The 56,970-nt window shown below is 55.0% G+C and carries 54 protein-coding genes, 1 tRNA gene and 3 pseudogenes; 19 read left to right on the forward strand and 39 right to left on the reverse strand.

The window, feature by feature from the left end:
- Positions 1 to 352 precede the first annotated feature (352 nt).
- Positions 353 to 1,240 carry a hypothetical protein gene (locus tag AACY08_RS20970; protein ID WP_339471259.1) on the forward strand — a complete coding sequence of 296 codons (888 nt, stop codon included), beginning with the start codon at positions 353 to 355 and terminating at the stop codon, positions 1,238 to 1,240.
- 294 nt (positions 1,241 to 1,534) lie between these two features.
- Here AACY08_RS20970 and AACY08_RS20975 read toward each other — a convergent pair whose 3' ends face one another.
- The 9 genes and pseudogenes from AACY08_RS20975 to AACY08_RS21015 all read right to left on the reverse strand — a co-directional run bounded on the left by AACY08_RS20975 (position 1,535) and on the right by AACY08_RS21015 (position 10,928).
- Entirely contained in the window at positions 1,535 to 2,665 is a 1,131-nt protein-coding gene (locus AACY08_RS20975; RefSeq protein ID WP_058421060.1) for a hypothetical protein, read from the reverse strand.
- Entirely contained in the window at positions 2,658 to 3,818 is a 1,161-nt protein-coding gene (locus AACY08_RS20980) for a nucleoid-associated protein (protein ID WP_058421008.1), read from the reverse strand. The genes AACY08_RS20975 and AACY08_RS20980 overlap by 8 nt, the downstream gene beginning before the upstream one ends.
- A 163-nt stretch (positions 3,819 to 3,981) precedes the next feature.
- A pseudogene (locus tag AACY08_RS20985) lies at positions 3,982 to 4,291 on the reverse strand (IS5/IS1182 family transposase); the annotation flags it as partial.
- Between the two features lie 348 nt (positions 4,292 to 4,639).
- Positions 4,640 to 5,107, reverse strand: a complete 468-nt coding sequence (locus AACY08_RS20990; protein ID WP_058421006.1) for an NUDIX hydrolase — start codon at positions 5,105 to 5,107, stop codon at positions 4,640 to 4,642.
- A gap of 23 nt (positions 5,108 to 5,130) precedes the next feature.
- On the reverse strand, positions 5,131 to 5,781 hold the full coding sequence (locus AACY08_RS20995) for a DUF7002 family protein (protein WP_339471261.1): 651 nt from the start codon (positions 5,779 to 5,781) through the stop codon (positions 5,131 to 5,133).
- A 3-nt stretch (positions 5,782 to 5,784) separates the two neighbouring features.
- Positions 5,785 to 7,458, reverse strand: coding sequence for an adenylosuccinate synthetase (locus AACY08_RS21000; RefSeq protein WP_058421004.1), 1,674 nt, complete (start codon positions 7,456 to 7,458; stop codon positions 5,785 to 5,787).
- A 3-nt stretch (positions 7,459 to 7,461) separates the two neighbouring features.
- Positions 7,462 to 8,001 carry an AAA family ATPase gene (locus AACY08_RS21005; RefSeq protein WP_339471262.1) on the reverse strand — a complete coding sequence of 180 codons (540 nt, stop codon included), beginning with the start codon at positions 7,999 to 8,001 and terminating at the stop codon, positions 7,462 to 7,464.
- Between the two features lie 944 nt (positions 8,002 to 8,945).
- Positions 8,946 to 9,845 (reverse strand): HNH endonuclease, encoded by a 900-nt coding sequence (locus AACY08_RS21010; RefSeq protein WP_339471264.1) that lies wholly within the window; start codon positions 9,843 to 9,845, stop codon positions 8,946 to 8,948.
- Positions 9,846 to 9,866: 21 nt separating this feature from the next.
- On the reverse strand, positions 9,867 to 10,928 hold the full coding sequence (locus tag AACY08_RS21015) for an AAA family ATPase (RefSeq protein WP_339471265.1): 1,062 nt from the start codon (positions 10,926 to 10,928) through the stop codon (positions 9,867 to 9,869).
- A 642-nt stretch (positions 10,929 to 11,570) separates the two neighbouring features.
- Between AACY08_RS21015 and AACY08_RS21020 the strand changes: the two are divergent.
- A pseudogene (locus AACY08_RS21020) lies at positions 11,571 to 12,275 on the forward strand (IS4 family transposase); the annotation flags it as partial.
- A gap of 32 nt (positions 12,276 to 12,307) precedes the next feature.
- Here AACY08_RS21020 and AACY08_RS21025 read toward each other — a convergent pair.
- The 4 genes from AACY08_RS21025 to AACY08_RS21040 all read right to left on the reverse strand — a co-directional run bounded on the left by AACY08_RS21025 (position 12,308) and on the right by AACY08_RS21040 (position 14,858).
- On the reverse strand, positions 12,308 to 12,745 hold the full coding sequence (locus AACY08_RS21025) for a transcriptional regulator (RefSeq protein ID WP_057006004.1): 438 nt from the start codon (positions 12,743 to 12,745) through the stop codon (positions 12,308 to 12,310).
- 2 nt (positions 12,746 to 12,747) lie between these two features.
- Positions 12,748 to 13,017, reverse strand: a complete 270-nt coding sequence (locus tag AACY08_RS21030; protein ID WP_147473173.1) for a DUF4258 domain-containing protein — start codon at positions 13,015 to 13,017, stop codon at positions 12,748 to 12,750.
- Between the two features lie 681 nt (positions 13,018 to 13,698).
- The gene (locus tag AACY08_RS21035) at positions 13,699 to 14,124 is read right to left on the reverse strand and encodes a hypothetical protein (protein ID WP_183144525.1); all 426 of its coding nucleotides are present in this window, start codon (positions 14,122 to 14,124) and stop codon (positions 13,699 to 13,701) included.
- Between the two features lie 176 nt (positions 14,125 to 14,300).
- Positions 14,301 to 14,858: a helicase-related protein gene (locus tag AACY08_RS21040; RefSeq protein ID WP_339471356.1), complete on the reverse strand. Its 558-nt coding sequence runs from the start codon at positions 14,856 to 14,858 to the stop codon at positions 14,301 to 14,303.
- Between the two features lie 301 nt (positions 14,859 to 15,159).
- On the opposite strand from AACY08_RS21040, the gene AACY08_RS21045 reads away from it, so the two are divergent.
- Entirely contained in the window at positions 15,160 to 18,423 is a 3,264-nt protein-coding gene (locus AACY08_RS21045) for a hypothetical protein (protein ID WP_339471267.1), read from the forward strand.
- A gap of 533 nt (positions 18,424 to 18,956) precedes the next feature.
- Here AACY08_RS21045 and AACY08_RS21050 read toward each other — a convergent pair.
- Positions 18,957 to 23,180 (reverse strand): B12-binding domain-containing radical SAM protein, encoded by a 4,224-nt coding sequence (locus tag AACY08_RS21050; protein WP_339471268.1) that lies wholly within the window; start codon positions 23,178 to 23,180, stop codon positions 18,957 to 18,959.
- 202 nt (positions 23,181 to 23,382) lie between these two features.
- Positions 23,383 to 26,361 carry a DEAD/DEAH box helicase gene (locus AACY08_RS21055; protein WP_339471269.1) on the reverse strand — a complete coding sequence of 993 codons (2,979 nt, stop codon included), beginning with the start codon at positions 26,359 to 26,361 and terminating at the stop codon, positions 23,383 to 23,385.
- Positions 26,362 to 26,592: 231 nt separating this feature from the next.
- On the opposite strand from AACY08_RS21055, the gene AACY08_RS21060 reads away from it, so the two are divergent.
- Positions 26,593 to 27,408, forward strand: coding sequence for a DUF4365 domain-containing protein (locus AACY08_RS21060; RefSeq protein WP_339471270.1), 816 nt, complete (start codon positions 26,593 to 26,595; stop codon positions 27,406 to 27,408).
- Between the two features lie 196 nt (positions 27,409 to 27,604).
- Here AACY08_RS21060 and AACY08_RS21065 read toward each other — a convergent pair.
- From AACY08_RS21065 to thrS, 9 genes are all read right to left on the reverse strand, one after another.
- Positions 27,605 to 27,681: transfer RNA gene (locus AACY08_RS21065), tRNA-Pro, on the reverse strand.
- A gap of 90 nt (positions 27,682 to 27,771) precedes the next feature.
- Positions 27,772 to 28,128: a MerR family transcriptional regulator gene (locus AACY08_RS21070; protein ID WP_003219935.1), complete on the reverse strand. Its 357-nt coding sequence runs from the start codon at positions 28,126 to 28,128 to the stop codon at positions 27,772 to 27,774.
- Positions 28,109 to 28,411, reverse strand: coding sequence for an integration host factor subunit alpha (gene ihfA, locus AACY08_RS21075; RefSeq protein ID WP_002553164.1), 303 nt, complete (start codon positions 28,409 to 28,411; stop codon positions 28,109 to 28,111). Before ihfA ends, AACY08_RS21070 begins: the two co-directional genes overlap by 20 nt.
- Positions 28,412 to 28,414: 3 nt before the next feature.
- Positions 28,415 to 30,793: a phenylalanine--tRNA ligase subunit beta gene (pheT, locus tag AACY08_RS21080; RefSeq protein ID WP_339471271.1), complete on the reverse strand. Its 2,379-nt coding sequence runs from the start codon at positions 30,791 to 30,793 to the stop codon at positions 28,415 to 28,417.
- A 26-nt stretch (positions 30,794 to 30,819) separates the two neighbouring features.
- Positions 30,820 to 31,836: a phenylalanine--tRNA ligase subunit alpha gene (pheS, locus tag AACY08_RS21085; RefSeq protein WP_078733896.1), complete on the reverse strand. Its 1,017-nt coding sequence runs from the start codon at positions 31,834 to 31,836 to the stop codon at positions 30,820 to 30,822.
- Between the two features lie 109 nt (positions 31,837 to 31,945).
- Positions 31,946 to 32,302, reverse strand: a complete 357-nt coding sequence (gene rplT, locus AACY08_RS21090; RefSeq protein WP_003174975.1) for a 50S ribosomal protein L20 — start codon at positions 32,300 to 32,302, stop codon at positions 31,946 to 31,948.
- A 29-nt stretch (positions 32,303 to 32,331) separates the two neighbouring features.
- Positions 32,332 to 32,526, reverse strand: a complete 195-nt coding sequence (gene rpmI, locus AACY08_RS21095) for a 50S ribosomal protein L35 (RefSeq protein ID WP_002553160.1) — start codon at positions 32,524 to 32,526, stop codon at positions 32,332 to 32,334.
- Positions 32,527 to 32,586: 60 nt separating this feature from the next.
- Positions 32,587 to 33,138, reverse strand: coding sequence for a translation initiation factor IF-3 (infC, locus tag AACY08_RS21100; RefSeq protein ID WP_170947229.1), 552 nt, complete (start codon positions 33,136 to 33,138; stop codon positions 32,587 to 32,589).
- Positions 33,138 to 35,060 (reverse strand): threonine--tRNA ligase, encoded by a 1,923-nt coding sequence (gene thrS, locus AACY08_RS21105; RefSeq protein WP_024076468.1) that lies wholly within the window; start codon positions 35,058 to 35,060, stop codon positions 33,138 to 33,140. Before thrS ends, infC begins: the two co-directional genes overlap by 1 nt.
- 367 nt (positions 35,061 to 35,427) lie before the next feature.
- On the opposite strand from thrS, the gene AACY08_RS21110 reads away from it, so the two are divergent.
- A complete protein-coding gene (locus tag AACY08_RS21110) occupies positions 35,428 to 35,742 on the forward strand; it encodes a hypothetical protein (protein WP_015884935.1) in 315 nt (104 codons plus the stop codon).
- 290 nt (positions 35,743 to 36,032) lie between these two features.
- Positions 36,033 to 36,245 (forward strand): cold-shock protein, encoded by a 213-nt coding sequence (locus AACY08_RS21115; RefSeq protein ID WP_003234260.1) that lies wholly within the window; start codon positions 36,033 to 36,035, stop codon positions 36,243 to 36,245.
- A 73-nt stretch (positions 36,246 to 36,318) separates the two neighbouring features.
- Here AACY08_RS21115 and AACY08_RS21120 read toward each other — a convergent pair whose 3' ends face one another.
- Both AACY08_RS21120 and AACY08_RS21125 read right to left on the reverse strand, forming a co-directional pair.
- Entirely contained in the window at positions 36,319 to 36,639 is a 321-nt protein-coding gene (locus AACY08_RS21120) for an I78 family peptidase inhibitor (protein ID WP_339420637.1), read from the reverse strand.
- A 144-nt stretch (positions 36,640 to 36,783) separates the two neighbouring features.
- Positions 36,784 to 37,092, reverse strand: coding sequence for a hypothetical protein (locus AACY08_RS21125; protein WP_339471272.1), 309 nt, complete (start codon positions 37,090 to 37,092; stop codon positions 36,784 to 36,786).
- A gap of 171 nt (positions 37,093 to 37,263) precedes the next feature.
- Between AACY08_RS21125 and AACY08_RS21130 the strand changes: the two genes are divergently transcribed.
- Positions 37,264 to 37,476, forward strand: coding sequence for a hypothetical protein (locus tag AACY08_RS21130; protein ID WP_339420635.1), 213 nt, complete (start codon positions 37,264 to 37,266; stop codon positions 37,474 to 37,476).
- Positions 37,477 to 37,509: 33 nt separating this feature from the next.
- Here AACY08_RS21130 and AACY08_RS21135 read toward each other — a convergent pair whose 3' ends face one another.
- The 7 genes from AACY08_RS21135 to AACY08_RS21165 are packed head-to-tail and all read right to left on the reverse strand — an operon-like array spanning position 37,510 to position 44,476.
- Entirely contained in the window at positions 37,510 to 38,538 is a 1,029-nt protein-coding gene (locus tag AACY08_RS21135; RefSeq protein ID WP_339471273.1) for a nucleoside hydrolase, read from the reverse strand.
- A gap of 25 nt (positions 38,539 to 38,563) precedes the next feature.
- The gene (gene rbsD / locus AACY08_RS21140) at positions 38,564 to 38,968 is read right to left on the reverse strand and encodes a D-ribose pyranase (protein ID WP_314566768.1); all 405 of its coding nucleotides are present in this window, start codon (positions 38,966 to 38,968) and stop codon (positions 38,564 to 38,566) included.
- Entirely contained in the window at positions 38,965 to 39,882 is a 918-nt protein-coding gene (gene rbsK, locus AACY08_RS21145) for a ribokinase (RefSeq protein WP_339471274.1), read from the reverse strand. Before rbsK ends, rbsD begins: the two co-directional genes overlap by 4 nt.
- A gap of 23 nt (positions 39,883 to 39,905) precedes the next feature.
- On the reverse strand, positions 39,906 to 40,928 hold the full coding sequence (locus AACY08_RS21150; RefSeq protein WP_339471275.1) for a LacI family DNA-binding transcriptional regulator: 1,023 nt from the start codon (positions 40,926 to 40,928) through the stop codon (positions 39,906 to 39,908).
- A gap of 3 nt (positions 40,929 to 40,931) precedes the next feature.
- Positions 40,932 to 41,909, reverse strand: coding sequence for an ABC transporter permease (locus tag AACY08_RS21155; protein ID WP_339420631.1), 978 nt, complete (start codon positions 41,907 to 41,909; stop codon positions 40,932 to 40,934).
- On the reverse strand, positions 41,906 to 43,459 hold the full coding sequence (locus AACY08_RS21160; RefSeq protein WP_339471276.1) for a sugar ABC transporter ATP-binding protein: 1,554 nt from the start codon (positions 43,457 to 43,459) through the stop codon (positions 41,906 to 41,908). The genes AACY08_RS21155 and AACY08_RS21160 overlap by 4 nt, the downstream gene beginning before the upstream one ends.
- Before the next feature lie 57 nt (positions 43,460 to 43,516).
- Complete coding sequence (locus tag AACY08_RS21165) at positions 43,517 to 44,476, reverse strand: sugar ABC transporter substrate-binding protein (RefSeq protein ID WP_049712409.1); 960 nt, start codon at positions 44,474 to 44,476, stop codon at positions 43,517 to 43,519.
- A gap of 562 nt (positions 44,477 to 45,038) precedes the next feature.
- Between AACY08_RS21165 and AACY08_RS21170 the strand changes: the two genes are divergently transcribed.
- The 3 genes from AACY08_RS21170 to AACY08_RS21180 all read left to right on the forward strand — a co-directional run bounded on the left by AACY08_RS21170 (position 45,039) and on the right by AACY08_RS21180 (position 47,262).
- Positions 45,039 to 46,127: an asparaginase gene (locus tag AACY08_RS21170; RefSeq protein ID WP_339420628.1), complete on the forward strand. Its 1,089-nt coding sequence runs from the start codon at positions 45,039 to 45,041 to the stop codon at positions 46,125 to 46,127.
- A 189-nt stretch (positions 46,128 to 46,316) separates the two neighbouring features.
- Complete coding sequence (locus AACY08_RS21175; protein WP_082224448.1) at positions 46,317 to 46,568, forward strand: DUF1654 domain-containing protein; 252 nt, start codon at positions 46,317 to 46,319, stop codon at positions 46,566 to 46,568.
- A 4-nt stretch (positions 46,569 to 46,572) separates the two neighbouring features.
- Positions 46,573 to 47,262: an endonuclease I family protein gene (locus AACY08_RS21180; protein WP_339471277.1), complete on the forward strand. Its 690-nt coding sequence runs from the start codon at positions 46,573 to 46,575 to the stop codon at positions 47,260 to 47,262.
- Positions 47,263 to 47,293: 31 nt separating this feature from the next.
- On the opposite strand, the gene AACY08_RS21185 is transcribed toward AACY08_RS21180, so the two are convergent.
- Complete coding sequence (locus AACY08_RS21185; protein ID WP_339471357.1) at positions 47,294 to 47,659, reverse strand: SPOR domain-containing protein; 366 nt, start codon at positions 47,657 to 47,659, stop codon at positions 47,294 to 47,296.
- Between the two features lie 263 nt (positions 47,660 to 47,922).
- Between AACY08_RS21185 and csrA the strand changes: the two genes are divergently transcribed.
- From csrA to AACY08_RS30610, 3 genes are all read left to right on the forward strand, one after another.
- The gene (gene csrA / locus AACY08_RS21190; protein ID WP_003192511.1) at positions 47,923 to 48,117 is read left to right on the forward strand and encodes a carbon storage regulator CsrA; all 195 of its coding nucleotides are present in this window, start codon (positions 47,923 to 47,925) and stop codon (positions 48,115 to 48,117) included.
- Between the two features lie 253 nt (positions 48,118 to 48,370).
- Positions 48,371 to 48,568, forward strand: a complete 198-nt coding sequence (locus AACY08_RS21195) for a hypothetical protein (RefSeq protein ID WP_445262037.1) — start codon at positions 48,371 to 48,373, stop codon at positions 48,566 to 48,568.
- A 95-nt stretch (positions 48,569 to 48,663) separates the two neighbouring features.
- Positions 48,664 to 48,963 carry a hypothetical protein gene (locus tag AACY08_RS30610; RefSeq protein WP_445261406.1) on the forward strand — a complete coding sequence of 100 codons (300 nt, stop codon included), beginning with the start codon at positions 48,664 to 48,666 and terminating at the stop codon, positions 48,961 to 48,963.
- On the opposite strand, the gene AACY08_RS21200 is transcribed toward AACY08_RS30610, so the two are convergent.
- Positions 48,872 to 49,549, reverse strand: a complete 678-nt coding sequence (locus tag AACY08_RS21200; protein WP_339420623.1) for an HAD family hydrolase — start codon at positions 49,547 to 49,549, stop codon at positions 48,872 to 48,874. The two genes, AACY08_RS30610 and AACY08_RS21200, sit on opposite strands and share 92 nt — an antisense overlap.
- A gap of 206 nt (positions 49,550 to 49,755) precedes the next feature.
- Between AACY08_RS21200 and AACY08_RS21205 the strand changes: the two are divergent.
- The 4 genes and pseudogenes from AACY08_RS21205 to AACY08_RS21220 all read left to right on the forward strand — a co-directional run.
- Positions 49,756 to 50,082 (forward strand): annotated as a pseudogene (locus AACY08_RS21205) (alpha/beta fold hydrolase); the annotation flags it as partial.
- A 92-nt stretch (positions 50,083 to 50,174) separates the two neighbouring features.
- Complete coding sequence (locus tag AACY08_RS21210) at positions 50,175 to 50,420, forward strand: DUF2790 domain-containing protein (protein ID WP_339420622.1); 246 nt, start codon at positions 50,175 to 50,177, stop codon at positions 50,418 to 50,420.
- A 42-nt stretch (positions 50,421 to 50,462) separates the two neighbouring features.
- Complete coding sequence (locus AACY08_RS21215; RefSeq protein WP_049712399.1) at positions 50,463 to 51,134, forward strand: heavy metal response regulator transcription factor; 672 nt, start codon at positions 50,463 to 50,465, stop codon at positions 51,132 to 51,134.
- The gene (locus AACY08_RS21220; RefSeq protein WP_339420620.1) at positions 51,131 to 52,531 is read left to right on the forward strand and encodes a heavy metal sensor histidine kinase; all 1,401 of its coding nucleotides are present in this window, start codon (positions 51,131 to 51,133) and stop codon (positions 52,529 to 52,531) included. The genes AACY08_RS21215 and AACY08_RS21220 overlap by 4 nt, the downstream gene beginning before the upstream one ends.
- 11 nt (positions 52,532 to 52,542) lie before the next feature.
- Here AACY08_RS21220 and AACY08_RS21225 read toward each other — a convergent pair whose 3' ends face one another.
- The 4 genes from AACY08_RS21225 to AACY08_RS21240 all read right to left on the reverse strand — a co-directional run bounded on the left by AACY08_RS21225 (position 52,543) and on the right by AACY08_RS21240 (position 55,353).
- On the reverse strand, positions 52,543 to 52,989 hold the full coding sequence (locus AACY08_RS21225) for an anti-virulence regulator CigR family protein (RefSeq protein WP_339471279.1): 447 nt from the start codon (positions 52,987 to 52,989) through the stop codon (positions 52,543 to 52,545).
- Between the two features lie 63 nt (positions 52,990 to 53,052).
- Positions 53,053 to 53,682 (reverse strand): pyroglutamyl-peptidase I, encoded by a 630-nt coding sequence (gene pcp / locus AACY08_RS21230; protein WP_339471280.1) that lies wholly within the window; start codon positions 53,680 to 53,682, stop codon positions 53,053 to 53,055.
- Positions 53,683 to 53,689: 7 nt separating this feature from the next.
- A complete protein-coding gene (locus AACY08_RS21235; protein WP_339471281.1) occupies positions 53,690 to 54,640 on the reverse strand; it encodes a DUF979 domain-containing protein in 951 nt (316 codons plus the stop codon).
- Positions 54,637 to 55,353 (reverse strand): DUF969 domain-containing protein, encoded by a 717-nt coding sequence (locus AACY08_RS21240; protein ID WP_339420616.1) that lies wholly within the window; start codon positions 55,351 to 55,353, stop codon positions 54,637 to 54,639. The genes AACY08_RS21235 and AACY08_RS21240 overlap by 4 nt, the downstream gene beginning before the upstream one ends.
- 338 nt (positions 55,354 to 55,691) lie before the next feature.
- On the opposite strand from AACY08_RS21240, the gene AACY08_RS21245 reads away from it, so the two are divergent.
- Together AACY08_RS21245 and AACY08_RS21250 are read left to right on the forward strand one after the other, a co-directional pair.
- Positions 55,692 to 56,237, forward strand: a complete 546-nt coding sequence (locus AACY08_RS21245) for a hypothetical protein (RefSeq protein ID WP_339471282.1) — start codon at positions 55,692 to 55,694, stop codon at positions 56,235 to 56,237.
- Positions 56,238 to 56,246: 9 nt separating this feature from the next.
- Positions 56,247 to 56,432, forward strand: coding sequence for a hypothetical protein (locus AACY08_RS21250; protein WP_339437348.1), 186 nt, complete (start codon positions 56,247 to 56,249; stop codon positions 56,430 to 56,432).
- The last annotated feature ends 538 nt before the right edge of the window (positions 56,433 to 56,970 follow it).

A 56,970-nucleotide genomic window follows, 5' to 3' on the forward strand; every position in this document is an offset into this window, starting at 1 on the left:
GATAACGAGGTCGGCAGCCTCGCGTTTGAATTCAGGGGAAAAGGTACGGCGTTGTTTGGTCATCTGACACCTCGTTCTGGCGAGCATTCTCGCCTAAATGGGTGTCCGGTTTCATTAGACCACTACAATGGCTGAAGAGCGCAAAAACGTCGAAGGTCAAGGACGACTACCTCGATTACGCAGGCAGTCGACTGCTCAAGTGAAGGCGGCTGGATGTGGAGAAGGAAATTTTTCAAATCAAGGCAATGTAGATAACTAAATAGCAATGGCATCATGTGCTGCCTAGCCGTAGCCTTAAGCTGGCATAGAGATAGAGACTTGGAATGGCTAACCAGACTACTAAGGAGATAAAGTGGCACTTACGTTTGATCGATGGGTAAAGCCAGAGCAGACCAGTTGGGCTCTTTGGCAGTTTAGCGAGTACGAAGCTCAATTGAACAATATGTACTGGTCCTCTGTAGCGCTTGAACAGTTCGCCATGCATCACGTCAGAAATTCGCCAGAAGAAAGCATCAAGAGCGTATTAAAAGCTTCAGGCCCGAACGCAGCCAGATTTGATGCGGATAGGAGCGTATTCCTAAAAAACGTAAAGGACATGGGGAACTGGAAGCGAGCAAGTTTTATCATGGCAGCTACCGGCGCAATGGAAAACTACTTCCAAAGAGCAGTTCTGGTCGCATTGAAATCTGACCCTGCACTTTTGCACGGCAAATCTAAAGCCATTGATGGCGTCCAATGGTTAAAAATTGGCATTGATGTCGACCATTCGGAAATTTTGACAGCTATCACCAAGGGATCATGGGGGACGAGATATTCAAAATTAAAATCGCTCTTTGGTGAGCTTCCAGACATCCGAGACAACGTGGACGATCTGGATAAAATTAGAGTATTTAGAAATGGTGTAGGCCATGCGTTTGGTAGGGAACTAGATGCAAAGCCGCGATTGCTTCGGAGGGGGACAGACGAAATCACCCCGCTAACAGAAGAAAAATTCAAAAAATGGTTAGGCCAAATCTCAGGGATAACGCGGGAATTTGACAGACATGTTGTTCAGCATCACATTGGCGATTTCGAGTCCCTCTTATATCTCCATGAATATGTTGGCCAGACGGATCGATCGAAAATTTCTCTTCGCCGTTTTTCAAAGGCATTCAAATCTAATATCGGCCAGGAACTGGGCCACTCGAAAGGCATTCAGTATTACGAAGATATGATAACTTACTATGACTCAGTGGTTTGAGGACGCTCCATGACAAGCATGGAGGTGCTCCTATTCATCATCGGCATCATGAGGCAAAAAAATCATCGCTCTTCCTTTAAAACGACCTCTGCATTCGCCGTTAGCTACCGTTCGTGATCGGTAGCTAACGGCCAGCAGCGGACCTGCAGCCTAGTGGCAGATGGCAAAGATGGAGACATGAATCGCCGATGAAACGAGGGCCGATTCAGTTGGCACTTACAGGCCCCACGCGCCCAATGGCCGCTCTTGCTTCAGGGTTATCTTTTCAAGGGAGATATTACCTGCAATAGCCCGCTAAGAAGTCTCTAAAAAGCGTTTGAGCAGAATCAGACTTACCAGTATAAGTACTAGGTAGCACACGCGAGTTAGAATACCAAGCTTGGACTTGGCAGACTCAGAGGACGATGAAAGCTTCATACGAGAACCCTCAATCTTTTCCTGTATTTCTTCTACACCAACAACGATATCATCATACTTTTTAGTGGAACGATCGAACTCTTCCGCGAGCAAATTGATGTAGCTAACAACGTTGTTGTTCAGGGAAATTATCATCCAGGTCGAAATGATCAAGCCCACAAGTATGACTAGGTAATCCCATGAAGTCGTGGCCGGCTTTAAGATGGCGCCAGCTGCCACAATACCACCTGGTACAGCAAACGCTTTGGTTTGCTGAGCCATGATGGCTTCTTGGACCTTGCCCAAGAAGCTAACGCAATCGCTTTCGATTTCTGTCAGTATTTTGTTAACTGAAAATTTACTGACGTATACTTTATAGCGCTCGTTATATTTTTTGTAGAACTTCGAGACAGACTCCATTATCAATCGGAGGTTGCAATCCTTTTCATCCTTCAAAAGGTCCGTCAGCGTTTCGCGCATTACGTGACGGCGTTCTTCGCAATGAACATCCTCATCGGCCATAACCGCTGTATGCATCTTTTGAGCGTCTTTTAAATCCTTCTCCCCCACGTCGATGGCCAGCAGTTCATTGCATGTCATCAAGTAGGAAATTTCCATCTTTGTAAGAAGCGATTCTTTCGAACTGAAGAAAATGTATTTGTGGGTTTGACTGTCATCACCCTCGCTATGGCAAAGCGTTTTTAGCGTTTCTCTAAGTAGAAAGTACAAGTCTATCAGTCGCGAAATTGAGACCTGCTGATCTTCGTCTATGCCGATGATGTGGATGTGCTCAGGCTTTTTGCTACGCGTGCGTACTGCATGCCACATAGCTTCGATGCTGGCAAAAAAAGGCACGAAACAGGCGTCCCAGGCCGAAGGTACAGAGAGGAAAAGATCAGTTTCAAACAGCTCCAATCTTTCAGGACTATGGCACCCATGCACTTTCAAAAACGCAAAAACCTCCCCCATATCGACCGACCGCACGTCGAGTATGAGCTGGTCATCATCCAGAGAAATGCGTTCAAGCATCATCGGAACCCGAGGCCGGACCGCCAGCGTTGATGCTTCTTAGCTGGTTTGATACCTCTATAGGCAGCTTGACCTTCAGATACACGAAATCCTTATCGACGCTAAGGTCCGCATCACTCTCGCCAACGGCCACGGCATCCAGCTTGAAGCGCCCATCAAACTCTCCAGAGGGGAGTTTGAGATTGGTAAAGGCCATGCTTTTGGCAGTTACCCCAGAGGGCTGAAACTCTTCGCTCACCTTGAAGCGCTCAGAGTTTTCTGAGATAAATTTGACGAGTCCGCCGTGATGAGGCGAGTCTTCTTTCAAACATTTGTTGATGACGTGCTGGATTTCCGAAAGGTGGACGCGTTCCCCCGCTTTACTTTCAATATATTCGACGACGCGCTTGTGAATTGTGCGTCGTTCTGTCAGAGATAGGGTACTCGCCTCCTCTTGGAGGTATGCGCCTAGCGCGTTTTTGAGGTTGTCGACGCAAACCTTTCCAGGGATGGAGTCTGAGCAGCCCAATGCGACAGTGAAGAACTCGCTTTTTGAATTCCCTTTAATAAAGTAGAGGTAAGAGTCACCTGTATTTTTAGGGAAGCCTTTTTTGAATTCTGTCAAATCCATACAGGCAGCTTGCCGGAAGTCCTGTAAGTTCAGGCTTTCCGTATCTTTCGGGTTGAGGTTGTTGTCATTGTCGAAGTCATAACCGGCTTGCTTGCCCAGCATGACAATCAGCAGATGGTCCACCTGTCGGTGATCTTGGTAGTGCGAAAATACCACGTAGCCTTCATTCAGTGAGCGGCGAGCCGGGTCGTTTGCCTCGTCACACAGTCGGCCCATCACGCCATTAACAAACGTGTCAAATTCAAGATCGCTGGCATACTTCGAAAAGTTAGCAGCAGCCGAAAGCATGTTCGGATCAACATAGCCGTAAATTCTCCCGCTCTTGGAGAACTTTTTACCGATGCGATTTACAAAATCAACGCATACCGGGGAGCTGAGATCCCAGTTGTTACCCTTGTTGCTATCGTAAAAAGTCAGACCACCAAGCGTTTTCTTGAAAAATTTCGCTGCACATGCATTCAAAACAACTAGCGGCTTCACCTCAGGTTTTGAAGCCTCTGCTTCATGGGGAGATTGAGGTGAAAATGATGTGCGATCATCCATGCTAGGTTCGTCCGTGGTCACTTAAAATGCCGAACGCTTTGACGTCAGCTGCGAGCTATGGATAGTAGCACAGTGCTGGCATTAGGGCTCCGAATCCCGCTTAGACGCGTCCGAGCGTCTATGGCATGCTGTGGCTCACCTTGGAGCAGCAAAATTAGGTTTTTTACGCCACCATCGCCTTCAACAAGCCTATGGTACTGATGACTTTCATCATCCGCTTCAAGTTGCACGCGAGCACATTCAGGCTCATCTCCGCGCTCACCCCGTTCAGCTCCATGGTGAGAGAGTACGTCGCTCCCATCCATCGGTTGAGCGTCCCGAAGGTATGCTCAAGAGTCCGTTTTCAAACCCACATCACCTCCGGTGCTCGGCTCAACCCGCGTTGCATTCCCGCAACACAGCTGCATGCGCTTCACTCGACGATTTGTGCCTGGAGTACAATGGGTTTTTAGCGAGCAACTCTGGCATGTTGAATCGCCCCTCTTTCCTAGATGCCCTTGAGAGCCTGCTATTGGCCGATAACAGCCAGTTACAACTGACCGCGTTCGATCCATCGCAGCCGTTAGAGGCCTCTACGAAACCAAGGGCGATTCAGTGTTTTTCACAGTCAAAAGCGGATCGTATCTTAACCGTCCATGGGCAACTTTCGGTAAGCGGATGGCGAACACACCTACCGTACTCCAGCGTTAAGGGCGATGGTGTCCGCCAATTTTCAGGTGGATACCATCGTCGTTACGTCTAAGATTGAGAAGGTAACTTTACTGGACGCTTACGAATTGACAACATCTGCCTCACGATAAGCCTCATCGGGCACCTGTCTGCTAGGACTCACCCGGCGCTATGACCAAGGCCCTGCCAAACAGGTTGTTCAGATCCGGCGGAAAAACCTCTTCATGGCAAGCCGCAAGCTCTCCTGACGACCACCACCTAACCTCACATACCGCTTCGCGCTCCCGGGCACTCCATTGGGCGCAGGAGCACTGCTCGGTACCTGTGTGTACCGTAAAGTAATTTTCGACCGCAAGCACATGCTCGCCATCAGGCATCTGCCACAGAAACTCCCTGTGTGCGATACAGCGACCTACGAAGGGCACCTCAATGCCAGTCTCTTCGTAGAGTTCACGTACCGCCGCCGCTTCAAACGACTCTTCATCCTTGAGCTTTCCGCCGGGCGTCGCCCAATAGCTCATACCCGCCAAAACACCAGCCTGATACTGAATCTTAAAAAGCAGCAGTCGATTGCTTGGGCTGATTACCAATAAACGAGCGGCTAAACGCTTTCGCGGCATATTTCTCCGCTCCATGGAAGCCCCTAACCAATGACGCCCAATACCTCGCCGCCCTGCATCCTGCGAACTTCCACGACATAATCAGCGATGTTGGGAACGGCATAATCGACAATTAGCTCGACAACATCCTTCACAGGGTTGCCAGAACGCTTCACAGGGTAGTCCGCAATTTTGCAGAAGATGTCCGTGCCGCGGCGGTGTGGCATGGGCCAGGTATTACCCGAGTTCATATGGCACAGCCATATGGCTTCGGCATATGCTGGGATGAAAGTCGACGAGTCGAGCGTCAGGACATCATGTTCAAGCTTGCGGTAATCGCGAGCTCCAAGCAGACCGTGCAGCCGCTTCTCCTCGGCCCAGAAGAAGACTTTACCGTTGATCAACTCATACCACTGGCGTGGTGTTGTTCCTCCCGTAAGCGCTCTAATCAACCGGCCCTCAGGCATGGGTTTCTGATCACGAAGCACAATATTGGAGGGGTCGCCTGCTTTCACATCCATCTTCTGCCCACGATGCTCGCTCTCATATCGAACGCGCTCACCATCTCCCACTGCGAGGTGATCCAGAACTGCCGTGGCACTCATCAGTCCGCGTGTGCGAATGCTGTCCCAAGCGCCACGTTCGGCCATGTGATAAACGCGGGGATAAAGCTCGATCAGCTTGTCCAGATCCATCTATTATCTCCTGTCAGAACGTGCAGTCCAGTTACGCCGATCGATCAGAGAGCGTAAATCGCTCGCGTCGGGGTCTCTGGAAAATCTGGTGTTGATAAGCGAGACAGGCGCCTGAGAAACGCGCTCGAGCTCCTCGACGAATTTGATCGTGTCCGGATCGAGCTGCTCGAACCTGCGCGCCTTGCTATTGGATGACTTCAAGTAATCGGCAAACGTCAGAACGATATCCGTCGGAGCGTTCAGGGCGCATGCTTTTCGGAATTGATCCCATTCGAACCATCCGACTCGCCTGCTGCGTTTGGTGGTGGAGGTTTTCTCTGCGGTGTTCAACGCCTGGGCTTCAAGGCCCGCAAACGCTGCGATGTCATCAAAGGTCGTCGCATGTTTGAGCGTCCCGGAGGTATGGCCATCCTCACCATCGGGGTCGCCTACACGAATAGGCATGGGGCGAATGACCATCAGGATTTTGCGGATCCTGCTGGGCGATATCCCAGCCTCGGCCAAGCATCCCGCAACATTCGTGTCCCTGGACGTCACGTGAGGATAATCTCCGTGGAAAATACTCAGCCCGCTGCCCTGCGTTCCCTCCAGCAAAATGGAATGGCCGCTGCGATAGGCCTCTTCCAAACGGTCTGACGTGCAGCCGTGATAGTTCCCAGGAGTGCCGACGTACGGACGAAGCTCATCAACATCTCGTGCGAGCCGGATCTCTTTACCCCTGCTCAAAATACGCCGAGCAGCGGCTGCTCCACTACCGCTCCCTGTTGATGCAATGGTTGAGACTAGATGCCCGCCCCTCTCTGTCCCGATATCTTCCTCCTCAATGATGGTGGCCTGGGGATCAATGAAAAGTCGATCTTTGCCAATACCGCATTCCTCGATTTCTTTCAAAAGCCCTGGCAAATGAATCGTCATGCCAGGGCCGAGAACCAGTCGTGCCGTCACGTCCCGCGACCCAGAAGGCAGATGGTGGTAAGTGTAAGGGCCGGCAGAACTGGCTACCGTATGTCCGGCATTGGGCCCACCGACGCGAATCATCACGTCGTACTCGCGCGCGAGGTAAGCGACGATGTTGCCCTTCCCCTCGCTGCCATACTGCCCGCCAATCAGCACATCCACGCATCTGATTTCAGGCGGTGTGTACAGATGCAAACGGGCGGCAACCCGCACGAGCGTGTCATTTGAGTCCGAGCGTTCGGTGTAAACACGGACGTCGGCGTCATCCTTGAGCGCCTGGATCTCTGTCTGATCCTTGAGCTGATTGACCTCGTCGTAGGACAAAGGATTGGCTTGACCCTCTATTCGCTTTGCATAACGTCCATGCAGCGTAGGGTCGCTTGCGTAGAGGTGTACATGCACCAGGTTTGCACCGAAGACCTGTCGAAACTGCAGCACCTGCGCAAGCGTATTCAAGTGATCCACAACTAACGGTCGGCCATCCTTCTCCGCCTCGCACACTGACTGGGTTTCCCGAAGCATCCACTGGTCAGCGTCTTTCGCTTCGTGACGACGATCAGGTATGTCGGGTTGCGCCATGCGAAGGCGCCACTCGGAATCATCAATGGCTCGACGATCATAAACCACGGCGAAGCCAAATTCCTTCTCCAACAAACTGGCCAAACCACTCTTGCCGCTACAGGTCTTGCCACTGATCACTACGATCTGACGAGTTTCCATGAGCTACATCTCCCAGATTCCTAATATTTGATCCGCAATTTGAAACGGGGTGTACGTGTGTGTATCGAGAACTTTGTCCGCAAAACCTAAGAGCGAACGGGCACTCCGCTCGTTGGGATGCAACACGCTGGCGTTATATTCGTCGAGATCGGTCGCGCTTCGTGCAGCGTACCTCTGTTGCAGGACAGGCTCGGGCGCAATGATGTGCACGTGCCTCACCGCATTGCCGAAACGGAGTCTGAACAACTCAACCTGCCGGGGCTTGCGGACGGCATCCAGGAGCCAGTTTTCGACGTCTGGCCTAGCTTGGATGGCTGGGTTTGCTACAGAGTCTATGAGCCAAGAGAAGTCGGTGGCCTTGTCGAGAGAGTCGCCGAGTTCTTGGAGGTTATGACGATCAAGTGGCTCATTCCGGGTAGCCAGGTGCGCTCGCAGAAAGGAGCCGCTGCTGATCGGTACAAATCCATGGAGTTCTTGGAGGGCGGCAGAAACCGACGTCTTGCCACTGGCCATCGGGCCACTTAGGAGAAGTAGTCGCTTCATGTTTTGACGATCCCTGTCTTGCGAAACCAATATAGCGATAAAGCGTAGCTTAGTTGGTGAATTTGGCCGGCCCGCCTGATCAGAAGTCTCGCGCTGACCATTAGGATAGTGAACGCGATTCCGAGCAGGATGTGGTAGCGCAGATGACACCGCTCGAAGAGTATGTGCGTTGCTAAAGCAGCCTCCTTGTGGGTAAGCCCGCCCCAACAAAGATCACAACTGGCTGATTTCTGACCGACGTGAACGGCTGAAACCGGCCAAGAGCGGCCCTTGGCGACAGGTAGCAGACGGCTAGCAAGCATGAGCAAATATGCTCGAAGCGAAGTTGCGAGAACAACGGAATCTGTCTCCCCATTTGAGAAGGTCTCGCGCGCAACCCGCTCAACCTTAGAGAACAAGCCCAAGCGCACAAGCCTGTCACCACATGATGTCCTTAGTGTTACGCAATCCAATTACCTACTGGATTGCCACTAGCTCATCGGCATCAAATTAGCACATGACAGAAAATTGCTGAGTCACAAAAGCTATCAGAGAATTTCTTTCCTCTAGAACGGTATTTGAGGTAGTAGCAATGGTATTGAACGCAAAAATTGTCGGCGACTAGGGTTGCTATTAGTCCCTAGCCTTTTGCGAAAAATACACAAAACGCTTGACGACACCACAAAAACAATATGCGAAGCCACCATTGACGACACCAGTCAATTCCGTTACGTCGCGACTGATGATGTTCAGGCTACGTTCGAGCGCAGCGTGAAATGGAGGAAGACTCATGCAGGGCGTTCATGCATCGTGAATTCGTACTGTTCGACATAAACAAGCGGCGCCTGGCTCCTACTCTGCCGGTCATAGCAACAAAGCGTGATGGTGAAATCCGATGTGAAAGATTGGTCAGGACGAATGCCATAGGCAAGTCTGTGCAATTACCCAACAGACAGGTCAACCCCTTAGGGTTGACCATTATTGTCGCTAGAATCTGGGGAGGGTAATGCCAATACGACATCGTGCCCGATAGCCAAAGCCCTGCCGCCTCCTGAAGGAAGTGGAACCCATTTTGAGTCAAGCCATTTATTCTCAACATCAGCGAGCGAGCCCACTGAAAAATTAAAAGGATCCGTGCTGTCTATAGCTTTCGCGATCATCGGGAGGGACGCTTTGCTACCTTGCTCCTCAAGCACTAGTTTTAGTATCTCCTGTGCTAGTGCAGGCTGATTTTGTATCTGCGCTTTTAACGCATCAAGCATCAATTGCTGACTAGGTGAAAGCGGTGCAACTCCCTGGGCATCATTTATACTATTGACTTCAAGATCATTCAGCTTGAAAAATTTGAACATAAAATTGGTTTTATCACCAGGCGTCTCAATGATGAATTTTACCAGCTTTGCCTTCCCATGCTGCTCTTGTCTTCTTATTATAAAGTCTTCGTACACCTCAAAATTTGGATGAATTACGCGATATGTGCTTTTATCTAGATATGTGCTCTCAATCGAACCAGGATCAACAAATAGGCTGGTTTTGTCTTTTTTAATTTCCATGTTGCATCTCTTGCAAGAGACTGAAAGATTTGCCATAACATAAGTTAATTTTTTGCAGTGGCTTTTGGGGATAATATGCTCTCTATCCACCATAAAAACTCCACCCCCGAAGAGGTTTGTTCTACAATAGCAGCACGTGTAGCCCTGCCTTAATAGATGGTATTCTTTTATTCGTTCTCTTAGGTTCTTCAGCACCTGGCGAACCGGAGCCATATCTTTTTGGTCAATGTTCCATGAATCATGCAGCCTAAGAGCATGATCAATGGCCAGTTGCTCCTCCGCTGTAATTACAAAGTCGGAGAGCGCGGGCATTAACGGGTCACTAAGCATAACTCACCCTCTCGCGATGCTGTCAGCAAGTTGTCTTGCTGCAATAAAAATGTCTTGCTGGCCGTCATCGAAAGAGGCCTTGCTTGCGCTATCGATAAATTCAATTGCTTGATTAAGGGAAACTTTGTGTGCGGATAGCTCTTCGAGCTTCTCGGCTAGTTTTTCGCTTAAAAAGCGACTTTTTGGCGAAATAATCTCAAACTGCCCCCATAACAATTCTTCAATATTTGTTGAGGAAGAAAATTCAAGATTTCCGGTTGCCGGATGATATATTGATGACGATACTCGCTCGTCTAACTGTGCGCCTGTAACTATTAATGGGGAGTGCGTCGCTATAATGACTTTTACTTCATGGTATTCAATTAGACTGCATAGCATGGAGGTGTATTCTCGCTGCCACCTAGGATGCAAACTGTTCTCTGGCTCATCAATAAGAATCATGTTGGTTCCCGAAATTTCGCCTAGGACAAAAATCAGAGAAGTCATCAGGCTCAATTCGCCAGAACTTGCATTTAGTAGGGGGACAGGCTCTCCATTATTCTTGTAAAGCGATATTTCAATTGCCTTTACCATGCCGTAATGTCGTAGTGGTTTTTCCTGATGCAACAGATTCTCTAGCTTTGACAGACTTGAAATATCAGAGGTTTCACCGAAGTTTACATTGAAGGATATTTCATCCTCTCCATTAAAATAATTATCTATCATTTCGGTTAGTTTTTTAATGGAGGAGGTGTCAGAAAAGTCGTCCAGCCTGCTATCGATCTTACCGGCTCTCATGGTCACAGTTATGTGCGAAGCGTAACCGCAATAAAGCAGTATTTTTTCGATTTGATGCAGACGATGCGTTCCTTCTCTCATCATCTTCTTGATCACCGATTTCATGACATTGTTCGGGTGTGATCCAGTATTTTTAACGGAGAATCTCTTTGAAGTCTTGAGCTCCTGTGACCGATCATGAACAGTATTGCATAAGTATAGTGAGTCTTGATTATTACCTTTGGCTTGATCAATTAAATATTGGCTTTTTCCGGCACCATTACGCCCGACCACGAAGCAAACTTCCATTTTATGCCTTCCACATCAGTGCTTATTAAAAAGCGAACGAGAGAATGAGGTATTGTTTTGTGCCGCTAGTAGTTGAGTAGAACATCGCTCATGAGGCTGAGCCCTTCAGAGAAACACTTATTCTGAATAACTCCGCGTGAACGCGCTAGAGCATTCATCCTGATGGAAAGCGATTGGGCCGAATTTTGCCCATTATTTCTGGCAGAAATCGGCCAGGAGCAACAGTCAGCGATCGGTTGGTCCGGCGTTGCAGACCCGTTCGAGTTTTTTTGCCGGGGCACCATGGCCCACACGTCTGGCCAAACTAGGCCATCGCCCCGCAAGATCGACGGTTCAGCTACACCAGCCAAGCAGTTATCGCGACCCTGGTCCAGGACTAGCAGAGCCAGACCTCAAGCCCCCGCCCGCGCAGCAACTCAAGTCGACATGTCACTTACCGTCATCACTGCCGCCACGCCCCTAGACTCAGAAGTAGCGGCTGCTTAGCAGGCTCCGCCCAGTAGCTCAGGCCGTACCGAACCCTAGCCCGCATTCCAATGAGCATATTCTGCCACCACTTGATGTTCAAAGTGCTACGCCTAGGGCTGCGGTTAGCTTGCTAGGTGACGCGGCGACCTGTGTACCGAAGCGCTGTGCAAGCGGTTGTTCGACAAAGGCTTCTGGGGCGCGGATCTACTGCTAAGGGTGGTTGGCGGCGGCGCGAACCGACACTGGCTGACGCCTGCTCGCAAGAATTTGGTCATGGAGGAAGTGGAGCGCTACGGCGAGCACGATCGTCTTGTGCGGATGAAGGTTTCTCCTCAGGCACGCAAACGAAATCCTGAGCTGCCCTTGAGTTGGGAAGTGCGTGAAGTTAGCTATGAAAGCCATGGAAAAGTCAGGTCGCTGCTTACCTCTCTGCCTGTCGAGAGCTATGACACAGCAGTTGTAGCTGAGCTGTACCTGGACCGGTGGGAAATTGAGCTGGGCTTCAGGGATATCAAAAGCTCAATGCAACAGAACGCGGTGACGCTGTGCAGCAAGAAAGTCGAGCTGATTTATCAGGAGGTCTGGGGGCTTTTGCTGGCTTATAACATTATTCGTCGAGAGGCCAGCCAGGCCGCTGTAGCGTTCGGCCGCGCGCCTTCGGATATACGGTTCAAGCCTGCCTGCCAGTACATAGCGGTGCAGTTGATAGTGATGGCAGCAGCTAACCCGGTATCAGCAACAGGAAGGAGGCTAAGCGAGCTGAGGGGAGGAGTAGGTGGAATGTTTTTGGATCACCGCCCAAGGCCGGGAAGGCCAAGGACGGTGAAGATTTCTAAAACCCGGTACCCAGTGGACCGTAAGGCTGCTCCGCTTAAGTGAACAGCATTACGGCTATTCTGCCGGGTTTATGATTAAGCAATTTCTTCTTTTTTCTCAAGCCAGTCATCATTCGCACGAGCGAATACAATACCGTCATCCTCAATAATTCGATGCTGGACATACAGGGTATCTAGCCCATGCCTGCTAGCCGTCTTATATACGTAACGCATGGCAAGACTTGAGGTCCTAGGGATAGCCTCCTCCTGCCTCTTCTCCCAGTTCGCTATCGTCTGGACGTCGACGCCAAACAATGGAGTCAAATGTTCCTGGGTCAACCCCAATTGCTTGCGCAAGAAGCGGAACTGTTGCCCCGTCATCTCGTGCTCTTGCTCGACGAGCTCATCTGCGATTGCTGCATGCAGCCTGTCGATATCGGTGATTGTCACGCCACTTCCGTAGGGAGTGTCCACGATGGTGTACCCATCAGTCAGGAAAACACCCCTGAAGCCACAACCCTTGTATTCATACATGTTCATATCTCCCAAGCTGTCAAAGCTATGGTGCCGGAGGGATTAGCCAGCGGAGCGATCGCCAAGGCGACGCACACAATGTCATTGGGCTTTTTCTCTTCCATTCGGAATTCAAATGTGCCGTAGGTCGGGTTAAATGTTGGCCCCTTGACAATGACACCCCTCTGCATACACCTGAACGCCTCATCCAGTGTGATGCCTCTCTGCAAAAGCCTGTCCATGAAATGGTCAGTTAGCGCCACGTTTGCAGAGGTCATTGAGAGCTGATTCACCATCTTTCCTAGCTGCGCTTTCGTCCATGGTGCAGATGGTATGCTCATATTTACCTATAATAGTTATAGGTGGCGCCATACTAATGCGCAACCTGCCATTGTCAATATATGTGTAATTCGTGCCTGAACTGAATGCCCTGAAGGCTGCGCGCTACGTGAATCGAGTCGCCTGATGATTCGACGGGCGGTACGTGCGCTCATCCATATGCCGAAGATACGGCTATCATGGCAAAAATAGAAACTGAATGTCAGCCAAGGATGATTTATGAAACGGAATTTATTGGCTGGACTCGCTCTCATGCTCGCTGCAGGGCAAGCGTCTGCGGATAGCTGCTGGATCATTACTGATTTTAAGGGTGCCTCAGCTTCCGCCTCCGACGGCTATGAGTTCACCAAGGACGGCTTCAGCACGAGCGTATTTGTGCTGAGAATCAGCGAAACCCATTCCGTCCAGGTGACCGGGTCTGCATCCTCCTACAGCGAGGGGAAGATGGTCCGCATACCCACCGATACATCCGAAAGGTTCTGCCGGATGCGTGCCTGCCAACGGTAAGAAGTGATGTTCGTAAAGGTATCTATCTTAGAGGTCCGCCCCTGATGCGCGGCACTATGTAAACCCAGGTCATCCACGATGGCCAAATACAAGAAGCAACCAGATGTACTACTCAGCCGCTTCGTGAATCAATTCTCTGGTTCGTTGACCAGCCAGTAAGCTTTCGCTGCCCCTCCCTGTCTCGCGTAACTGATACAGAACGCCATAAGATCACTCAGGTGAGCATTGATCGCCGAGCGGCGAATGCCAGGCTGAACGCCGATCACAGAAAACGTGAGCTTGGTGGCCGGTGTAGTTTTCAACAGCTGAGTAACATCGGCTCTGTTGCCGCGAACAAAGTAGGAGGGTGATGTGTGCCTTGGAAGCATCCTATCTTCCATGTGCTGAACAATCGTCGGCACGTTGCAGTAATAGGCCGACTTTACCAACTGTCCTGCCACCTCGTAGAGCCAGTCCGCCATTGCAACCCAGGAATCGTGGGCAGACTCGATCTCGATGGAGACGTCAGGATCCAGACACGTCACCATCCGTGCGTTTGCCAAGTGAAATCGCATTGGCACTACGCCTAAGGCACTAACCAGCGAAAAGGCTAGTTGCCCTGCCTGTAGGTCGCACTGAAAGTTCTGGATATCCCACTCAACCAATCTCGAATATTGAACGCGCTGCTGGGCGGTAGCCCGAAAGCGGACTTTCGGGTTGTTTTTGAATCCGCTTTTAGGCCAGTTCGCCGCTATGACCACATCTGGTACGCAGCGAAAGTCCTACGGATCATCGCTTTCGCCGGCTCCTCCGGGGCATCTTCTTCACCGAAAGGAAGCGAAGCGAGGAGGTACTCCTCGTTATCCTCAAGCATTCCGAAATGGATGTGGTCGAGCAAACCCATTAGCGGATCATCAATTTTCAGGCACTGATCCGATTGAGAAAAGATCCCCTGCAACGTCATCCAATGGCTAGCGATGTTGTTCTTCGCATCGTTGATATTGATGATCTTGCTAGGGATGATTAACACGAATCCTTGGCCTCCCTCACCTGCCCGGCCCGCCCTTCCAGCGGCGTTCAGCAACTCATGGGCATCGAGTTGCTTCATCCTATCGCCAGCGACGTCCCATCGGCTGTCGCCCGCAATTAAGACAATATCACTCGGAAGATTCATGCCTCGCGCGAGGGTCGAAGTGGTGAAAAGCGCATCAATACCATCGCGCCGCTTGAACAACGATTCATGCAGAAGACGCTCGTTTTTCAAAAGCTGCGCATGGTGGCTTGAGCGAATGCCATCTGCTGATAGCAGTCACTCTTGTCAATCCAACTAGGCTGTAACCGCTCACCTCCAGGTATTCAACGGTGCTGCGCTTACACAACGGCAATACCCTGCCGACACAACGGACGAGCGAACAGGATACTTTCACTGCATCAATGGATTGCGCCTTCCTAACGCACGGGTGAGCTGAGCTGACGGTTAGGACTCACGCGCCGTAGTTGTTGGAAAAACACCCCCTGTTTTGGTTTGTACAAAGGCAATGCTTCTGGCAGCCTCTAAACATGGCGATGTGCCTTCATTCTAAATGCCATCCAGGCCGCAAGGAGAAAAATTGAGAGAGCCAACGGCTAATGCGCGCAAGACCTATCGAGAGTTTCGTGAACGCATCATCGACAGCTTAAAACCCCAGCAGGTGCAGGATAGCTACTCGCTCGAAGAGCCCCATCCCCTGCAGCGACTTCGCCTGAAGGTCACTGCATTTCGTGAGCATCTGGCGTGTAACGGCGAGCAAATGCTCGCGCAAGACCCGGAGGTCGAGCCTCTGTTGCGTAAGGCATTGGCCATACCTGATGAGATTCGACTACTGCCTACGAAATCGGAGAAATTGAGGCAGAATCTGATGTTTTTTCTGCCCTTTTGGCTCATGGCCCGAAGGGCTCAAGCGCTGCTTCAATCGATTGGCACCCATGAGGGGCGCAAACTGCTATTTGGGCTGCAGGTCAACCGAACCCTACCAGGCCAATACTATTTCAACCCGTCTCTCGACTTCGCGTTGCTCAGGCTGGAGGCCCCTCGGACATTCGAGGCATTGCGCGATATGGTTCACGTGGACTTCGACTTGATGCAGGCCTGCTACAGACTGGGCGTTCATCGAATGGATGAAATGGATCGCGTTGCCAAGACGCAGTATGGAGGCGCCAAAGGGGCTCTCGTGCGTGTTCTAGTGGAGTTGGGCATGATCCGCTCAACGAAAGCCCTGGAACAATTGCCGAGACGTATTGATTGGTTCTACGACGAAAACTGCCTTACTCAGGATACGCTGCGAAAATTCCGCCAAGTCGTTCAGGTGCTGGGTAATGCTGGCGCGGACCCCACGGCCATCGTGCAATTGCTCAAGTACCCCGTGAGCCGCCTCGACCCACAACGCTTATCTGCCACGCTGGCGGTCCTTAAATTAAACGGTCCCCAGCTTTCGGTGCTGATCGAGACCACCGGCGAGCAATTACTACTGGCAAAAACAGAGCAATGGACATTTCTGTGTGAAGTGCTGAGGCTTCAGTCTGCCGCCGAGATGGGCCGATTCAGACGTTTGCTCGATTCGGGGCGAACCCCAAGCCGAGAGTTCTCGTTGGCCTTACTTGCGGCCGGTGCTGATGTCGCTGCACTCGAAGTCTGCCAGTCGCTCATTCTCTCGGTGCGCGAACGGGTTGATGTGTCGATACCTATCTCTGCTCTGCAGCGATTGCTTGCCGTCCCTCACTCGCTCACATTTGCCGAGTTGTCCAAGGCCGAGGACTACTTGATGTTGGAGCATGATCTGGAGGCCTTTCTGCAAGTGCTGGTTCAGCACGGATATGGCAGTGCAAACGATATTCTGGATTTTCAGCACTGCTACAGAAGGATCGGCACAAACGTACTCCATCGCTGCCTGCAAATCGCCGGTACTTGTGTCGGTGCAGAAACGCCGGCGATCGTCGCACAATGGGTGGCGCAGGCTGGAGCCGGTGGTCACATTGATAGCTTTGAGTATCTGCTGCAGTCAGGAGAGTTACGTACATTCCACCATTTGCAACAGACCCTTACCTTGGCCCCACTGGGGGTTCCGATGCTGCGTTATATCCGTGAGGATCGCGGTGTCACCAACTTGCCGGCCTTGCGCAAGTGGTACTACGAAGAGGCACCAGGTATCAACGAATTGCGGTTCTGGAGTGTGCTCGATGAGATCCAAAGGGTACTCTTGGATGATGCTTTCGAACGCAAGAATTTCACATTGCTGGATGGCAACCGAGAATGTGTCGAGCGACTTATCAATCAACGCATTGTCACCTCCATTGGGGCGATTCCGTTCCCGTCCGACGAGGCGACGTTGGGGACCTACCGCGAGGCCAAGCGCATCCTGCTGGAACAAATTGTTGTCGAACTGGCTCCTCGCTTGAAGAACATGCTTACAGAGACCAACGGTGTGCTTGTTAAAAGTTTGATTGAGCATATCGATGAGCCACTTGAGCAACTTCGACAGAGAATTGCCGATCTAGCGCCTCTTCTGGGTGATCTGCTCAGCGGTCGCGGTCCTAGCGGGGCGGCTCTGAGCGATCTGGAGGCAGATCTGATAGCGATCGTATATCACACCACTTCAAGCACAATCCGTAGCCGCTGGTCTGAGGTGATCGGCCGCGAAAAAGACGTCGCCAGTCTTGTGACCGGCGCTCAATACTCGATGAACTGGGACCGAACCGAGCAGCGGCTTGATAGTGCGGTGGATTCGCGCGGTCTACAGGCGCTGTCGGAATCATTACGTTTTTCAGCATGCTTTAGCGCTGGCTACCGGGAAGACATGCACAAAGCTTGTCATGGCCTAAGTCCGAAACGGTTGGAAGATGTAGCTGCCGACGTCTGGTCGCTGGCATTGCACCTCGGTGTACTCATGGCTATCGCCGGTTCTGAACCTAATGTTCGCTACTGGTTCGATCAAGGGACTGAGACTATTACTGCGATGGCAGAGGCCCATCCGCTTGCCTATCAACATATCGAGTCACTGCATGCCCTATTCCATGTTCAGTTGACAGATGCCCTGGATTCGCAGGAAGCCACTTTCGTCGAGGGCTTGGATGATGTTGCAGCAGGCATTCTGGCATCCCGGCTAGATATGGGTTTCAACACTGCCTCTGCCACAGCGAAGGAGGACTTACGCAAGGCCCTGGCCAAAGCACGCCAAGTCGTCTTGAACGTTTATCAGTCTTGGACCGCAAAGCAGAAAAAACGCTTCAAGCAGAAGACTTTGAACGGCTTGCAAACTCAGATGCAGGCCATCGTCTCTAAGGCTCCTGCGGCATTCTTCGCCAAAGAGGCGACTGGTCTGTGCACGTCCTCGAATACCGAAATGTGGCAGGAGAAGAGGCATTCGCACTTGCTGGTGTTCGCTCCTGGCCAAAGGCGGCTGGCGGGAATGGCGTTACTGTATTTCGAACGAGTTCCTGCGCTGGATGCAGACAGAGATACGCTGATCATTCGCGCGATTAATCCGGTGAGAACATTCTTAGCCACGCACACCGTGTCTTCCATCGTCGATGCCTACTTCGATGTCGCTATCCGAATTGCTCAAGCAAATGACCTGGCCGCAGTCGCATTCCCCACCCCTCTGGGCATGCACTTGATGTCGAACCATCAGGACATCGAGGGCGAAATAGATAAGCGCTTCATAAAGCGTGCGACGCACTGGGCAGGGACGTTCGAGGAGGGGCAGCGTTTGCTCACACAGCCACATAGGGTGGCGGCAAACTTTTATGCTTATAAGACTGGAGAGGTTCGTGTCGATACGCTTTACACCGTCTGGCACTCCAAGGAGTGCGAAAAGAAACAATTGGCCGTGACGTGAGGACCTTGCAAGCCAGGCTCCTAAACAGGCCAATCATTGATTGCCTGACTTGCGTTAGGTGAATTACGCGGACGTTGCATGGAGTCCTCGCGATAAGGGTGATCGCGTCCGCTTATAAATACGCGGACACCATCGCCCTAAATACTGGAGTTCGGTAGGCGTGTTCGCCATCCGCTTACGGGTTTGTTGCCGGCCTTACCCTTTTTTCCAGCATCGCCTCCTCGGTCAGTTGGTTCTCCGTTTCTCCCACAGACTGTTGGCGCTGATGGAATTTTGAACCAGGCTACCGGAATTCATTGACCCACCCGAGTATTCAAAAAATGATGACCTTGCGGGTGATCTCGGAGGCAGCATGTGGTTCAGTCAAAATCAGCAGCCTGGGTCAAAATCGTATCAGCGCCAAAAGGAACGCAGCGCTAGGCTGCGTTGGAAGGCTAATACTTTGAGACGGCCACTCGTATAACGCTGCGTTCGCTCGCCTCGACCATCTTGCGCGAGCAGCATGCGCCCGGTGACAAGAGTACGCCCTAGGATCAATATCCCTCCCGAACCAATTTACTGTATTCGTGAACGAACTCAGGACGCAGGTAGAACCGTCGATATGCCGTTTCGATAATACTGAAGTACTCGCTCGGTTCACCCCATGTAACATTCGATAAGATTGAACTGGAAGAATCGCTGTCGGCATGATGGTCGTTGTACTTAACTATATCGCTGAACCGGAAGCCCAGCTTCGCAAGCTGCGCATAGCTTTCAATCTCTATTTGAGTGGCCGGAGATGACAAGCCTTTCATAGAGGGGTCACTTAGGTAAGCGGAGTAGGTGGCATCCCACACGACGGCCATCTGGCTATATTCGGCAAAGGCATCATGTCGTGAGGATGGCCCGCGCTCTTCACTTAGCACGTGCACTGCCTTCACGAACTCTTTGTAGAGGGCGAAATAGGCGAGCGTTGCACCGCAGTCTAGCGCGAAACGGATAGTATCCAGTGCCGATTCGGCCGTCTCCCATTGTCCACCGATCATAAAATATGCTTTTGTCTGAATACCTGCGTCCCTAAGTCGCTTAAATAAGCTCACGATTTCGGCGTTCTTGTAGTCTGCCCCCGCCTTTAGGCGCTTCCTTCGAGTTTCGTCGCCATGTTCCAAACCAAATGCCAGCATGCGGCATCCGGAAGAGACCAACTTTGCAACAAATTCATGCGTTCCAAAACTTTCCTCGTAGCAGAAAAAGTCCTCGACCCGGAAGATTCCTCGCCAGCCGAACGAACCTTGGCGCCCCTCTCGGACTTCCCGAAGGCCGTTCAGGAACGCGCTGGTCCAAACTTTGGCTTGCGCCTGTCCCGTAAGATCGTGCGTCGCCAGCGCCGAGATCTGGGGCAGCAAGTTGTCATCAATGAACTGAATTCGCAGGTCACGGTAGGAGGATGAAAGGCGCTCAAGCTCAGCTAGGACTTGCTCAACCGACCTTCTCCGTTCGCCACCGCTGAGGTCTTTCCGTTCAGTACAGAAGGCACAGTTCCAATCACACCCTTGCGACATCACAACGTGCGCCTCATGGACTGAACCGCTTAGGTCACGGGTATGTGCCGGTTCATAAACACCATCAGGTCCTTGGTAGATACGCCTGTCAACGTCAATCTCCATCCAGGATAGGTCTAGTTGCTTAGGAAGACTCCCTAGCGATTCACGGATACCTCGAAATGAAAGTATCTGACTCAGCGGATTCGCTACAAGGTGCTGTGTTGAGGGCCATGGATCAGTAGAGCCTAACGCCTGGAGGAGATCGTCCAGCGCATTAACTGCCGCCGAAGGAATCGCAAAATCCCATGCTTCACTTTCCTCATCAGACTTCGCAGAGAAGCGCCATACGTCGAGGTTCGCTGCAGGACCACCGACGATCAGTAGCGGATGGGCTGTCTTACGTCGTATCGCTTGGAAGAGCTCCATCGTGGAACGTAACGTGCTAATCACTACGTTGCAGCCGATTATGTCGTAGCTGTCAGCGAGCTCAATTATGTCATCCAGTAACTCGGGGAAGCGATGACAGTCAACCAGATGGATATCGTGCCCCTTGACCGCAAGATGAGTCCCTAACAAGCCAAGACCGAGCGGAGGCGTACTAGTAGCAGAGGCACCCCGAGATTCACCCGAAGTGACGGAAAGCGGAGGCAGCACAAGCAGAACACGCCGAACGGAACTGCGGACCTCCTTTCGTGCGGCCACGACTTCCGGATGCTCCGAGCCAGTCAGCGACTCAAAACGTACACCCGGCATTGGGCCAATTAATATACGCGATTGCGGAAAGTCCAAGACGGAAAACCGTCTCGACGCGGTCCCCTGGGAAGGATCAATGAACTCCGCACCAAAGTGAGTTAAAAACTCACGAGCAAGCCAAGGATGCCCTCCATCGGCGGTTACCGCCAAGTCGATAATACGACCTAGTTTCCGAAGCAGCGAACCGAAGTCGTCTCCCTGTGCTGCATGAGCCGCCTCTAAACGTGTGCGCAATACTGGGGAAAATGCTAAATCAAGCGCAGCCCAACGGATTGCCTCTTCCTCGTCTGATGCCATCGCCTCTAGCACAGCCAATAGCTTGCTTGTAGGCATCGTAACGCTCAACAGGGCCGCATATAGCCGTTTATCACCCCGCCACTCCTTGGTCACCGGTTGGCCTTGTAATACATTAAAAAAACTTATTGCCTGCTCTACTGCCTGCCCTTCGTAGCGCGGTCTCAAGGTGGTAAGTGCAAGAACCGTCGGCGCGAGAAGTGGATCCTTATCGATTAAATAAGCAATATCGTATGACATCATTTCCACAGTACGACATCGCTCGCTTTCCTCTCGATAGGCATCTAACTCTTGCCACAACGTCATCTCCGGTGACTCCGGCATTTCGTTTTCGAATGCGATCAACAGATCCGGCCTTACCGCCGTCAATCGGGCAAGACGGATCTGGAGTTTGAGGTCCGACGTCAGCAGCTCACGGAAGTGGAGACAGAATTCCTGCGCCAGGGATTTAGCCGAGCGGCCGAATTCGGTCGAGAAATCCGACAAGTAGAACAACAATTCTTTCCGAAGGAAGCCGTCGGACAGGATCACATACAAGAGATTGGTCGGCAGTAATCCGGTAAATTGACTGAAAGACGACGACACTCCCTTACATGCAGCCATGTACCTCCAGCATACGTCCAACCCACCGGAATCACGGAGTGCATTTGTCTCGCGCGGATAGCCGCCAAAATTGTGCTTCAACACATTACCGATGAAGTCCGCCAAAGGTCTAAGCTGAGCAAGCAGTGTCTTGCATTCGGCGGCGTTCATGCTCTTACCGGCATCGCTCACATAGTTGAATGCCGAGCACAACTTACTCCAATCTCTGCCGATGTCGACGCGGTCAGGACTGTCTAAAAGCTCTAGCAAAAATGCTACCTCCTCCCGCCCCTCGGCCGCTTCCCTAGCCATGTTCCGTCGAACAGTCCACTGAACTGAAACTGAATTGGCCATTGGCCAACCCGTCTCAGAAAGAATTTGAAACGCACAGTCCTCCCAAGAGAACTTAACCTTGAGATGCTTTGCTAGCGAAAGGGCATCGTGTTTACGCTGACCATAGTTTTCAGCGAGTCGAACGATAGCTTCCGACAAGATATCAACATCGCTTTCCTGAGGTTCACCCGCAATTTTGCTACCTCGAAGCTCGATCAATTCGACGTTGCTAAATGACTGTCCGGGTAACTGAATTCTGAGCTCTTCAATGAGCATGGCGAGCCCCGACTGTTTGGAGCACACTAGCGGCACGCCTGCGCAAAGGGCCTCCCACCCCGTCAGACCGAAGCCTTCGTGCCATGAAGGCATCAGGGCAATGTGAGAGCTAGCCAAAAGCTTGTAATTTTCGTGCTGTTCGGGCGTGAAGATCACTGGTTCAATCGAGAACATTGCATTTTCAGCCGCCCTCCTCTCCAATTTCGACAGGAGCGAAGAACCTCCATCACTTTCCACACCACAGACAAAAAGTCGGCCTCTAGCTCGGAAGAAGCTAAGTTTGCTTTTCCTCGCCTTGTCGTATGCTCGTAGCAATGCCTCCACGGAAAGAATGCCATTCTTGATGGTGTCATCGGAAAGCCCCAACCGGCCCGAAACGAAGACCTGCAACATCCCTTCGCCAACATTCACCGGTTGAATTTCGGCGGCTCCTGGAGTCAACTGCTTTAGAAAAGGGCGCTCGTCTTGGCTTTGAGATGACTGTCTGAAGCGAGCTGCAAGATATGGCCCGACGGCAAACGTCAAGTCCGCAGACGCAATAATCATTCGCTGCTGCTCGGCACGTTGCTCCACCACCACGAGGTCATGCCCTTTCTGTCGGGCATAGGCGGCGTAGTCCATGTGGCTGATGACCGCTGACAAAACCTGAACTTTGGCAAGCCCCCCCTTTAACAACTTCGCTGTCTGAATAGCGAGATCGCCCGTCTTAACATCGTGGCCGAGGACTAAGACACCACGTACCATACCCTCCGATACATCCGAAAGGTTCTGCCGGATATCATCGACGATCGAGTCAGGCTTGAAATCATGCGGGAGAAGAACAATACCTCTAGGTGGTATGGCATCGCCGCTGGGCAGTACTTCTATAAAACAAAGGCATCGACTCCCTTTCGGAAGCACCTTAGCCATACCTAGGGCGACTCCCGTATTGAAGACGTTTAGGCCGCCCTCTTCACTACCCCAGCGCGTTGCAATAAAAACGACCATATAAGCCATGCATCCTCCAGCGTCCGTCTTAATCTCAATGGCACTAGGCATTCGCCGCCAGCGTACGTGCCTGCCAACGGAAAGAAGTGACGTTCGTAAAGGTATCTATCTTAGCGGTCCGCCCCTGATGCGCGGCACTATGTAAATCTAGGTCATCCACGATGGCGAAATACAAGAAGCAACCAGACGTACTCCTCAGCCGCTTCGTGAATCAATTCTCTGGTTCGTTGACCAGCCAGTAAGCCTTCGCTGCCCCTCCCTGCCTCGCGTAACTGATACAGAACGCCATAAGATCACTCAGGTGAGCATTGATCGCCGAGCGGCGAATGCCAGGCTGAACGCCGATCACGGAAAACGTGAGCTTGGTGGCCGGTGTAGTTTTCAACAGCTGAGTAACGTCGGCTCTGTTGCCGCGAACAAAGTAGGAGGGTGATGTGTGCCTTGGAAGCATCCTATCTTCCATGTGCTGAACAATCGTCGGCACGTTGCAGTAATAGACCGACTTGACCAACTGTCCTGCCACCTCGTAGACATCACCCACACGGCCTCCACTTGGTGGCCCACCCGCGCCTTTGCAGTGATAGAAGCTGACGTTGACCTGATCCTCAGCATTCTTGGTGACGCAGATATAATCCGCGGCCTCCCCCGCCCTGTGGTCGTAGAAGAGTCCTTGAACATCCGGCAGGTTGACCAAGCGTCGCTCCAGGTGCTCCTGCACGGTCAGGTTTCCCGCGAGCAGGGCTCGCTTTCGCAACGTCTCGGGGGATTGATCCTGGGGTAGAAATTCGATGTGTATGCCACAGCCCCTCCAATCGATGATCTCTGCATCGCCAGGAGCCAAAAGTTCGGTTTGCAGCAACGGTGCAGCCATCAAATTCATCCCCTCAAAAGATGATTTGTCGGCGGCGTAGAACACTGGACTGTGCTCGCAGAGCCAGTCCGCCATTGCAACCCAGGAGTCGTGGGCAGACTCGATCTCGATGGAGACGTCAGGATCCAGACACGTCACCATCCGTGCGTTTGCCAAGTGAAATCGCATTGGCACCACGCCGAAGGCGCTAACCAGTAAAAAGGATAATTGCCCCGCCTGTAGGTCGCACTGAAAGTTTTGGATGTCCCACTCAACCAATCTCGAGTATTGAACGCGCTGCTGGGCGGCAGCCCGAAAGCGGACTTTCGGGTTGTTTTTGAATCCGCTTTTAGGCCAGTTCGCCGCTATGACCACATCTGGTAACCGACTCAAAGGCTTGCTAGAGCGCACGATGTCTAACTGGGTTGCGCTAAAGGGTGCATTACCGGAGAGGCGTCCGTTCAGGGTTTGCACCCACTCAACGAAATCAAGGATCGAGAGGCGCTGATTGCTCCATATCCGGGAACTGCTGCTTGCGCCAATCGTTTCCTTGACCTGCCCATTCATACCGCTGCCGAAGAAGTGTCCTTGGGAGAAGACTCGACTGTCGCCAGCTGTCACCGCCCTCTCCGCCTGGGGGCCAGTGAGGGTTCGATAAGTCTCTCCCTGCGAGTTGAACGTCGTGTTCTTCAGCCCAACGTTGTAAAACTTGACCTCCTCCAAGCCCGCGCGCGCCCTGCTGGTCTGTTGGTAGCTAAGCGGTCTGCAGCAACCGGGAGAAATCGTGTCCATGATGCTGAGGTAAAGCTTTTCCGTTCGACGGGTCGACCCTATGTAGCAGAGTTTTGCCGCCTCGAAAAACATCAAGAGAAACACGTCGTGACGCACATCGATCAGAGCATCAGAGATGGCCCAATTGGGAGACGTCTCGTCTGCCGTCAAAACCAACGAGATTGTCCCGTCTTGCGTTCCCCACTGCTTCACAATCCGCAAATGCCGCCCAATCGTGGAGTGAAGGAGCCCAAAATTCGGTGGCTCGTCACACTCGAAAACACGTACATGGGCATATAAATTAAAAGACAGCGGCGAGACAGATTCGTAGTCAGATTCGGCAATCTTCCTCACGGGGAGCCTTTCCATAAACTCCTGCTCCTCCAGAGATCCCGCGAGTTGAGCGATCGCAGCCTCATCAATCATCTGCGCAAGATTTACGCCTTCCTTAAGAAGAGACGCTGTTGCCTCCTTGATACGGAAAGTTGGTGCAATCAGCGTTGGCGGGCCTGTGGTTTCGTCCACACGGGCGAAGCGTCCAATGAATTGAATTGTGGGCACCAGAGACTGGTGGGGAGCATGGAGCGCCGCCACCTTGAGTTTCGGAAAGTCATAACCCTCCCCGAACATGTCCACGCAAACGATCGCTTCCAGCGCACCGGTGATTAGCCTTTCCTCAATCGCCTCCTGCTGACGTTTCGTAAGTTTGCTGCTAATGGCCTCGACCGCTATGCCCAGGCCTTGATAGAGCGGCACTAGTTCCTGTGCGGCCTTGATAGTCCCTGCGCGTACAAACAGCCTATGATCGAACCCGTTTGCCCTGTCCTCGTTAAGCTGCTGAACAGCCGCCCGAGCTATGGCTTGATCAACGTGTTCATCATCGAGTTCGTCCTCGATCGGTGCCGCATAGAAGTTAATTGGCTCAAAGGCCCCCTCATCGACAGCCCGCATTACGGGATATCGATAAACGAGCTTCCCTGGAATGACGCGCCCATCTCGTCGAAAGGGCGTTGCCGTGAGAAACAAGAACCGAGCTTTTGTGAAGTGTTCTACGTAGGCCATCCAGGAATCGGCCGGAGCATGATGGGCTTCATCGAAGATCACAAGATCGAAGAGATCCGACGGTGCACCAGGGGCTAGGTCGGGTGATGAGCTTGAAGGTGTCGAAACGACGACGTCGTAGGCTTGAAGCAATTGCCATTCTTCAAGGGATTGAGGACGGCCGATATGCAGGTGCACGTCGGGAAGCGGACAATCTTCAGCCAGCGCACCAATTCGGCGGAGCGTGGACATGACCGAAATATGTGAATGCACCTGTTTTCTCAAGGCGCTTGAAGGTTCCACTATCAATACACGCGCCGGCCCCAGCAGCATGGGAAGCGCCATCATCAAGGAGGTCTTTCCATAGCCAGTGGGCAAACAGACGATGGCAGGGTCGTCCTGCACGGAAAAATGCGCCAAAACGGCGTGCAACGCACCCAACTGTCCAGGCCTGAATCCATGATTGGGAGTACGCTGCTGTTGAAACAGATTCAGCGTCCCCGCTTGCTCAACAAAAAAATTCGGCACCGCAATCCCTCCTTTGGATCCGATTGAAGCGTACTCCGGTGCCGTTTTTGTGCAAGTGGTAAGGGTGTGGTTTGGTTGCGGGGCATATGAGTTCAGCACCGACGACGGTTCACCACCGGCCTGCAGAGATCATTTGTAGTGATCTAATAAGCATGCGTCAGTTTATTCAGTGATCAAAAATAAAACGGCATTGAATGTCCCCCCTCCAACAAACGCAAGAGAGTGAGTTAGATGGACTTAATGACAAAAAATCTTCCTATGAGAACGAAGCCCCATATAGTTGACGATCAAGCAACTGCTTTAGTAAAAAAGGCCGTTGCAAAAAAAGGCTGGATTTATAGAGACTTACCAAAAGACTACGGTCTGGACGCGGAAATCGAGATCGTCAAGAAGCGAGGTTCAGTGACCGGCGCGCTTATACGATTGCAGATCAAAGGAACCGGGACTGATAGAGGTAAAATCCGCCTGAAGTCCACAACCGCGCGTTATTTGTCTGTTTCGTTAATTCCCGTGCTACTGATCGACGTAAATGTCACTACCGGGGTCATTCGGGCGCTACCTGTCGAACAGGATCATCTGACCCCAAGTAAACCCACCGCAAAAACAATCTCTGTAAGTATGAAAGGATCCTTCCAGCTCAGTGAGGGATGGAAGGACATCAAGAAGATCGCAGTCGAACATCAAACGTCCATCTTAGACATCAACAGATATACACTTTATAACGCTTCGGCCCAGCTGATTCGCTACATCGACCTGCTGATAAATTTCGGAGGTGACGCAGATATCATGCTGAAGTGGATGCGGGCATTTGCGCCCGACGATGCCTTAACTTCCAACTACGGTTACGCAGTCCACTTACGAGACCAGCTTAAAAATGATCCTAAACTTCTAGATCGGTTACGTCTCCTCGTAATGGATTTTTATCCGGAACTTGAGAAAAAAATCGACAAATCAATTGCATTGCAACGCTCAGGAGGTCTTTCAGAGCGAGCGAGGCAAGTAGTCGCCATCAGCTACCCCCCACAGCAAAAGCTGAAAACTGCCTGACGAGCCGTCAACTAGGTCCATCCCTGCCCTCCATCGCCGAAATTACTGCGGGGGGACATTGGCACCCAGAAATCTTGCGCCCATCTCCTCCGAAAGAGGTGAGGATTCCACCCAAAGCCAGTAGTTTTGTAGGGGTAAAAACCACTTAAAATAAAAAAGGGTCGCGAGATAAGATCTCGCAACCCCTTGAATTATATGGTCGGGACGGAGTGATTCGAACACTCGACCCCTAGCACCCCATGCTAGTGCGCTACCGGACTGCGCTACGCCCCGACTAGGCGTGTTACTGGGTTTGCTTCCTAACGAAGCGAACCGGAATATACCGCAAGCTTTTGAAATGTGGAAGTATTTTAAAAGCCGGAATTACTTCTTCAAAACCACCAGTACATCTTCGAGTTCGGAGATCATCTGGCGGATCATTTGCTTGTATTGCGTAGTGTCGTCTTTGGCTTCATCACCGGACATACGCTGGCGCGCGCCGCTGATGGTGAACCCCTGATCGTACAGCAACGCGCGGATCTGTCGGATCATCAGCACATCCTGGCGCTGATAATACCGACGGTTACCTGTGCGTTTGACGGGGTTGAGTTGAGGAAACTCCTGCTCCCAATAGCGCAACACGTGCGGTTTTACCGCACAGAGCTCGCTGACTTCACCAATGGTGAAGTAGCGTTTGCCTGGGATGACGGGTAGCTCGTCGTTATGACTTGGTTCCAGCATAAGCCTCAACTCGGGCCTTCAACTTCTGCCCTGGACGAAAGGTGACCACACGGCGAGCCGTGATCGGGATTTCTTCTCCCGTTTTTGGATTGCGGCCAGGCCGCTGGCGTTTGTCCCGCAGGTCAAAATTGCCGAAACCGGACAATTTGACCTGTTCGTTGTCTTCCAGAGCGTGTCTGATTTCTTCAAAAAACAGCTCGACCAATTCCTTGGCCTCGCGCTTGTTCAGACCCAACTCTTCGTACAGACGTTCCGCCATCTCAGCTTTCGTCAAAGCCCCCATACGTCACTTCCTTAACGTGGCGTTCAACCTTTGTTCGAGCGAGGTGAGGATATTTTGTGTCGTGGTATTCACCTCATCGTCATTAAGAGTGCGCGATGGATGCTGCCAGGTCAAGCCAACTGCAAGGCTTTTTCTATGCGGATCAATGCCTTTACCCTGATAGACGTCAAATAGCCTGAGGTCTGTGAGCCATTCCCCTGCATTTTCACGGATTACATCCAGAACGGCAGTGGCGGCCACTTCACGGTCGGCGATCAGCGCCAGGTCGCGGCGCACTTCAGGGAAGCGCGACAGCTCGCAGAATTTAGGCATTTTGCCCGAAGCAACTTCAGCCAGAACCAGCTCAAACACAAAGACCGGACGGTCCAAGCCGAGGGTTTTCGACAGTTCAGGGTGAATGGCACCAACGAAACCTACCAGGCGCCCTTCACGCTCGATGCGTGCCGTCTGGCCCGGGTGCAGCGCTGGGTGGCTGCCAGGCAGGAAAGTGAAGGCATCCAGCGCACCCGCAAAGCCCAGCACTGCTTCCACGTCAGCCTTGACGTCGAAGAAGTCCACGGCGTCGCGACCCTGCGCCCAACCTTCCGGCAGACGGCTGCCGCACACCACGCCAGCCAGCATCGGCTCTTGCTTCAAGCCGTCCAACTGACCGACAAAACGCAGGCCGCTTTCGAACATGCGCACGCGGTCTTGCTGACGGTTCAGGTTATGGGAAAGGGCTTTCACCAAGCCTGGCCACAATGACGAGCGCATGGCAGCCATGTCGTTCGAAATCGGGTTAGCCAGCAACAGTGGCTCGACGCCCGGGTTGAACAGTTCGAACTGCTTTGGATCGATGAAGCTGTAGGTCACCGCTTCCTGGTAGCCACGGGCAACCAGCAGGCGACGCAGCTCAGGCAGGTGCGCACGCGCCTCAGCCTTGGGCTGCGGTGCCAGGCGCGCTTGCGGGTAACGAACCGGTAGACGGTTGTAGCCGTACAGGCGGGCCAGCTCTTCGATCAGGTCGACTTCCAGGCTGATGTCGAAGCGGTGGCTTGGTACCTCAACGGTCCACTGCCCTTCCCCGCTCGAGGAAATACCCAGGCCGAGGGCCGACAGCAACTGCTCGATTTCAGCCGGCGCGATTACCAGGCCGAGCATTTGCTCAACGCTCTTGGCGCGCAGGGTGATCGGGGCAACGGACGGCAAGTACTGCTCGTTGACGGTTTCGGTGATCGGGCCGGCTTCGCCACCGGTGATTTCCAGCAGCAGGCCAGTGGCGCGCTCCATGGCTTCACGGGCGAGTTTCCAGTCCACACCACGCTCGTAGCGGTGCGAGGCATCGGTGTGCAGGCCGTAGGAACGAGCCTTTCCAGCGATAACGATCTGATCGAAGAACGCACTTTCAAGGAATACGTCACGGGTGGTCTCGGACACACCGCTGTGCTCGCCCCCCATCACGCCGGCAATCGCCAGGGCGCGGGAGTGGTCGGCAATCACTAGGGTGTCGGCACGCAGGCTGACTTCCTGGCCGTCGAGCAGAACCAGCTTCTCGCCTTCTTCAGCCATGCGAACACGGATGCCGCCGTTGATTTCGGCGAGATCGAAGGCGTGCAGCGGCTGGCCCAGCTCAAGCATCACATAGTTGGTGATGTCGACGGCAGCGTCGATGCTGCGTACGTCGGCCCGACGCAGACGCTCAACCATCCACAGCGGGGTTGGCTTGGACAGGTCGACGTTGCGGATCACACGCCCCAGGTAACGTGGGCAGGCGTTTGGCGCCAACACTTCGATCGGGCGCACCTCGTCATGAACGGCAGCCACGGCTGCAACCACCGGGCGGGTGACCGGGGCGTTGTACAACGCGCCCACTTCACGGGCCAGGCCGGCGAGGGACAGGCAGTCGCCACGGTTCGGGGTCAGGTCGACCTCAATGCTGGCGTCTTCCAATTCCAGGTAAACACGGATGTCCTGGCCCACTGGTGCGTCAGCCGGCAATTCCATCAGACCATCATTGCCCTCACCTACTTGCAGTTCGGCCTGGGAGCACAGCATGCCGTTGGACTCAACGCCACGCAGCTTGGCCCTCTTGATCTTGAAGTCGCCCGGCAGCTCAGCACCGATCATGGCAAACGGGATCTTCAGGCCCGGGCGCACGTTTGGCGCTCCGCACACGACCTGGAAGGTTTGCGCGCCATTGCTGACCTGGCACACACGCAATTTATCGGCATCAGGGTGCTGCTCGGTGCTCAGCACCTCGCCCACTACCACACCGCTGAAAACACCGGCGGCCGGCGTAACGCTATCGACCTCAAGACCGGCCATCGACAGACGAGCAACCAGCTCATCGCGATCTACCTGCGGGCTTACCCAGCCGCGCAGCCATTGTTCACTGAATTTCATCCTGCTCTCCTAAAGATTCGTTACGACTAGCGAAATTGCGCGAGGAACCGCAAGTCGTTGTCGAAGAACAGACGCAAGTCGTTCACGCCGTAACGCAGCATGGCCAGACGCTCAACGCCCATGCCGAAGGCAAAGCCCGAGAACTCTTCCGGATCGATGCCGGACATGCGCAGCACGTTGGGGTGAACCATGCCGCAGCCCATCACTTCCAGCCAGCCAGTCTGCTTGCAGACGCGGCAGCCTTTACCGCTGCACATCACGCATTCCATGTCGACTTCAGCGGACGGCTCGGTGAACGGGAAGAACGATGGACGGAAACGCACCGCCAGTTCCTTCTCGAAGAACACGCGAAGGAATTCTTCGATGGTGCCTTTGAGGTCGGCGAAGTTGATGTCGCGATCAACAAGCAGGCCTTCGACCTGGTGGAACATCGGCGAATGGGTGATATCCGAGTCGCTACGGTACACACGGCCTGGGCAGACAATGCGGATCGGCGGCTTGTTCGCTTCCATGGTACGGACCTGTACCGGCGAGGTATGGGTGCGCAACAGCATGTTCGCGTTGAAATAGAAGGTGTCGTGCATCGACCGGGCCGGGTGATGGCCTGGGATGTTGAGCGCCTCGAAGTTGTGATAGTCGTCTTCGACCTCAGGGCCTTCGGCAATGCCGTAGCCGATATGGGTGAAAAACTGCTCGATACGTTCCAGAGTCCGGGTGATCGGATGCAGACCGCCCGAGGCCTGGCCGCGGCCTGGCAGGGTGACATCAATGGACTCGGCCGCGAGTCTGGCCGCAAGATCGGCCTCCTCGAGCGACGCCTTGCGCGCATTGAGAACCTCTGTAACACGCTCCTTGGCGACGTTGATGAGCGCGCCGACTTGCGGGCGCTCTTCAGCCGGCAAATTCCCCAGGGTCTTCATCACCTGAGTCAATTCACCCTTTTTGCCAAGGTAGTGAACCCGGATTTGCTCCAGGGCATTGATATCTTCAGCGCTTTGCACAGCCTCAAGAGCTTGAGCGACGAGCGCGTCCAGGTTTTCCATGTACAGACTCCAGATACAAAATAGGGGAAGAGCTTGAAGGCTCTTCCCCTATTTATGACGTTTACCACCTAGGGCTGCAGGAGCAACCCAGGGTGACTGTCGGGGGTACTTAAGCCAAGGTGGCTTTAGCTTTCTCGACAATCGCAGCAAACACCGCTTTTTCGTTCACGGCCAGTTCAGCCAGAACCTTACGGTCGATTTCGATGGACGCTTTTTTCAGGCCAGCGATGAAACGGCTGTAGGACAGACCGTTAACACGTGCACCAGCGTTGATACGAGCGATCCACAGAGCGCGGAACTGACGTTTTTTCTGACGACGGTCACGGTAGGCGTATTGGCCTGCCTTGATTACCGCTTGCTTGGCAACACGGAATACGCGTGAACGCGCGCCGTAGTAGCCTTTAGCGAGTTTCAGAATTTTTTTGTGACGTTTACGGGCAATGACGCCACGCTTTACACGAGCCATGAGTTACTTCCTCTATCTTGATCCAAAAATTAACGAAGGCGCAGCATGCGCTCGACTTTTGCCACGTCAGACGGATGCAGCAAGCTGCTACCGCGCAGTTGACGCTTACGCTTGGTCGACATTTTGGTCAGGATGTGGCTCTTGAAAGCGTGCTTGTGCTTGATACCGTTAGCAGTTTTCAGAAACCGCTTAGCAGCACCACTTTTAGTCTTCATCTTTGGCATGTTCGGATACTCCGCATTCAGTTGATAAACATAATCAGAAGGCCTGCCGTGCCCTGTTGATTACTTCTTCTTTTTCGGGGCGATGACCATGATCAGTTGGCGTCCTTCCATCTTAGGATGCTGTTCGACCGAACCGTACTCGAGCAGGTCAGCTTCAACCCGCTTGAGGAGTTCCATCCCCAGCTCCTGGTGGGCCATCTCACGGCCGCGGAATCGCAAGGATACCTTGGCCCTGTCCCCATCACTCAGGAAACGTACCAGGTTGCGCAGTTTTACCTGGTAATCCCCTTCCTCCGTCCCTGGACGAAACTTGATTTCTTTAACCTGGATCTGCTTCTGGTTTTTCTTGGCTGCGGCAACCTGCTTCTTCTTCTCGAAGATCGATTTGCCGTAGTCCATCAGCTTGCAGACAGGCGGTACAGCATCGGCGGAAATCTCCACCAAATCGAGCTTGGCTTCTTCAGCCTTAAGAAGCGCGTCTTCAATTGACACAATCCCAAGCTGCTCACCTTCAGCCCCAATTAACCGAACCTCACGTGCCGAGATATTCTCGTTGATCGGGGCTTTCGGTGCAGCTCGTTTATCTTGTCTCATTTCACGCTTAATAATAATTACTCCGAATCTGGGCGACCACGCCGGGAAACCGCTTGCGCGAGGAACTCAGCGAACTGGGCGACGGGCATCGAGCCCAGGTCAGCACCTTCACGAGTACGCACAGCGACAGTCTGCATCTCGACTTCCCGATCTCCAATAACCAAAAGATAGGGAACCTTGAGCAAAGTATGCTCGCGGATTTTAAAGCCGATCTTTTCATTTCTCAAGTCGGACTTGGCACGAAATCCGCTTTCGTTGAGAGTTTTTTCAACTTCAGCGGCAAAATCTGCCTGTTTATCAGTGATATTCATGATCACTGCCTGGGTCGGAGCCAACCACGCGGGGAATGCACCCTCGTAGTGCTCGATCAGGATCCCGACGAACCGCTCGAACGAGCCGAGGATCGCCCGGTGCAGCATAACCGGGTGTTTACGGCTGTTGTCTTCGGAGACATATTCGGCTCCCAGACGGATCGGCAGGTTAAAATCGAGCTGCAGGGTACCACACTGCCAGACGCGGCCAAGGCAATCTTTCAGCGAGAACTCGATCTTCGGACCGTAGAACGCGCCTTCACCCGGCTGCAGATCGTACGCAAGGCCCGCGCTGTCGAGCGCTGCGGCCAGTGCCGCTTCGGCGCGATCCCACAGTTCGTCGGAGCCAACGCGTTTTTCCGGACGAGTGGACAGCTTCATTTCGACTTCGGTAAAGCCGAAATCTCGATAAACGTCCATAGTCAGCTTGATGAACGCAGCGGATTCAGCCTGCATCTGCTCTTCGGTGCAGAAGATGTGGGCATCGTCCTGAGTGAAGCCGCGCACGCGCATGATGCCGTGCAGCGCACCCGACGGCTCGTTACGGTGGCAAGCACCGAACTCGGCCAGGCGCATTGGCAACTCGCGGTAGCTCTTCAGGCCCTGGTTGAACACCTGCACGTGGCAAGGGCAGTTCATCGGCTTGATAGCGTAATCGCGGTTTTCCGACTGCGTGGTGAACATATTGTCGGCGTAGTTGGCCCAGTGCCCGGATTTCTCCCACAGGCTACGGTCAACAACCTGAGGCGTCTTGATCTCCAGGTAGCCGTTCTCGCGCTGCACCTTGCGCATGTACTGCTCGAGCACCTGGTACAGGGTCCAGCCGTTCGGGTGCCAGAACACCATGCCCGGCGCTTCTTCCTGGAGGTGGAACAGGTTAAGGCGCTTGCCGATCTTGCGGTGGTCACGTTTCTCGGCTTCTTCGATGCGCTGGATGTAGGCAGCCAGCTGCTTCTTGTCAGCCCAGGCGGTGCCATAGATCCGTTGCAACTGCTCGTTCTTGGCGTCGCCGCGCCAGTAGGCGCCGGACAATTTGGTCAGCTTGAACGACTTGAGGAAGCGCGTGTTCGGCACGTGCGGGCCGCGGCACATGTCGACATATTCTTCGTGGTAGTACAGGCCCATGGCCTGCTCGTCCGGCATGTCTTCCACCAGGCGCAATTTGTAGTCTTCGCCACGGGCGGTGAACACGTCGATCACTTCGGCGCGCGGCGTGACTTTCTTGATCACGTCGTAATCTTTTTCGATCAGCGCGTGCATGCGCTGCTCGATGGCGGCCAGGTCGTCCGGCGTAAAAGGACGCTCGTAGGCGATATCGTAATAGAAACCTTCGTCAATGACCGGGCCAATCACCATTTTCGCGGTGGGGTACAGCTGCTTGACCGCATGGCCAATCAGGTGAGCGCAGGAGTGGCGAATGATCTCCAACCCCTCTTGATCCTTGGGCGTGATGATTTGCAGACTGGCATCGGAGGTGATCAGGTCGCTGGCGTCGACCAGCTTGCCGTCGACTTTGCCAGCCACAGTGGCCTTGGCCAGGCCAGCACCAATGGATGCGGCGACCTCAGCTACGGAAACCGAATGATCGAAAGAACGTTGACTGCCATCGGGAAGAGTAATAGTTGGCATGGCGCCTCCTCTCCTAGTGGTGACCCCTACCAAAGGTCACGTGGGTTGGGATGAGCCAGTACAAGATCCAACACCAGGCCGTTCAGTGATGAACGCCTGCCTTACAGCGGCAGGAGCCTTTCGGCCAACCGATAATCAGACCAGAGTGACTGGAGTGAGCTAAAAAGAACATGGCAAGGCGGCAAATGGCGCGCCTGGAAATAGCCAGGCTGCGGATGCTAGCACAGATGAACGGTCATCGCGCCGCCGCCATCTCGCGTAAACAAAAATTCCGGCCTTTATAGCTGCAAAAGTGAACTTGAGCTGTACGCAACGCCTCAAACCCACTGAGAATCGCCGTTCGTCCTCGACCCAAAGGAGCATCCTCATGATGCGTTTCACCTCTACCCTCGCTCTCGCCGCTTCCCTGACCCTCCTTTCTCTCGGCGCACAGGCAGCTGCCCCGTCGAACTGGCCAGCCGGTGCTCGCGACAGCTTCGTCAGCGATTGCAGCGCAGCTGCGAGCCAGAATGTGGATGCCAAAACTGCCAAAGCACATTGCGAATGTGGCGCAGACAAGATCAACGCCGAATTGAGCACTGCGGAGATCAAGGAACTCATGACCAACCAGAACGCCAGCCCGGAGCTTAAAAACAAGGCAGTCGCGGCTATTTCGTCCTGCAAAGTCGTGAAGAAAAAGTAAGATTCTTGGCCGCTCACATGCCTGTTTCGCCGGAAAAATGGCCCGAAAACTGCCGCTTCTCACAAATTACGCAGCTTTTACGGCTTTTTTTACGAGCTGATATTTCGAGCTAAAGCCCCGTAAATCGGGGCTTTCAGCCGACCAAAGAATCAAACGCAACGCGATTGATTAGCAAACAATGCCTTGGGGGGGCTCCCAAGCCGAACATTTCGACTATGATAGCCCTGTGTGCCCAGTTGGCCTGAGCAGCACAGCACTACTGACAAATATATGTTTCTTGGAGATACACCATGTCTAATCGCCAAACCGGCACCGTTAAATGGTTCAACGATGAAAAAGGCTTCGGCTTCATCACTCCTCAAGGTGGCGGTGACGACCTGTTCGTACACTTCAAAGCTATCGAAAGCGACGGTTTCAAAAGCCTGAAAGAAGGCCAAACCGTTTCCTTCGTGGCCGAGAAAGGCCAAAAGGGTATGCAAGCGGCACAAGTTCGCGGCGAGTAATTCTCCGCTGAGCTAAAAAAACCCCGTCCATGTGACGGGGTTTTTTATGGGCGCTGCAAAAGCCAGGAGAGGCTTAGCCGCAATTGACCCGTGTGATCACCAGGTTGTCGTCGGTGCTCAGGTTCAAGCGGTCGGAGCGGTATTCGAGGGTAATCATGTCGTTCGGCTTGAGGATTCGTGCGTTCTGCGCACCGGCTCGCGTACGCGCCTGGTCCAGCAACTGGGGCGAAGCTTTCTGGCCTATGGTGAATTCGGCGGCCTTCGACTCACAGCGGCTGTAACCGGCACCGGCCGCGGCGGCGTCTTTGGCTGGCTCAGAGGCACCCGGGGTGCTGCAACCCGCCAACGCGAGTGCTGCCAACAAAGTACCGAATGATGCGAGCTTCCAAGGCATGAAGCCTCCTATGATAAAAAATGGACAGAGATCGTGCGACAGCGATTGGGCGGATTGGTTTCAAGACGTAAATCGCCGCAGGGCAAGTCTGCCTGACTCTCGACAGGCATTCGCCCGGTCAATCGTGACCAGATATGAATGAAATCAGTAGATGTCGATGTAGGCGAATTCTGGGTGTGGCCAGTTCTGTTTCAACGCGTTGAAAATCTGCGTCACCCAGACCTCGTCGCTGGCGGCCACATTGCCTACGTATCCGGAGCCTTTGGCCCAGGTCTCCAGGCGAAACAGCAGCCCGTCGATATCCACACCGCCTACAGCGCGGCCTGAAGAGATAAAGGCGATTCCGGCTTTGGTCACCCGTAACTGGGTATGTTCGTCGTCGCTGGCACTGGCGAGCAGTTGGCGCACATTCGCCAGGGTCAGGTTCTCGGGGTTGTTCAGGTCGATCTGCACGTGGTGTTCCCCGGCAATTAAACAGGCCGACAGTGTCGCACAGCGCCGACGTCATTCCGAGCCACCTCATGCCTAAGTATCAGTGCCAAACGCAACGTAAAATGGTTAACTGCCCCGGTAAGAACCGCGCTCCAGCGCACTACACAGCACTTTTAGCCCCGCGAGATAGTCATGACCACCGTAACGCTCCAAGCCGACATCAAAGCCAAGTGGCCCCAGGGACAGAGCTCCTACAGCCCCGGAAGCCCGGAGGAATTGGCCATCATCGGTATCGACCTGCTGGTCAAGGAATTGGGCACACGGGCGGCGCAGGCGTTCATCGGCCAGGTATTCGAGAAATACCCGGCCGACCACATGGGGGCACACAACCCCGAGCTCGAATAAGAACCGGCCGACGAACGCCGACCAGTCAACACATTACTTCAGGCGCGCGAGACGCTCGGTCAACAAATCGAAAAAGCCCTGCGCATCACCGTTCTCAACCCAGAACACGTTCTTTTCGTGTTTCAGGCCGTCGTACCAATCGACAATGGTCTGGCCGAAGGTCGGGCCTTCTCGGCTGTCCACCACCACATTGGCCTGACGACCGCTGAACAGCGAAGGCTTGAGCAGGTAAGCAATGACGGTAGCGTCATGCACCGGGCCGCCCGGAATGCCGTAATGCTCCATGTCGCCCTTGACGTACTCATTGAGAATGTCGCCGACAACCTTGCTCGCGTTATTATTGATGTCGGCAATCTTTTTCAGGCGCGCCTCGCTGGTCAGTACCTTGTGAGTCACGTCCAGCGGCAGGTAGGTCAGCTTGACGCCACTTTTGAGCACAATCTCGGCCGCGACCGGGTCAGCGAACAGGTTGAACTCCGCCACCGGGGTGATATTGCCGCCATTGAAGTGCGCGCCACCCATCACCACCACTTCCTTGATGCCTTGGGTGATTTCCGGCGCCTGGGTCAGTGCCAGCGCCAGGTTGGTCTGCGGGCCGAGCATGGCGATAGTAATGCTGTGAGGCTTGGCAGTGCTCAGGGTCTTGATCAGGTAATCAACGGCATTGCCGTCAGCCAGGCCTTTTTTAGGTTCATGCACAGTGACGCCGGAAATACCTTCCTTGCCATGAATATTCTCAGCGTAGATCGGCGTGCGCAGCAGCGGCGCTGGCGCACCGGCGTAGACCGGGATTTCCTCGCGCCCTGCCCACTCGCGGGCCAGGCGTGCGTTGCGGGAGGTCTTGTCCAGGCGCACGTTACCGGCGACGGTGGTCAGCGCACGAATGTTCAGTTCCTCCGGCGAAGCCATGGCGAAGAGCAATGCCACCACATCATCGGCGCCTGGGTCGGTGTCGATGATCAGGTCGATTTTTTCCGCCGCGTGGGCGCTCGCTGCTGTGAGTGCGGACAAAAGCAGGACACTCCGGAACAGGTTTTTCAGGGTTGGGAGACCACGTTGCATAAAACACTCCTTGTCGTTGGGAACTCTAGAAGGTTACGCCGGACACCAGCGCGATATTGCAGTAAGGCTGGCATTCGCCGGTGCGCACCACGGCGCGCGCCTTGCGGCTGAGCAGCTTGAATTCTTCATGGCTGGCCAGGCGCCGCTCACCGAGGGCTGCCTGCTCTGTGAGCGTATTGAGGTCGGCCAGCGCCGGCGGCTGCTTGAGCAGGATTTCTTCGGCCAGCACATGGCTTTCCACCTGCATTTCGCTGAGCACGATACGCAAAGTGCTGATGAAGTCCGGGATGCCCTGGGTCAACGCCAGGTCAATCAACTCGACGCCCGGCGGCACCGGCAGGCCGGCATCGCCAATCACCAGGATGTCGCCATGCCCCAGGGAGGCGATCACACGCGACAGTGCGATATTCAGCAGAGGTGTCTTTTTCATGAGGGCACAAAACCTTGTACGTCGTGCAGCGTTGGAATAGAGGGTTGCGCACCGGCGCGGGTGACCGACAACGCCGCCGCGACCTGACCAAAACGAATCGCCTCGGCCTCGCTTTTGCCATCGGCCAACGCCGAGGCAAAACCACCGACAAAGGTATCGCCTGCCGCCGTGGTATCCACAGCCTTAACCTTCGGCGCCAGCAGATGCTCAAAGCCCTGGCCGTCGGCAAACAGCGCGCCCTGAGAGCCCAGCGTGATGATGACCTTGCCGGCGCCCGCCTGAATCAGCTGGGTCGCCGCCACCTTGGCGCTCTCAATGGAGTCGACCATCACACCGCTCAGAGCGGTCGCTTCGCTTTCATTGGGGATCAGGTAGTCAATCGAGGCGTACCACTCAGCCGGCAATGGACCGCTGGCCGGGGCCGGGTTGAGGATCACCGTCTTGCCCAATTCACGCCCGCGCTTGAGGGTGTAGCCCACAGTGTCCATCGGCACTTCCAGCTGGCAAACGATCACGTCGGCCGCCTGCAGCACCGCGTCGAACGCCTGCAACGAGGCCGGCGTGAGTTCGCCGTTACTGCCCGCGACAATCACAATCGCGTTCTGGCTGCTGTCATCCACTACGATCAACGCCACGCCACTGGAGCCGTCCACGCTGCTGACAGCCTGGCAGTCGATGCCTTCCACCAACAGCGCGTCACGCAACTGGGCGCCATAGGCATCGGTACCGACACAACCTATCATCGAAACATCGGCGCCCAGTCGCGCCGACGCTACAGCCTGGTTCGCGCCCTTTCCGCCAGGCACCGTGGAAAACGTTTGGCCGATGAGTGTTTCACCGGCACGCGGCAACCGGCTGGCGCGGGTGACCAGGTCCATGTTCAAACTGCCCACTACCACTACTTTTGCTGGCATACATCAGTACTCATCAATTCGGTTCAGCGGTATTGCGCGAACGTACCGGCGACGGGCGCCGTCGACTCACGCAATACGATGCTCGGCGTCACGATGCGTTGATCGATCGGCAGTTGGGGGGTTGCAATTCTTCGCAGTAAAAGCTCGGCCGCTGTTTCGCCCAGTTGCACGATCGATTGCCCGACCGTGGTCAGCGCCGGATAGACGTAGCGGCCCATTTGAATGTCATCGAAACCGATCACCGACAGCTCACCCGGCACGCGGATATTACGCTCTGCCGCTGCGCGCAACACGCCGAAACCGATCATGTCGTTGCTGGCAAAAATAGCGCTGGGCGGATTTTGCGCCAGTAATTGCACGGCAGCGGCATAACCGCCAGTGCTGGTGAAATCACTTTCCTGGGTGCGATTGGCCCCCACCGCCACGCCCGCCTCACTCAACGCGCGGTGATAACCCGCCAGACGCATCTGCGCGACGCGGGTATGGGCCGGGCCGCCAATGCAGGCGATATCGCGGTGGCCCTGGTCGAGCAAGTGCCGGGTCGCCAGGTAGGCGCCCTCCTCGTGATCGATACGCACCAGGTCCACGTCAATGCCATCCAGCGCGCGGTCGACGATCACCATGGGCGTACGCACCGCACTCAAGCCTGCGGCAAGGCCACTGTCGTCGCCACCCACCGAGGTCACGATCAAGCCATCGATACGCTTCTCCAGCAATACGCGCAGATAGCTGCGCTGCTTTTCAGCGTTGTCGTCGGAGTTGCAGAGGATCACGCAATAGCCATTACGCTCGCAGTAATCCTCGATGCCCCGGGCCAGCTCCGCAAAATATGGGTTAAGGCTATTGGGCACCAGCAAACCGATAGTGGCCGTGGTCTTGGCTTTGAGTGAACGCGCAACAGCGCTGGGCACATAGTCGAGTTGCTTGATCGCCGCCTCGACCTTGATGCGTACCGGCTCGCTGACAGGGCGAGTCTTATTCACCACATGGGACACCGTGGTGTAGGAAATACCTGCAAGCGCGGCCACATCCTTGATCGTTGCCATGGTTCAGCCTCGCCGACTGGCGCGCTGGCTGCGGTAGGTATCCAGAACCACGGCAATCACGATCACGGCACCGGTGATGATGCGCTTAGTGGGTTCCGTGGCACCGATCTGTGCAAGGCCAGCGGCCAATACCGAAATAATCAACACACCAAAAAAAGTACTGATCACCGAACCACGCCCGCCCATCAGGCTGGTACCACCGATGACCACCGCAGCGATCACTTGCAGCTCCAGGCCGGAACCCGCGTTCGGGTCCGCCGCTTCAAGGCGCGAGATCTGGAACAACGCCGCCACACCGGCCAGCAGGCCCATGAGGCTGAACACCAGGATCTTGTAAGGCTTGGGATTGATCCCAGCCAGGCGCACGGCTTCTTCGTTGGTGCCGATACCGATCAGATAGCGACCAAACACAGTACGCGTCAGTACAAGCTGCGCGGCGATGATCACCAGCAAGGCAATGATGAACGACGGTGAGATACCGAAGAAAATCGGGTTGGACAGCCAGGCAAACGAATCACCGATGTAAGCCGTGCGCGATCCGGTCATCTGGTACGCCACACCACGGGCCATTTCCAGCACGCCGAGGGACACGATAAATGAAGGAATGCGCCAGGCCACGGTGATCGAGCCGGTGATGGTGCCGGCCAATGCCGCGCAGCCCATACCCAGCACAGCGGCCGGCAATACACTCCAGCCCCAACTGAGAATGGCCACGCTGACGGCCGAGGCCGCCAGTGCCAGCACCGAGCCCACTGACAGGTCGATGCCGCCGATGATCAGGATGAAGGTCATGCCCACCGCCAGAACCATCAGGTCCGGAATCTGGTTGGCCAGGGTGCTGAAGGTGGCGTAGGACAGGAAGTGGTCGCTGAGCACCGAAAACAGCGCAATCATCGCCAGCAAAGCGCCCGCCAGGCCCAGGTAAGTGCCCAGGCCGTAGAAGTTACCGCCGGCTTTACCGGGTGAAGTGGTGGTTTTCATGGGGTATCCCTAAGCACTGCGTCGTTGAGCAGCGCATCATGTTTTTGATAGCCGGCAAAGGCGGCGGCGAGCAATTCGTCCTGAGTCCAGCTGTCGCGCTCGAAGGTGTCGATCAGGCGCCCAGCGGACAACACACCGATACGATCACAGATCAGCATGAGTTCACGCAGATCGCTGGACACCACCACCAGCGCTTTGCCCTGGCGGGTCAATTCGCCGAGCAAGGCATAGATGTCGAATTTGGCACCGACGTCGATACCGCGAGTAGGCTCATCGAACAGCATCACCGAGCAATCGCGCTCCAGCCAGCGGCCAATCACCACTTTTTGCTGGTTACCGCCAGACAGCTCGGACACCAACTGCGCCGGGCTGGAACTGCGAATGCGCATGGCATCGATCTGGCGCTTGGCCAGTGCGGTTTCGTTGCGGCTGTTGACCAAACCGCCTCCAGAAATTTCCGGCATGTTGCCCAGGGCAATGTTGGCGCTGATGGACTGGGTCAGCAGCAGGCCTTCGCCCTTGCGGTCCTCGGTGATCAAAGCAATGCCATGGCCCACCGCGTCTACCGGCGAGCGGATGCTCACCACTTGAGCCGGCGAACCGAGTGCAACAGTGCCGCTGTCGGCCAGGTCGGCGCCGAAGATCAGGCGTAACAATTCAGTACGACCGGCACCGATCAGGCCGGAAATGCCGTAAATCTCACCTGCGCGCACTTCAAAGGACACGTCGCGGACTTTGTCCGAGCGGGTCAAGCCTTTTACCGTCAGGGCCGGGCCACCGATGGTACGTGGGCCCAGGTCAATGTGTTCGCCCAGTTCACGACCGACCATCAAAGTGACCAGTTGTTCGCTGTTGTAATTGGCCATCGGCTCGACACACACCAACTTGCCATCGCGCAACACTGCAATGCGCTGAGCAACACGGGCCAGCTCTTCCAGCCGGTGTGAAATGTAAATGATCGCCACGCCCCGGGCCTGCAGACGAGTGATTTGTTCAAACAGCATCTCGACTTCACGGGCGGTAAGCATCGCCGTGGGCTCGTCGAGGATCAATACGTGGCAATCGCCGATCAGGTTGCGGGCGATCTCGACCATTTGCTGATGGCCAATGCCCAGGGTGCCGACCAAGGTATCCGGGTCGATGGCGTCCAGGCCGACCTGGGCCATGGCCTCAATCGCAGCCTTGCGCAGTTGCTTGCGGCTGATCCAGCCACAGTGGCTGGGCAGGTTATCCAGAAACAGGTTTTCGGCCACGGTCAACGTGGGCAGCAGGTTGAGTTCCTGCATAACCATGCGCACGCCCAACTGTTCGGCCTGGGTGCGGCTGGCTGGACGGTAGTCCTTGCCATTGAACTGCATGCGCCCGGTGGTGGGTGTGACCAGCCCGCCGATGATCTTCGACAAGGTACTTTTGCCTGCGCCGTTCTCACCAGTCAGCGCCAGCACTTCACCACGATTGAGCGTCAGGGTGATGTCGGACAGAACCGGTTGGGCATAGGTCTTGCCGATACCGCTGACCGAGAGGACAGCGTTCGGGGCGGAAGATGACATAGGAAAATCTCCAGGCGCCCGCTCAGGACGAGCGGACGCTGTTGGGTGCTGCCAGGATTACTTCTTGAGGACGAGTTCGACCGGGGTTTCGATCACGCCGTCTTTGGAATCGACTTTCTCGCCCTTGACCAGCTTGAGCGCGTTCTGAATACCGAACACGGCTTGCTGGGCAGCGGCCTGATCGGCGGTCGCCAGCACACGGCCGTCCTGCAGCATCGGCTTGATAGCCTCAATGTTGTCGTAGCCTACGACCAGCACCTTGCCGGCCTTGCCTGCCGCACGCACAGCGGAGACCGCGCCCAGGGCCATGTTGTCGTTACCGGCCAACAGGGCCTTGAGGTCCGGGTACTCGCTCAGCATGGCGGAAGCCACTTTGCGGCCTTCGTCAATTTCCCAGTTACCGGATTGCGTAGAGACGATCTTCAGGCCGGCAGCGTCCATCGCATCCTTGAAGCCAGCTGTGCGCTGCTGGGCGTTGGTTGTGGTCGGGACGCCTTCGATAATGCCGACCTTGTCACCCGAGGCCAGTTGCTTGGCCAGGTAATCGCCCACCAGCTTAGCGCCTTTGCGGTTATCCGGGCCTACGAAAGGGATATCGAGGTTTTTGCTTTTCAGCACAGCCGGATCCAGGCGGTTGTCGATGTTGACGATCTTGATCCCGGCTTTAGAGGCATCCTCCAGCACTTTCACCAGCGCCTTGGAGTCAGCTGGCGCGATAACGATGGCATTGACCTTGGACAGGATCATCTGCTTCACGATATCGATCTGCGCGCTGGTATCGGTTTCGTTCTTGATCCCGTTGGTGATCATGTCGAAATCGGCGGCGTGATCTTTCTGATAAGCCTTGGCACCGTCTTGCATGGTGACGAAGAATTCATTGGCGAGGGATTTCATGACCAGGCCGACCTTAGGTTTGGCGGCGGCGTCATCAGCAAATGCAGAGGAAAGAGGCAAAGCGGCGGATGCGGCAGCAAGCACAGCGACAGCAAGAAGACGTCCAGCGAATGGCAGCTTCATGGGTTCACTCCGATCTTATGATTATTGTGAGCAACGCTTGCACCGAAGAGTGCTTCGGCAGCCTTCCCACCCGGGCGGCTGATACGAGCTGTCACGACACTTCAGGCGTGTTACGTGAAACATCTCGCAAACGTTTGCGTTATTCAAACTATGAGAACCTTGTCGAGATTTGTCAACGGTTGAAAGCAGCCTTTCATTCAAGCCATACAGCACCTCGCTCGCGCCTGACAAAGGATGTGATTAAACACCGCCCTCCCCGGCCGCTCTCTAAAACGACAGGCCGTGCCGCGCCACGCCTACAAACTCGAAGGACCGACCGCCAACTTTTTTCGGACAACCGAACGCAATACAGCCCGATGTTCGGAAAGCCGGACGCCCACTCGGTCTAACAGGCCACGAAAAGAATATAAATTCTTACAAATCAATAAGTTATTTTACGTCCGCGCGCACAATCGGCCTGGTACAGATCCTGCTCTACTCAACCACCTCGTGGCATTCAGAACCGCCCGGGTGTTCTAGATGAACCTGCTACAGCACTCATCAAAAACCAGAGAGAAAAATAATGAAATCTGCACTGAAGACTTTTGTTCCGGGCGCGTTGGCCCTCCTGCTGCTGTTCCCCGTTGCCGCCCAGGCAAAGGACGTTGAAACCAAGACCAAACTGTCCAACGTGGTGATCCTCGCCACCGGCGGCACTATTGCCGGTGCTGGCGCCTCCGCCGCCAACAGCGCCACCTACCAGGCCGCCAAGGTCGGCATTGAGCAATTGATCGCCGGTGTTCCTGAGCTTAGCCAGATCGCCAACGTACGCGGCGAGCAAGTGATGCAAATTGCGTCCGAAAGCATCAACAATGAAAACCTGCTGCAACTGGGTCGTCGCGTCGCCGAACTGGCTGACAGCAAGGACGTGGACGGCATCGTGATCACTCACGGTACCGACACTCTGGAAGAAACCGCCTACTTCCTGAACCTGGTAGAAAAGACCGACAAGCCCATCGTGGTGGTCGGCTCCATGCGTCCTGGCACCGCGATGTCGGCAGACGGCATGCTCAACCTGTACAACGCCGTGGCCGTGGCCAGCAGCAAAGAGGCACGCGGTAAAGGCGTGCTGGTTACCATGAACGACGAGATCCAGTCGGGCCGCGACGTCAGCAAGATGATCAATATCAAGACCGAAGCGTTCAAGAGCCCATGGGGCCCACTGGGCATGGTGGTTGAAGGCAAATCCTACTGGTTCCGCTTGCCAGCCAAGCGTCACACCATGGACTCGGAGTTTGATATCAAAAACATCAAGAGCCTGCCCGATGTCGAGATCGCCTATGGCTATGGCAACGTGAGCGACACCGCCTACAAGGCCCTGGCTCAAGCGGGCGCCAAAGCCATCATCCACGCCGGTACCGGCAACGGCTCGGTATCGTCCAAAGTCGTACCTGCACTGGTGGAGCTGCGCAAGCAAGGCGTGCAGATCATTCGTTCTTCCCACGTCAATGCCGGCGGCATGGTTTTGCGTAATGCCGAACAGCCTGATGACAAGTACGACTGGGTCGCGGCGCTCGACCTGAACCCGCAGAAAGCGCGCATCCTGGCGATGGTCGCCCTGACCAAGACTCAGGACAGCAAAGAGCTGCAACGGATGTTCTGGGAGTATTGATTCCCGGTGATACCTCGGCAGGAGCGGCTTGCCCGCCCCTGCCTCCTCGCAAACCCTTCGATAAAAACACCTTCGCCCTACACCAAATTACCTGAATTGCTGTCAGACGGACTTCTTGAAGTTTAAGCAGTTGCGAAATCGCCTACAGTTAAATACTGTATGTGCGTACAGCAAACTAAGGAATACTCCGTGGCAAAGTCCTCTCCCGCAGTGCCAACCCCACCTGGTGCCTACGAACGCCTGGCCATTCGTGTGCAAAAGATCATCAATTCGACCAACGCCCAGAAAGCCAAGGCGGCTTTGATTTTCCGTTTGCCGGAAGAGCCGGAGGATGAGTGGGCGCGCTTGCTGGAGGAAATCGCGGAGAACGACAACGTCACCCTCGCCTATCGGGACGATGGCGGTGTGCAGATTTTCTGGGTTGTGCCGAAGGAAGATTGATTCAATGAGTGTCCGTTTTATCGCTGTGTGTTGCCTGTTTTTCGCCGTTACCGCCCACGCCCAAGCGCCCCGAACCTTCAGCGAAGCCAAGAAAGTCGCGTGGAAACTGTACGCCCCACAATCCACCGAGTTTTATTGCGGGTGCAAATACACCGGCAACCGCGTGGACCTGAAAGCCTGTGGCTACATCCCACGCAAAAACGCCAACCGTGCCGCGCGCATCGAGTGGGAGCACATCGTTCCGGCCTGGCAGATCGGGCATCAGCGCCAGTGCTGGCAGAACGGCGGGCGCAAGAACTGCACGCGCCATGATGACGCGTTCAAACGCGCCGAAGCCGACCTGCACAACCTGGTGCCGAGCATAGGCGAGGTCAATGGTGACCGTAATAACTTCAGTTTTGGCTGGCTGCCGGTGCAAAGCGGGCAGTACGGCTCATGCCTGACCCAGGTGGACTTCAAGGCGAAGAAGGTGATGCCACGCCCTTCCATTCGGGGAATGATCGCTCGCACGTATTTCTACATGAGCAAGCGATACGGCTTGCGCCTGTCGAAACAGGATCGCCAGTTATACGAAGCCTGGAACAAGACCTACCCGGTGCAGGCCTGGGAACGTCAGCGCAACCAGACCGTGGCGTGCGTGATGGGACGCGGCAATGAGTTTGTCGGCCCGGTGAACCTTAAAGCCTGCGGTTGAAGAAGGGCGGAAACCCCGCCCATCCAAGTCGTTACTGCGCAGCCTTGTGTTCAATGATTTCTGAAACAGTATCGGTTTTCTTGGCACGGGCCATTTTCTCGTTGAGCAGCGTCTGCTTGGCTTCGGCTTCGGCCTTGGTTGCAAACGGCCCCAGCAGTACGTCGTCCTTGCCGTCTACCTTCACGATGTAAAAATTGAAACCATGTTCCAGCAACCAGGCCGTGAGGTCGGTAATCGCCTGCAACTTGTGGTCCGGCGGGCCAACCCGCACGTCCCATTCCTGGGCGGCAATCGCGCCGGTCTGGGGCTGGCTTTCGGTCACGACAGGCTTGGCCTTTGGCGCATCGACGCTTTTGCCTTCACCGCAACCGGCCAGTGCCAACACCGCAATTGCCATCGCTACTTTACGCACTGCCCTGCTCCTTTAAAGATAAAGAGGCGACTTTATCATTCGCTGTCTATTCTGGCCGTCATAAACGTTGGATTAAACAATGCGAATGATGTATCGCAGACCTGTATGATGCCGCCATGGGAATTAATGTCGCCTCTATGCGTCCTAAAAAGAGGCAGTCACAGGGAAGCGCTAAGCAGTACGCTACACACATCCGACACCTGCCCTGTCTGAAACATGTGTCCTTAAAAGTAATCAAGGAGAAGTCCATGCTTATACTCACCCGCAAAGTTGGTGAAAGCATAAACATCGGTGATGACATCACGATCACCATTCTGGGCGTCAGCGGCCAGCAAGTACGAATCGGCATCAACGCCCCCAAGGATGTTGCCGTGCATCGCGAGGAGATCTACCAGCGCATCCAGGCCGGCCTGACTGCTCCGGACAAAAACCAAACGCCTTGAAGTGCCTTCAGTAGCCAGCCCTTTCGTTCACTGTAACGGCTGGCGAAAACTCCTTGGAACTGCTTTTGTCTTTATTGCGTGAGTGACGTCGCCAATGTGTTCATCTTCGTGGACAAGATGAAACTGTCTTCACGCTTGGAACTTGCTCTTTCATTCAAGGCCGAATCTCCTGACTGACTCTAGCCATTCGTGTGCATTCAGGAGCACGTCAATGAGGCCTACGACCCCCCCCCCATTTGCCTACAGATCTTGGTTGATCGCCCTATTGATAGGGTTGATCTTCGTCGGGCTGACCTATGGCTTGAGGTACGCAATCGAAGGCACTGGCTCCACCGCCCCTCACTCGTGGCTGGACCTGGCGCTGCTGCTCGGCGGCTACCTGTTCCTGTTTTGCCTCAAACCCATCCAGCGGGCCGTGCAACGTCGGTTGTGCCGACAAATGACACGCTGATACCGCATTCGTCGCTATGAGATCGCCGGTGTTTACAGCGCTCCAACTCGACCTATGCTTGGGCGTGCATGATCAGTAAAAGGGGCTGAGGCAAGATGGATACCCTGAGTAAATCGAAAATCGAGTCCGCGCTGGCAGCCCGCCTGCCCAGCTATCAAGTGACTTGCACATTGCATGCGGACGGAACGCTTTCGGCAGTGCTCAGCGGCCCGGAAACCGACCACTTTGCAATTACCGGGATCGTACCGATCCAGCCATTGCCGAACAAGGCCGAGGCCGTTAACGGGCTCGGCCTTTTTTGTGTCAGGCAGCACCGCTCTGCACATACAACAAGCCGTCTGCGTCGCACTGCACCTTCAACGGTTCATACCCGTCAATCGAAGGATGCTCGGTGACCATAGGCGTATGATGTGTCGACGTCACGACCATCACATCCGCCCCTGCTGCCTCTGCCGCCCGGATGCCTACCGCCGCGTCTTCAAACACCAGACAATCCTGCACCGGCACACCCAGGCGTTGCGCGCCCAGCACGTAACACGCGGGGTTCGGCTTGCCGACGGCAACATCTTCAGCGGTCACCAGCACCGCCGGCGGCGCAATACCTGCCGCTTGCAGCCGACGCAACGCCAGTTCCCTGGGTGCGGAAGTGACCAGCGCCCACTGATCACCCGGCAGGCTATTCAAAAACGTGACCGCGCCGGGGATCGCAACAACACCGTCCACATCATTGATTTCAGCCTCGGTAATCCATTGTGCCTCCACCTCAGGATCGACGCCGGGCAATGCCTGGCCTGTGATGGTATCGATCGCACGAGCACCGTGAATGGTCTTCAAAAACGCTGCCACATCCAGGCCATGGCGTTCAGCCCAGATGCTCCACACCCGTTCGGCAGCGGCAATGGAATTGAGCAACGTCCCATCCATATCAAATAGAAAGGCACGGTAACGGCGGTTGAATACAGCTGAACCTTGGATGGACACTGCTTGGTTTCCTCATCGGCTTTAACAAATATCGGCCCGATGCAATCTACGGATCACCTCGGCACTTGTAAACGCAACCGACGTCGGATGCATTACAGGTTTGTAAGGCAGCCGCAAGTCTTGGCAGCACCCTCACTTCATACAGCGAAGTCGTCAGTCACCCACGCCGGATGACGCCACTTCCTCCTGATGAAAAGGGTCCCACCATGAAACCTGCAAGCAAACTCTGCCTGATCGCCGCCAGCCTGCTGATGCTGGGCACTGGCACCGCCATGGCAGGCACGGTCGCACCGATCAAAGCCAATAACGTGGTGCTGGTACATGGCTCATGGGCTGACGGTTCGAGCTGGTCCGAGGTCATCACCCGCCTCCAGGCCACCGGCTTGCACGTTACCGCCGTGCAGAACCCGCTGACCTCGGCGGCCGAAGACGTCGCCGCCACCAACCGCGTACTGGACCAACAAGACGGCCCTACCGTGCTGGTCGGCCATTCCTACGCCGGCGTCAACCCTGAGCCCCGCATTACAAACTTGTCATCATCCTGTTGGTGGGCTGTTCGGGACGGCTGGTTACCGTGTACTCACTGCCACGACGTGACAGCCAACCCTTTTAGAGAGATACCGTCATGAAACTGTTTATCCTCGGCTTTGCCGCTCTGCTCGCAACCGGTTCTGTGTTTGCTGCCGAACCCGTGATCCACGACAAAACCGGCTTCTTCGTGCACCTGGATGTGGCCAAAGTACTGTCGAGCACCGACACCTACGGCCGATGCGGCATTGTCCCGGCGCAACTCAACTACCTGGACAGCCAGGGCCGTGAACACGTGTTGGACTACCAGGTCCTGGCCACCGGTTGCCCTAGTGACAATTGATCGGGCTACACTTGCGCCACGCATAGAGACAAGGCACTTCCCATGAACATTCTTGTAGTCGAAGACGAACCCAAAGCCGGCAACTACCTGCTCAACGGCCTTCAGGAGCTGGGTTATTCCGTCAGCCTCGCCCGTGACGGCGTGGATGGCTTGCACCAAGCCCTGGAAACGCCGTTCGACGTCATCGTGCTGGATGTGATGATGCCGAAAATGGACGGTTGGGAAGTGCTGCGCCGTCTGCGCAAGGAAGCCGACACGCCAGTGCTTTTCCTTACAGCCCGCGACGACATTGCCGACCGCATCAAGGGCCTGGAATTGGGCGCCGATGATTACCTGATCAAGCCGTTCTCCTTCGCTGAATTGGTGGCGCGTTTGCGTACCCTGACGCGCCGCGGCCCGAGCCGGGAAGAGGAGCAGCTACAGATCGCCGACCTGCACATCGACGTGCTAAAGCGCCGCGTCACCCGCGCGGGCACACGCATCACCCTGACCAACAAAGAGTTCGCCCTGCTGCACCTGTTCGCGACCCATCAGGACCAGGTGCTGTCCCGTTCGCTGATCGCCTCGCGTGTGTGGGACATGAACTTCGACAGCGACACCAACGTAGTAGACGTGGCCGTGCGACGCCTGCGCTTGAAAATCGACGACCCGTTCCAGCTCAAGCTGATTCACAGTGTGCGGGGCATTGGCTACCGCTTCGATACCCAGCCATGAGCAGGCGCAGTCATTACTCCTTGACCCTGCGCCTGGCGTTGATCTTCGCGCTGCTCGCCTTCGCCCTGCTGGCTACCCTAGGCGTGGCGCTGTACCGCGAGCTCGAACGGGAACTGATCATGCGCGACGATGCCGCATTGATTTCCCGTGTCGATCAACTGCGCAACTTGCTCAACGACAGCAACACGCTCGACCTGATCAAGACCAAGCCGGAACTGTTCCAGAACATGCTGGGTAACCACGAGTCGGTACTGAGCATTGCCGCGCCGGGACAAAAACCGCTGCTGCTGGTGAACCCGGGTAATATCGATTTGCCGTCTGTGCCACCCGTCGCGAAGGATCACGCGCTGGGACTCGCCGACGTGCACCATCTGCCTGGCGTGAATGGCGTGCCCTTCTCCACCGTCGCCGCCTCCATCGACTCCGGCGACCTGGGCAGCCTGCAAGTCACCAGCGGGCGCCTGATGACCGAGCGCACCGCGGTGCTCGCCAGCTATCGCTTGAGCGTTTATATCTTGGCGAGTATTGCCGCAATCCTCCTGGCAGTGGTCGGTTACCTGCTTGTTCATCGCGGGCTCTTACCGTTGCGCCGCCTGGCCCGACACGCCCAGGGCATTGGCGTCGGCAACCTCGCCGAACGCCTCGATAGCCATGGCGCACCGAAAGAACTGCTGCCGATGATTGATTCGTTCAACACCATGCTTGAGCGGCTGGCCAAGGGCTTTGTGCAACTGGGCCAGGTGTCCACCGACATGGCCCACGAACTGCGCACGCCAATCAATAACCTGCTGGGCGAAACCCAAGTCGCCCTGCAACAGAGCCGCAGCATCGAAAGCTATCAGCAACTCCTGGCGTCCAATGTCGAAGAGCTTGAACGCCTGGCACGGATGCTCGACAACATGCTGTTCCTGGCCCGCACCGACCCGGCCAGCGCCCTGCGTCAACGCCAGGAGCTCAGTGCCACGGATGAGGTTGAACGCATTGCCGAGTACTTTGAAGGCCTGGCGGGCGATGTGGACATCAGCATTCAGGCCAGAGGTGAAGGGGTGATCTGGGCGGAGCCGATGTTACTGCGCAGGGCGCTGGCGAACCTGTGCGCCAATGCCATCAAATATGGTGCGCCGGGGACTGAGTTGTTGATTCAGGCGGTTCCTGATGCCGAGGGCATTTACCTGAAGGTCAGCAACCAAGGCGAAACCATAGCGGCCGAGCATCTGCCGCGACTGTTCGAACGGTTTTACCGGGTGGATGAATCACGAGAACGCTCCGCCCAATCCAATGGGTTGGGCTTGTCGATTGTGGCGACCATCATGCAGTTGCATAGCGGGCGGTACAGCGTGAGCAGCCACGATGGCGTGACCTGCTTTGAGCTGTTTTTCCCAGGACGCGTGGCGTAACGTTTGCCCCGTCAGTCAAAGGCGCCATTGAGTACTTCGTAAATGATGCCCGACGCAATGGTCACCAATATCAGATCGGTACCTGCTTGCTGCCATTCATACCCATCATAACGGGGCAACTGGCCCAATAAACGACCATCCAGTTTTTTGGCGATGCCCGGCGGTAATGGCTTACCGCGCGCGAGGTTCTTCTGGATACCGGGGGGCAAGGCTGGCCCCGGGCTCCAGTAGTTGCGGTAGCCACCCAATACATTCAGTACCCTGCCTCGATCGACACTGGGGCCGTGACTACCCGATGCGCCTTTGCCTTTGGGTTTGTCATGCCCCTGCCCGACCGAGCTATTGCCTTTATTGTTCCCCTGCCCCTTGCCATTACCAGGATCGGCCAGGGCCATACCACTGCCAGCAAACAAGAAAAGCGAAAGCACGACAGACACGCATTTCAGAGACTTGATCATGGCGATTACCGTGGAGTGGGTGCCCCTGAACTGTAGTTGAAGGTTGGCGCTCACGCCCAGCCCTCAACTGACCTGACCGCCCACTTCGACTATATCCGTCGAGGTTTGCCATGCCGCAGACACCGCGATGCGCAACCCCTCGACCAGGGTCGACAGCACCATCGGCGGCTGGCATGCCCCGTAAACATCAGGCACATGGATAAAGCCACTGCGCACGCCCGACCCCGCCAACTGGTGCTGCAGCCGATAGAACACCTGATTGCACACAAAGGTGCCTGCTGTTTGCGATACCGATGCCGCAATTCCGGCTTTGCCCACAGCCTTGACCATCGCCTTGATCGGCAGCGTCGTGAAGTAGGCTGCCGGGCCGCCAGCCAAGACTGCCGTATCGATAGGCTGCTCGCCCAGATTATCGGGGATGCGTGCATCGTTGATGTTGATCGCCACCCGCTCCATCGAGATAGTGCTACGCCCCGGCCCCAGACCGGTGGCGATCACCATCGCCGGGTGCAGCTCATCGATCAACTGGGTCAGGCACTCGCCAGCGGTCGCAAAGGCGCAAGGCAGCCGACGCGCGACAATCTGCACATCGCTTCCCAGCAGCACGCCATCCAGTTGGCGCACAGCTTCCCAGGAAGGATTCACCGGGTCTTGATCAAAGGGCTCGAAGCCCGTCAGCAGTACAGTTTGCATCTCGACCTCACATCAACAGGTAAAGCAGTACGATATTGACCACCAGCATCATCAGCGCGGTCGGCAATTGGGCCTTGATCACCGCGTTCTTGTCCGGCAGCTCCAGTAACGCAGCCGGCACAATATTGAAGTTGGCGGCCATGGGCGTCATCAAGGTCCCGCAGTAGCCGGAGAACATGCCGATCGCTGCCATCACCGCCGGGTTACCGCCGTAGATTCCCACCAGTACCGGCACGCCGACGCCGCCAGTCATCACCGGAAACGCCGCGAAGCCGTTCCCCATGATCACTGTAAACAAAGCCATGCCCAACACGTAGACCATCACCGCCACCAACTTGAAATCCAGGTTGATATAGGTGGTAGTGACATGCGCTACAGCCGTGCCGACCCCAGCTTCGTTGAACAGCAAGCCGAGCATCGCCAGCATTTGCGGCAGCACCATGGCCCAGCCCAGGGCTTCTGTGAGGCGGCGGGATTCGCGCAAGGCTTGTACCGGCGTATCGCGGGTCAGCCAGCAGGCAAGGCCGAGGGCGATCAGGCAGCCGATGCCGAGGGAGACGAAGGTGGTGTTTTTCGGGTCCAACAGCGGTGTGCCGCCGATTTCGGTGTGTTTGAGCAACACCGAGCCGATCACCGTGGTCAGGGGGATGGCCAACGCAGGGATAAACAGTTTGTGACCCAGCCGACCGGCACTGGCACGCGAAGCCTTTTCATGCAGCTCAACATGCTTGCCACGTCCGACGCCGCCCATGCCGGCGATCAATGCCATGACCACGATGCCGACACCGATAACCACCGACGGCAAGCGTTCACCGATCAGGAACGGAATGGCGAACAACAGCCAGAACAACGCACTGGACCAGCGCTTGGGATGGGTTCTGTCCATCACGATCATGCCCGCCGTGATCAACAGCAGAACCCCGGCCAGCCAGTAGAGGTATTGAATGGAAATGATCATTGCGCGGCCTCCACGGGGGTGGCGGCAGACGTCATCTCACGGGTGAGCCTTCGGTCAAACCGATGCAGACGGATCGCATGGATAATAAACGCGCAGATCGCCGTAGGAATGCCCCACACCGCGATGTGCAGAGGTTCCACATCAATCCCTGAGCCGAGCAGGAAGGTGTGCATCAATGCGATGGCGCCAAAGGCGACAAAGATGTCTTCACCAAAAAAAAGCCCGACGTTGTCTGTCGCGGCGCACATGGCCAACACCTTGTGACGCAATTTGTCTGGCAGCTTGCCGTAGCGTTTTTCCGCCGCACCCTCGGCCATTGGCGCCAGTAACGGGCGCACCATCTGCGGGTGCCCACCCAGACTGGTCAAGCCCATGGCGGCCGTGGATTCGCGCACAAACAGGTAAATGATCAACAAGCGCCCGACCGTGGCGCGCTCGAACCGTGCAATCCAGTTCTGCGCATGCAGGCGCAGCCCATGGCGCTCCAATAGGCCGATGACCGCCAGGGGCAACAACAGAATCAACTGCAGAGCTCGGGTCTGAAGGAAGCCATCGCCCATGGTGGCAAGGATTTTCTCCAGTGGAAAATGGGCGGCAAAACCGGTGGCGATAGCGGCGGCGGTGACCACCAGCAGAGGGTTGATGCGCAAGACAAAGCCAACCACGATCACAAGTACGCCGATCAACGGCCATAAGTTCACAACAGTTTGCATGGCGGAGAGGTCCTTTAGTGCGCGCTGCGGCGCCATTACAGCAGGATGTGAACAAAGGGTTCACAGCAAGAAGTGGCGTGCAGTCGGCTCGGTTTTTATTGTTGACCCGGAAGGTCGAGCGTCAGTGGCGGCAACTTTGCTGGCTGGGGCGGGAGGTGTCCAACAAGAAAAATTGTTGCTGCAAACCAATAAATTTTGTGGGTGATTGAGTCGCGCGTACGTAGCAAGGTGTGGACAGACCGGGAAGAATTCGCGCATCTTAGCGCCGCCCGTTTATCAGCCGTGTGCTGGCAACCCGCGCACGCTTCACTCAATACTGCTGTGGATATGGAAATTCAATGAAAGCCCAAAAAATCCTGATCGCCCTCTCCTGCGCCGTTGCTTTATCCATGCTGGGTGGCTGCGCCGCCAAGGTAAAAAGCGGTGGTAGCGCCGCGCTGACCATCTCGGATTCCGCCAAACACAACCTCGTGGTGAGCATCAAGGGCGAAGGCCCGGTCGAGCAAAATCCGGACTGGAACCTACTCAAGCGCGACTGGAACAACGCGCTCCAGGTAGAAGCCCGCCAGGCCGGTTTCAATGTCACGGAAAGCCCTGCTGTAGCACCGAGTGATGAGGAAGGTGTAGCCATCAGCATCAACGTGAGCAAGTTCCGCTACATCGAGCCGGGCTCGCGGTATGTCGCCGGAGTGTTGGTCGGTAACGCCTGGGTCTTCTCCCGCGCCGACTACTCCGACCTGAAATCCGGCGCACCGATTGGTTCGCGCACCTACGACACCTCATCGTCCGCCTGGGAAGGCATTGCCTCGGCCATGACGCAGAAGCAGGTGCAGGCGATTGCCAAGCAGATGATCAGCGATATCAAGAGTGCCAAGGCGAAGTAAGCCGTCCTTGTGAGCGAATTTTTCGAGCTGACCTGGAAGCTGATCGACCTGGTGCTCAGATATCTAGATATCGCAAGCGACCGCACCCCGCCACGGCGAAAACGCGTGTTCTCATTCGGATTCGTAATGTTTTTACTGTTGGTCGCGGTGGTTGAACTGGTGGTGCTGCAGGCATTTCTTGGAGGGAACGGCTGAGGCTGTCGCTTCGGTTTCCAGCGGCGCGACTGACCTCAAAAACCCTGTTTATAGTGGCGGGATACTTGCGGGGTTCAACATGCAAAAAGCCCAGCGAATAGCTGGGCCTGCATTGAAAAACCTACTCTGCAGGTGACTCGGAGGCTGGCGAAAACACCTTGAGTGTGAGCTTTGGATCAGCCACTTCCACCCAGCCCTTCTTCAAAGACTCATCCGCCACAATTTTACGTATCAAAAAGCAGTAGATGATTGGCAAACCGGCACTTAGGATTGCCATCCAAGGCGGGCCTGCGATAAAACTCAGCCCTATGACGATCATCCAGATAAACAAATGCCGCCAGAGTCCGGCCAAGCGGAGATCAGGGAAACCCAGAAACTATATCGCCAGAACCTGAAACGAATCGACGTATTCAATCTGGTCGCTGCCTGGACGTTTGAAGTAGCGGGCCACTGCACTGCCTTTTTGGGTTTAACCCAGCGAACCTAGCACTGTAAGCCCGGGACGAACAAGGCTGCGCGAGACGGGAGCTCGGTATAT

It is taken from the genome of Pseudomonas sp. EL_65y_Pfl1_R83, from assembly GCF_963970695.1.
In the GTDB taxonomy this organism is placed as follows: Bacteria; Pseudomonadota; Gammaproteobacteria; order Pseudomonadales; family Pseudomonadaceae; genus Aquipseudomonas; species Aquipseudomonas tritici.

Excerpts from the sequence above, each read along its gene's own strand:
- rpmI (WP_002553160.1), bottom strand. The coding sequence starts at position 32,526 with ATGCCAAAGATGAAGACTAAAAGTGGTGCTGCTAAGCGGTTTCTGAAA.
- AACY08_RS21235 (WP_339471281.1), bottom strand. The coding sequence starts at position 54,640 with ATGATCATTTCCATTCAATACCTCTACTGGCTGGCCGGGGTTCTGCTG.
- pheS (WP_078733896.1), bottom strand. The coding sequence starts at position 31,836 with ATGGAAAACCTGGACGCGCTCGTCGCTCAAGCTCTTGAGGCTGTGCAA.
- AACY08_RS21185 (WP_339471357.1), bottom strand. The coding sequence starts at position 47,659 with ATGGCAATTGCGGTGTTGGCACTGGCCGGTTGCGGTGAAGGCAAAAGC.
- AACY08_RS21110 (WP_015884935.1), top strand. The coding sequence starts at position 35,428 with ATGATGCGTTTCACCTCTACCCTCGCTCTCGCCGCTTCCCTGACCCTC.
- AACY08_RS21240 (WP_339420616.1), bottom strand. The coding sequence starts at position 55,353 with ATGCAAACTGTTGTGAACTTATGGCCGTTGATCGGCGTACTTGTGATC.
- AACY08_RS20990 (WP_058421006.1), bottom strand. The coding sequence starts at position 5,107 with ATGCCGCGAAAGCGTTTAGCCGCTCGTTTATTGGTAATCAGCCCAAGC.
- AACY08_RS21220 (WP_339420620.1), top strand. The coding sequence starts at position 51,131 with ATGAGCAGGCGCAGTCATTACTCCTTGACCCTGCGCCTGGCGTTGATC.
- AACY08_RS21180 (WP_339471277.1), top strand. The coding sequence starts at position 46,573 with ATGAGTGTCCGTTTTATCGCTGTGTGTTGCCTGTTTTTCGCCGTTACC.
- AACY08_RS21215 (WP_049712399.1), top strand. The coding sequence starts at position 50,463 with ATGAACATTCTTGTAGTCGAAGACGAACCCAAAGCCGGCAACTACCTG.
- AACY08_RS21150 (WP_339471275.1), bottom strand. The coding sequence starts at position 40,928 with ATGGCAACGATCAAGGATGTGGCCGCGCTTGCAGGTATTTCCTACACC.
- AACY08_RS21115 (WP_003234260.1), top strand. The coding sequence starts at position 36,033 with ATGTCTAATCGCCAAACCGGCACCGTTAAATGGTTCAACGATGAAAAA.
- AACY08_RS21120 (WP_339420637.1), bottom strand. The coding sequence starts at position 36,639 with ATGCCTTGGAAGCTCGCATCATTCGGTACTTTGTTGGCAGCACTCGCG.
- rplT (WP_003174975.1), bottom strand. The coding sequence starts at position 32,302 with ATGGCTCGTGTAAAGCGTGGCGTCATTGCCCGTAAACGTCACAAAAAA.
- rbsK (WP_339471274.1), bottom strand. The coding sequence starts at position 39,882 with ATGCCAGCAAAAGTAGTGGTAGTGGGCAGTTTGAACATGGACCTGGTC.
- AACY08_RS21025 (WP_057006004.1), bottom strand. The coding sequence starts at position 12,745 with ATGTATGAATACAAGGGTTGTGGCTTCAGGGGTGTTTTCCTGACTGAT.
- AACY08_RS21010 (WP_339471264.1), bottom strand. The coding sequence starts at position 9,845 with ATGCCCGCGCTCTCCGACTTTGTAATTACAGCGGAGGAGCAACTGGCC.
- AACY08_RS21245 (WP_339471282.1), top strand. The coding sequence starts at position 55,692 with ATGAAAGCCCAAAAAATCCTGATCGCCCTCTCCTGCGCCGTTGCTTTA.
- AACY08_RS21165 (WP_049712409.1), bottom strand. The coding sequence starts at position 44,476 with ATGAAGCTGCCATTCGCTGGACGTCTTCTTGCTGTCGCTGTGCTTGCT.
- pheT (WP_339471271.1), bottom strand. The coding sequence starts at position 30,793 with ATGAAATTCAGTGAACAATGGCTGCGCGGCTGGGTAAGCCCGCAGGTA.
- AACY08_RS20980 (WP_058421008.1), bottom strand. The coding sequence starts at position 3,818 with ATGGATGATCGCACATCATTTTCACCTCAATCTCCCCATGAAGCAGAG.
- AACY08_RS30610 (WP_445261406.1), top strand. The coding sequence starts at position 48,664 with ATGGATACCCTGAGTAAATCGAAAATCGAGTCCGCGCTGGCAGCCCGC.
- AACY08_RS21130 (WP_339420635.1), top strand. The coding sequence starts at position 37,264 with ATGACCACCGTAACGCTCCAAGCCGACATCAAAGCCAAGTGGCCCCAG.
- AACY08_RS21155 (WP_339420631.1), bottom strand. The coding sequence starts at position 41,909 with ATGAAAACCACCACTTCACCCGGTAAAGCCGGCGGTAACTTCTACGGC.
- ihfA (WP_002553164.1), bottom strand. The coding sequence starts at position 28,411 with ATGGGGGCTTTGACGAAAGCTGAGATGGCGGAACGTCTGTACGAAGAG.
- AACY08_RS21225 (WP_339471279.1), bottom strand. The coding sequence starts at position 52,989 with ATGATCAAGTCTCTGAAATGCGTGTCTGTCGTGCTTTCGCTTTTCTTG.
- AACY08_RS21170 (WP_339420628.1), top strand. The coding sequence starts at position 45,039 with ATGAAATCTGCACTGAAGACTTTTGTTCCGGGCGCGTTGGCCCTCCTG.
- rbsD (WP_314566768.1), bottom strand. The coding sequence starts at position 38,968 with ATGAAAAAGACACCTCTGCTGAATATCGCACTGTCGCGTGTGATCGCC.
- AACY08_RS21135 (WP_339471273.1), bottom strand. The coding sequence starts at position 38,538 with ATGCAACGTGGTCTCCCAACCCTGAAAAACCTGTTCCGGAGTGTCCTG.
- csrA (WP_003192511.1), top strand. The coding sequence starts at position 47,923 with ATGCTTATACTCACCCGCAAAGTTGGTGAAAGCATAAACATCGGTGAT.
- AACY08_RS21005 (WP_339471262.1), bottom strand. The coding sequence starts at position 8,001 with ATGAAGCGACTACTTCTCCTAAGTGGCCCGATGGCCAGTGGCAAGACG.
- AACY08_RS20975 (WP_058421060.1), bottom strand. The coding sequence starts at position 2,665 with ATGCTTGAACGCATTTCTCTGGATGATGACCAGCTCATACTCGACGTG.
- AACY08_RS21000 (WP_058421004.1), bottom strand. The coding sequence starts at position 7,458 with ATGGAAACTCGTCAGATCGTAGTGATCAGTGGCAAGACCTGTAGCGGC.
- AACY08_RS21035 (WP_183144525.1), bottom strand. The coding sequence starts at position 14,124 with ATGCGATTTCACTTGGCAAACGCACGGATGGTGACGTGTCTGGATCCT.
- thrS (WP_024076468.1), bottom strand. The coding sequence starts at position 35,060 with ATGCCAACTATTACTCTTCCCGATGGCAGTCAACGTTCTTTCGATCAT.
- AACY08_RS21160 (WP_339471276.1), bottom strand. The coding sequence starts at position 43,459 with ATGTCATCTTCCGCCCCGAACGCTGTCCTCTCGGTCAGCGGTATCGGC.
- AACY08_RS21070 (WP_003219935.1), bottom strand. The coding sequence starts at position 28,128 with ATGCTGGAACCAAGTCATAACGACGAGCTACCCGTCATCCCAGGCAAA.
- AACY08_RS21015 (WP_339471265.1), bottom strand. The coding sequence starts at position 10,928 with ATGGAAGTTTGCTTCGTGGTCGGGCGTAATGGTGCCGGAAAAAGCCAA.
- AACY08_RS21210 (WP_339420622.1), top strand. The coding sequence starts at position 50,175 with ATGAAACTGTTTATCCTCGGCTTTGCCGCTCTGCTCGCAACCGGTTCT.
- AACY08_RS21050 (WP_339471268.1), bottom strand. The coding sequence starts at position 23,180 with ATGGCTTATATGGTCGTTTTTATTGCAACGCGCTGGGGTAGTGAAGAG.
- AACY08_RS20995 (WP_339471261.1), bottom strand. The coding sequence starts at position 5,781 with ATGGATCTGGACAAGCTGATCGAGCTTTATCCCCGCGTTTATCACATG.
- AACY08_RS21060 (WP_339471270.1), top strand. The coding sequence starts at position 26,593 with ATGGACTTAATGACAAAAAATCTTCCTATGAGAACGAAGCCCCATATA.
- pcp (WP_339471280.1), bottom strand. The coding sequence starts at position 53,682 with ATGCAAACTGTACTGCTGACGGGCTTCGAGCCCTTTGATCAAGACCCG.